42 protein-coding genes and 1 other RNA gene (1 of these 43 cut by a window edge) are annotated in these 43,561 nt (G+C 67.3%); 26 read left to right on the top strand and 17 right to left on the bottom strand.

Annotated features, from left to right (window positions below; genetic code table 11):
* The 4 genes from QSJ18_RS12695 to QSJ18_RS12680 all read left to right on the top strand — a co-directional run.
* On the top strand, positions 1 to 550 hold a 550-nt coding region (locus tag QSJ18_RS12695; protein ID WP_286326833.1), incomplete at its 5' end, for an SMI1/KNR4 family protein.
* A gap of 69 nt (positions 551 to 619) precedes the next feature.
* Positions 620 to 714: signal recognition particle sRNA small type (ffs, locus tag QSJ18_RS12690), an RNA gene on the top strand.
* Positions 715 to 816: 102 nt separating this feature from the next.
* Positions 817 to 2,097 carry an aminotransferase class I/II-fold pyridoxal phosphate-dependent enzyme gene (locus QSJ18_RS12685; RefSeq protein WP_286326832.1) on the top strand — a complete coding sequence of 427 codons (1,281 nt, stop codon included), beginning with the start codon at positions 817 to 819 and terminating at the stop codon, positions 2,095 to 2,097.
* A gap of 70 nt (positions 2,098 to 2,167) precedes the next feature.
* Positions 2,168 to 4,588, top strand: a complete 2,421-nt coding sequence (locus QSJ18_RS12680; protein ID WP_286326831.1) for a DNA polymerase III subunit gamma and tau — start codon at positions 2,168 to 2,170, stop codon at positions 4,586 to 4,588.
* Positions 4,589 to 4,647: 59 nt separating this feature from the next.
* Here the strand turns inward: QSJ18_RS12680 and QSJ18_RS12675 are convergent, their stop codons facing one another.
* Together QSJ18_RS12675 and QSJ18_RS12670 are read right to left on the bottom strand one after the other, a co-directional pair.
* Positions 4,648 to 5,979 carry a class I SAM-dependent methyltransferase gene (locus QSJ18_RS12675; RefSeq protein ID WP_286326830.1) on the bottom strand — a complete coding sequence of 444 codons (1,332 nt, stop codon included), beginning with the start codon at positions 5,977 to 5,979 and terminating at the stop codon, positions 4,648 to 4,650.
* Positions 5,976 to 7,370, bottom strand: a complete 1,395-nt coding sequence (locus tag QSJ18_RS12670; RefSeq protein WP_286326849.1) for an FAD-binding oxidoreductase — start codon at positions 7,368 to 7,370, stop codon at positions 5,976 to 5,978. Before QSJ18_RS12670 ends, QSJ18_RS12675 begins: the two co-directional genes overlap by 4 nt.
* Before the next feature lie 102 nt (positions 7,371 to 7,472).
* Between QSJ18_RS12670 and QSJ18_RS12665 the strand changes: the two genes are divergently transcribed.
* From QSJ18_RS12665 to QSJ18_RS12630, 8 genes are all read left to right on the top strand, one after another.
* Complete coding sequence (locus tag QSJ18_RS12665) at positions 7,473 to 7,913, top strand: SRPBCC family protein (protein ID WP_286326828.1); 441 nt, start codon at positions 7,473 to 7,475, stop codon at positions 7,911 to 7,913.
* Between the two features lie 28 nt (positions 7,914 to 7,941).
* Positions 7,942 to 8,907, top strand: a complete 966-nt coding sequence (locus QSJ18_RS12660; RefSeq protein ID WP_286326826.1) for a pseudouridine synthase — start codon at positions 7,942 to 7,944, stop codon at positions 8,905 to 8,907.
* A 24-nt stretch (positions 8,908 to 8,931) separates the two neighbouring features.
* Positions 8,932 to 9,261 carry a hypothetical protein gene (locus tag QSJ18_RS12655; RefSeq protein WP_286326825.1) on the top strand — a complete coding sequence of 110 codons (330 nt, stop codon included), beginning with the start codon at positions 8,932 to 8,934 and terminating at the stop codon, positions 9,259 to 9,261.
* A gap of 22 nt (positions 9,262 to 9,283) precedes the next feature.
* Positions 9,284 to 9,652 carry a YbaB/EbfC family nucleoid-associated protein gene (locus QSJ18_RS12650; protein ID WP_286326823.1) on the top strand — a complete coding sequence of 123 codons (369 nt, stop codon included), beginning with the start codon at positions 9,284 to 9,286 and terminating at the stop codon, positions 9,650 to 9,652.
* 31 nt (positions 9,653 to 9,683) lie between these two features.
* Positions 9,684 to 10,295, top strand: coding sequence for a recombination mediator RecR (gene recR, locus QSJ18_RS12645; protein WP_286326821.1), 612 nt, complete (start codon positions 9,684 to 9,686; stop codon positions 10,293 to 10,295).
* A 95-nt stretch (positions 10,296 to 10,390) separates the two neighbouring features.
* Complete coding sequence (locus QSJ18_RS12640) at positions 10,391 to 12,010, top strand: alpha/beta fold hydrolase (RefSeq protein ID WP_286326820.1); 1,620 nt, start codon at positions 10,391 to 10,393, stop codon at positions 12,008 to 12,010.
* Between the two features lie 16 nt (positions 12,011 to 12,026).
* Complete coding sequence (locus QSJ18_RS12635) at positions 12,027 to 12,584, top strand: uridine kinase family protein (protein WP_286326819.1); 558 nt, start codon at positions 12,027 to 12,029, stop codon at positions 12,582 to 12,584.
* Between the two features lie 10 nt (positions 12,585 to 12,594).
* Positions 12,595 to 13,353: a uracil-DNA glycosylase gene (locus QSJ18_RS12630; RefSeq protein ID WP_286326818.1), complete on the top strand. Its 759-nt coding sequence runs from the start codon at positions 12,595 to 12,597 to the stop codon at positions 13,351 to 13,353.
* Between the two features lie 45 nt (positions 13,354 to 13,398).
* Here QSJ18_RS12630 and QSJ18_RS12625 read toward each other — a convergent pair whose 3' ends face one another.
* A complete protein-coding gene (locus QSJ18_RS12625; RefSeq protein ID WP_286326817.1) occupies positions 13,399 to 14,121 on the bottom strand; it encodes a type 1 glutamine amidotransferase in 723 nt (240 codons plus the stop codon).
* Complete coding sequence (locus tag QSJ18_RS12620; protein ID WP_286326816.1) at positions 14,121 to 15,380, bottom strand: MurT ligase domain-containing protein; 1,260 nt, start codon at positions 15,378 to 15,380, stop codon at positions 14,121 to 14,123. Before QSJ18_RS12620 ends, QSJ18_RS12625 begins: the two co-directional genes overlap by 1 nt.
* Before the next feature lie 76 nt (positions 15,381 to 15,456).
* Between QSJ18_RS12620 and QSJ18_RS12615 the strand changes: the two genes are divergently transcribed.
* Positions 15,457 to 16,512, top strand: a complete 1,056-nt coding sequence (locus QSJ18_RS12615; protein WP_286326815.1) for an alpha/beta hydrolase — start codon at positions 15,457 to 15,459, stop codon at positions 16,510 to 16,512.
* Here QSJ18_RS12615 and QSJ18_RS12610 read toward each other — a convergent pair.
* Positions 16,422 to 17,417 carry an EamA family transporter gene (locus tag QSJ18_RS12610; protein ID WP_286326814.1) on the bottom strand — a complete coding sequence of 332 codons (996 nt, stop codon included), beginning with the start codon at positions 17,415 to 17,417 and terminating at the stop codon, positions 16,422 to 16,424. The two genes, QSJ18_RS12615 and QSJ18_RS12610, sit on opposite strands and share 91 nt — an antisense overlap.
* A gap of 110 nt (positions 17,418 to 17,527) precedes the next feature.
* Between QSJ18_RS12610 and QSJ18_RS12605 the strand changes: the two genes are divergently transcribed.
* The gene (locus tag QSJ18_RS12605; RefSeq protein ID WP_286326813.1) at positions 17,528 to 18,409 is read left to right on the top strand and encodes a LysR family transcriptional regulator; all 882 of its coding nucleotides are present in this window, start codon (positions 17,528 to 17,530) and stop codon (positions 18,407 to 18,409) included.
* Positions 18,410 to 18,501: 92 nt separating this feature from the next.
* Positions 18,502 to 18,903: a hypothetical protein gene (locus tag QSJ18_RS12600; RefSeq protein ID WP_286326812.1), complete on the top strand. Its 402-nt coding sequence runs from the start codon at positions 18,502 to 18,504 to the stop codon at positions 18,901 to 18,903.
* A 12-nt stretch (positions 18,904 to 18,915) separates the two neighbouring features.
* Here the strand turns inward: QSJ18_RS12600 and QSJ18_RS12595 are convergent, their stop codons facing one another.
* The 7 genes from QSJ18_RS12595 to leuA all read right to left on the bottom strand — a co-directional run bounded on the left by QSJ18_RS12595 (position 18,916) and on the right by leuA (position 26,157).
* Positions 18,916 to 19,935: an LLM class flavin-dependent oxidoreductase gene (locus tag QSJ18_RS12595; RefSeq protein WP_286326811.1), complete on the bottom strand. Its 1,020-nt coding sequence runs from the start codon at positions 19,933 to 19,935 to the stop codon at positions 18,916 to 18,918.
* A 59-nt stretch (positions 19,936 to 19,994) separates the two neighbouring features.
* On the bottom strand, positions 19,995 to 20,384 hold the full coding sequence (locus QSJ18_RS12590; RefSeq protein WP_286326848.1) for a DUF5997 family protein: 390 nt from the start codon (positions 20,382 to 20,384) through the stop codon (positions 19,995 to 19,997).
* A 172-nt stretch (positions 20,385 to 20,556) separates the two neighbouring features.
* Positions 20,557 to 21,705 (bottom strand): acyl-CoA dehydrogenase family protein, encoded by a 1,149-nt coding sequence (locus QSJ18_RS12585; protein WP_286326810.1) that lies wholly within the window; start codon positions 21,703 to 21,705, stop codon positions 20,557 to 20,559.
* A gap of 52 nt (positions 21,706 to 21,757) precedes the next feature.
* Positions 21,758 to 22,363 (bottom strand): TetR/AcrR family transcriptional regulator, encoded by a 606-nt coding sequence (locus tag QSJ18_RS12580; protein ID WP_286326809.1) that lies wholly within the window; start codon positions 22,361 to 22,363, stop codon positions 21,758 to 21,760.
* Between the two features lie 9 nt (positions 22,364 to 22,372).
* Positions 22,373 to 23,566 carry a thiolase family protein gene (locus tag QSJ18_RS12575; RefSeq protein WP_286326808.1) on the bottom strand — a complete coding sequence of 398 codons (1,194 nt, stop codon included), beginning with the start codon at positions 23,564 to 23,566 and terminating at the stop codon, positions 22,373 to 22,375.
* Positions 23,567 to 23,758: 192 nt separating this feature from the next.
* Positions 23,759 to 24,079 carry a putative quinol monooxygenase gene (locus tag QSJ18_RS12570; protein ID WP_286326807.1) on the bottom strand — a complete coding sequence of 107 codons (321 nt, stop codon included), beginning with the start codon at positions 24,077 to 24,079 and terminating at the stop codon, positions 23,759 to 23,761.
* Positions 24,080 to 24,309: 230 nt separating this feature from the next.
* Entirely contained in the window at positions 24,310 to 26,157 is a 1,848-nt protein-coding gene (gene leuA, locus QSJ18_RS12565) for a 2-isopropylmalate synthase (RefSeq protein ID WP_286326806.1), read from the bottom strand.
* A gap of 215 nt (positions 26,158 to 26,372) precedes the next feature.
* Between leuA and QSJ18_RS12560 the strand changes: the two genes are divergently transcribed.
* Positions 26,373 to 26,939, top strand: coding sequence for a nitroreductase family protein (locus tag QSJ18_RS12560; RefSeq protein WP_286326847.1), 567 nt, complete (start codon positions 26,373 to 26,375; stop codon positions 26,937 to 26,939).
* A gap of 10 nt (positions 26,940 to 26,949) precedes the next feature.
* Here QSJ18_RS12560 and QSJ18_RS12555 read toward each other — a convergent pair whose 3' ends face one another.
* Positions 26,950 to 28,482: an MFS transporter gene (locus tag QSJ18_RS12555; RefSeq protein WP_286326805.1), complete on the bottom strand. Its 1,533-nt coding sequence runs from the start codon at positions 28,480 to 28,482 to the stop codon at positions 26,950 to 26,952.
* A 135-nt stretch (positions 28,483 to 28,617) separates the two neighbouring features.
* Here QSJ18_RS12555 and QSJ18_RS12550 point away from each other — a divergent pair, with 135 nt between their 5' ends.
* Positions 28,618 to 29,295: a TetR/AcrR family transcriptional regulator gene (locus QSJ18_RS12550; RefSeq protein ID WP_286326804.1), complete on the top strand. Its 678-nt coding sequence runs from the start codon at positions 28,618 to 28,620 to the stop codon at positions 29,293 to 29,295.
* Between the two features lie 49 nt (positions 29,296 to 29,344).
* Positions 29,345 to 29,911: a maltokinase N-terminal cap-like domain-containing protein gene (locus QSJ18_RS12545; protein ID WP_286326803.1), complete on the top strand. Its 567-nt coding sequence runs from the start codon at positions 29,345 to 29,347 to the stop codon at positions 29,909 to 29,911.
* 25 nt (positions 29,912 to 29,936) lie between these two features.
* On the opposite strand, the gene QSJ18_RS12540 is transcribed toward QSJ18_RS12545, so the two are convergent.
* On the bottom strand, positions 29,937 to 31,205 hold the full coding sequence (locus QSJ18_RS12540; protein WP_462476063.1) for a mannosyltransferase family protein: 1,269 nt from the start codon (positions 31,203 to 31,205) through the stop codon (positions 29,937 to 29,939).
* 244 nt (positions 31,206 to 31,449) lie between these two features.
* Here QSJ18_RS12540 and QSJ18_RS12535 point away from each other — a divergent pair, with 244 nt between their 5' ends.
* The 6 genes from QSJ18_RS12535 to QSJ18_RS12510 all read left to right on the top strand — a co-directional run bounded on the left by QSJ18_RS12535 (position 31,450) and on the right by QSJ18_RS12510 (position 38,055).
* Positions 31,450 to 32,715 carry an aspartate kinase gene (locus QSJ18_RS12535; RefSeq protein WP_286326802.1) on the top strand — a complete coding sequence of 422 codons (1,266 nt, stop codon included), beginning with the start codon at positions 31,450 to 31,452 and terminating at the stop codon, positions 32,713 to 32,715.
* 3 nt (positions 32,716 to 32,718) lie between these two features.
* Entirely contained in the window at positions 32,719 to 33,744 is a 1,026-nt protein-coding gene (locus QSJ18_RS12530) for an aspartate-semialdehyde dehydrogenase (RefSeq protein WP_286326801.1), read from the top strand.
* Positions 33,745 to 33,901: 157 nt separating this feature from the next.
* On the top strand, positions 33,902 to 35,182 hold the full coding sequence (locus tag QSJ18_RS12525; RefSeq protein WP_286326800.1) for a lipase family protein: 1,281 nt from the start codon (positions 33,902 to 33,904) through the stop codon (positions 35,180 to 35,182).
* Positions 35,183 to 35,348: 166 nt separating this feature from the next.
* A complete protein-coding gene (locus QSJ18_RS12520) occupies positions 35,349 to 36,764 on the top strand; it encodes a hypothetical protein (protein WP_462476062.1) in 1,416 nt (471 codons plus the stop codon).
* 46 nt (positions 36,765 to 36,810) lie between these two features.
* Positions 36,811 to 37,485: a hypothetical protein gene (locus QSJ18_RS12515; protein WP_286326798.1), complete on the top strand. Its 675-nt coding sequence runs from the start codon at positions 36,811 to 36,813 to the stop codon at positions 37,483 to 37,485.
* A gap of 138 nt (positions 37,486 to 37,623) precedes the next feature.
* A complete protein-coding gene (locus tag QSJ18_RS12510; protein WP_286326797.1) occupies positions 37,624 to 38,055 on the top strand; it encodes an organic hydroperoxide resistance protein in 432 nt (143 codons plus the stop codon).
* An 86-nt stretch (positions 38,056 to 38,141) separates the two neighbouring features.
* Here the strand turns inward: QSJ18_RS12510 and QSJ18_RS12505 are convergent, their stop codons facing one another.
* Positions 38,142 to 38,708, bottom strand: coding sequence for a hypothetical protein (locus tag QSJ18_RS12505; protein ID WP_286326796.1), 567 nt, complete (start codon positions 38,706 to 38,708; stop codon positions 38,142 to 38,144).
* 222 nt (positions 38,709 to 38,930) lie between these two features.
* On the opposite strand from QSJ18_RS12505, the gene QSJ18_RS12500 reads away from it, so the two are divergent.
* Both QSJ18_RS12500 and QSJ18_RS12495 read left to right on the top strand, forming a co-directional pair.
* Positions 38,931 to 40,289, top strand: coding sequence for a DUF2252 domain-containing protein (locus tag QSJ18_RS12500; RefSeq protein ID WP_286326795.1), 1,359 nt, complete (start codon positions 38,931 to 38,933; stop codon positions 40,287 to 40,289).
* Between the two features lie 27 nt (positions 40,290 to 40,316).
* Positions 40,317 to 42,908 (top strand): LuxR C-terminal-related transcriptional regulator, encoded by a 2,592-nt coding sequence (locus QSJ18_RS12495; protein ID WP_286326794.1) that lies wholly within the window; start codon positions 40,317 to 40,319, stop codon positions 42,906 to 42,908.
* Between the two features lie 15 nt (positions 42,909 to 42,923).
* On the opposite strand, the gene QSJ18_RS12490 is transcribed toward QSJ18_RS12495, so the two are convergent.
* Together QSJ18_RS12490 and QSJ18_RS12485 are read right to left on the bottom strand one after the other, a co-directional pair.
* Positions 42,924 to 43,136, bottom strand: a complete 213-nt coding sequence (locus tag QSJ18_RS12490) for a hypothetical protein (RefSeq protein WP_286326793.1) — start codon at positions 43,134 to 43,136, stop codon at positions 42,924 to 42,926.
* A 31-nt stretch (positions 43,137 to 43,167) separates the two neighbouring features.
* Positions 43,168 to 43,561: the final stretch of an FUSC family protein gene (locus QSJ18_RS12485; RefSeq protein WP_286326792.1), read on the bottom strand. The gene runs 635 nt beyond the window's last position; 394 of the gene's 1,029 nt are visible here — the last part of the coding sequence; the start codon falls outside the window, past its right edge — the gene reads right to left on this strand; its stop codon occupies positions 43,168 to 43,170.

Here is a 43,561-nt window from a genome sequence, read left to right as displayed (position 1 = left end):
GGGGGCCACGCCTTTTTATTCCTGGGGGATCATGAACGACCACGAGCTCGACGAACTGATCGCGCGGAGCATCGCCGTCGGCGCCTCGCCGGGGCCGCCTGCGACCGACACGATGATCGCCGACGCCGAGCACCGGCTCGGGGTGCGCTTCGACGATCAATACCGCCGGTTTCTGCGCCGGTGCAACGGAATCGACAAGATCGGGTCATTCGATCTCTATCCCGTCGACGAACTGGGTGTGTCCCAGCGCTGGACGTCGGTGAACACCTTCTTGGCCGGCGAGTACCTGACCTACGATCCGACCTTCGAGATGCGCGGCGATGAACAGATCGCGCCGGAGTTCAACCCGCCACCGCCCGGGTACGTGCCTGTGTTGATCGGCAACGACAGCAATTTTCCGACGATGGTGGTCGGCAACTTCTCGATCGCCGACCCGGCCGCGTCGCCCGGTGAGGTGGCGCTGTGTCGCTACGAACCCGAACTCCTCGGGACCTTCGACGATGCGCTGAGGGTCTTGGTCGCCGAGGCCGAGGGGCTCGCCGACGGGTGACCGGATACCACTTCCACGACCCGAACCCCACCCCGTCGATGGTGCGGGAAAGCGTCGCCTACACTGTTCAATGGATCCCGCGCGGCGTGCATCCTGTGAACTCCCCCAGGGCCGGAAGGCAGCAAGGGTCAACGGGCTCTCTCGGGTGCGCGGGGTCCCCTATATCCCATCACCTGGCCGCCGCGCAGTGACACGACCGCAGTCGACACGACCGCAGTTGACACGACGAGGTGGGTAACCGCGCCGGCCTTCGCGAGAGGTCCGAGTTGAACTTCCACTCGATGAGTGCCGACCAGCTTCGCGCCACCCAGCAGGATCTGCGAAAGCTCTACGACGAGCTGCGCGCCGCCGGGCTGAATCTGAACCTGACCCGCGGCAAGCCCTCGCCCGAGCAGCTCGACCTGTCCAACGGACTGTTGTCGCTGCCGGGCGAGGAATACCGCGACCGCGACGGCACCGACACCCGCAATTACGGCGGTGTCACCGGATTGCCCGAGCTCCGCGAGATCTTCGGTGAACTGCTCGCCGTGGATCCGGGCAACCTGATCGCCTTCGGCAACTCCAGCCTGGAACTGATGCACGACCTGATCAGCTTCGCGCTGCTGTCGGGCACCGCCGACTCCGACGTGCCGTGGCACGGCCAGACGGTCAAGTTCCTGTGCCCGGCACCCGGCTACGACCGTCATTTCGCGATCACCGAGCACTACGGCATCGAGATGATCGAGGTGCCGATGCTGCCCACCGGCCCCGACGTCGACGCCTGCGCTGCGCTGGTCGCCGACGATCCGTCGATCAAGGGCATCTGGCTGGTGCCGACCTACTCCAACCCGACCGGCGTCACCATCACCGAAGAGGTCGCCAAGGCGCTCGTCGCACTGCCCGCCGCAGCCGAGGACTTCCGCATCTTCTGGGATAACGCCTACGCGGTGCACACCCTCGTCGACGAGGCGCCTGCGCCGCTGCCGATCCTCGACTTCGCGGCGACCGCCGGCCACCCCAACCGCGTCTACGTCCTCGGCTCGACGTCGAAGATCACCTTCGCCGGTGGCGGCGTCGCCTTCTTCGGGTCGTCGCAGGCCAACATCGAGTGGTTCACCAAGAACCTGTCGTTCAAGACGATCGGCCCGGACAAGGTCAACCAGCTGCGGCACGTGAAGTTCTTCGGCGACGCCGACGGGGTGCGCGCGCACATGGCCCGGCATCGGGAGATCCTGGCGCCGAAGTTCAAGCTCGTTCTGGAGATCCTGAACGATCGGCTGTCGGAGTCGAAGGTCGCCTCCTGGTCCGAACCGGAGGGCGGCTACTTCATCAGCCTCGACGTCCTCGACGGCGCGGCCGCCCGGACCATCGCACTCGCGAAGGATGCGGGTATCGCGCTCACCGCGGCCGGCTCGACGTACCCGTACAAGAAGGACCCGCGCGACCAGAACATTCGTCTGGCGCCGACCTTCCCCGAGATCGACGACCTTCGAGTCGCGATGGACGGGGTGTCGACATGCGTGTTGCTGGCGGCCACCGAGACCCTGCTCGACGCCCATCACGACTGACGGCTCGGCGGCCGTTCGCGGCTGTGGGGCAGGCTCGAAACGTGTCAGCGGGCGCCGGTAGTCTCGACCCGTGGCTCTTTATCGCACCTATCGCCCGGCAACCTTCGCCGACGTCGTCGGTCAGGAGCACGTCACCGATCCACTGAGCCGTGCGCTCGACTCCGGGCGCATCAACCACGCCTACCTGTTCTCCGGGCCGCGTGGTTGCGGCAAGACGTCGTCGGCGCGCATCCTCGCACGCTCGCTCAACTGCGCGCAGGGCCCGACGTCGACGCCGTGTGGTACCTGCTCGTCGTGTGTGGCGCTCGCCCCCGGCGGGCCGGGCAATCTCGACGTCATCGAGCTGGACGCGGCCAGTCACGGAGGTGTCGACGACACCCGCGAACTGCGCGACCGGGCGTTCTACGCGCCGGCCGAGTCGCGCTATCGCGTGTTCATCGTCGACGAGGCGCACATGGTCACCAATGCGGGCTTCAACGCACTGCTGAAGATCGTCGAGGAGCCACCGGAGCATCTGATCTTCGTCTTCGCGACGACCGAACCCGAGAAGGTTCTTCCGACGATTCGTTCACGCACCCACCACTATCCGTTCCGGCTGCTGGCGCCGCCGGTCATGCGAGGGCTGCTGGAGAACATCTGCGCCAAGGAGAACGTGACCGTCGGCGCCGACGTGTACCCGTTGGTCATCCGGGCCGGTGGCGGCTCGCCGCGTGACTCGCTGTCCATCCTCGACCAACTGCTGGCCGGTGCCGACGAACGTGGCGTCACCTACGACCGCGCGCTGGCCCTGCTCGGCGTCACCGACATCGCGCTCATCGACGACGCGATCGACGCCCTCGCCGCAGGCGACGGATCGTCGTTGTTCGGCACGGTGGAGAAGGTGGTCGACGCCGGCCACGATCCGCGCCGGTTTGCCGTCGACCTGCTCGAACGACTACGCGATCTCATTCTGCTGCAGGCGGTTCCGGATGCCGTCGATCGTGGTCTGGTGGAGGCGCCCGGCGATCAGCTGGCCCGGATGGCCGCTCAGGTCGCGGCGTTGGGGAGTGCGTCGCTGACGAGATTCGCCGAGATCGCACACAACGCGCTCGGCGAGATGCGCGGCACCACATCGCCGAGGCTGCTGCTGGAAGTGATGTGCGCGCGCATGCTGTTGCCCGCGGTGTCGGCGGATGACGCCGCACTGCTTCAGCGGTTGGAGCGGCTGGAATCCGGCGCCGTGGCCGTCAGCGCTCCAGGAGCGGCCAACGCCCCTGGCGGGAATGTCGGGGCCCCCGGTGGGAATGTCGGGGCGCCCGCCGCGCCGCCGTCGAAACCTGTTGAGCCGGAGGTCGAATCGAAGTTCGTCCGACCGTCGCAACGCAAGGCGATGGAAGAGGCGAAGGCGGCCGCCACGTCGCCGACGGTGAGCCCTGAGGAGCCCGCCGACGGAGGAGCTGAGCGTGACGAAGGGGCGGCCGCCCCCGCGATGGTGCACGGCGGCGGCACGCCGACCGCCCCGCAGCCCCCGGCCCGTCAGCCCGCAGACAGGGTCGACACAGACAGGGTCGACACAGACAGGGTCGACACAGACGGGGTCGACACAGACACGGTCGACACGGACAGTTCCGTCGCAGATCCGCTCGTCGACGGGTCGGTGCGCGATGATGTCGTCCCGACGGCTGAGGTGGTGGATGTTGAGTCTTCCGCACCCGAGGTCGTCGAGCCGCTCGTCGCGCAATCGCCGCGTCCCGAGGTGGAGTCCTTGCCGGACAAGGAGTATCACCACTCATCGACGGCCTTCGACGACGGTATCCCGCTGCCCGAAGAACCGGCCGACGACGACGAGGCCCCGCCGGACGAACCCGGCGTTCGGCGTCCGGCACCCACGCCGCCGCCCGAACCGGAGGCGGAGGCGGAGCAGCCCACGTCGACCGGACCCGACCTGGAGACGATCCGTAAACGGTTCCAGGATGTGCGCTCGGCGGTCCGGCAGCACAGCGCGCAGGGCAAGACCGTCGAGGCGATGCTGTCGGCGGCCGTCGTCGCCCAGGTCTCCGATGATGCCGTCGTACTGTCGCATCCGGTGGAGGGTTTGGTCGGGCGGTTGTCGGCACCGCATTCGGTGGAGATCATCCGCAATGCCCTGCGTGAGGTCTTCGAGGTCGATCTCGACGTCTCGACCGTGCATCAGGCCCCGGGTGCCGCCGCGGCCGCGGGTCCGGCTGCGGGCGCGAACACACGGCAACAACAGCCACGGAAGGCGCAGACCTTCTCGCGGCCGAGCCGTACCCGCGAACCCGGCCCCGACACCACAGGTGCGCCGACCCCACCGCCGGAACCTGAACCCGAGGAACCCGAGCCACCCCGCGCCGACGAGGACATCCCGGACGCGGAGCGGGCCGAGATGGTCGCCGAGGCCAAGACGGCCTCGCCAGACGGCCGACTCGATCCCGACAAGGTGGCCCTGGAACTGCTGAAGTCCGAACTGGGCGCCCGCGTCGTCGAGTAGCGCGTTTTCTTAGTACGACACCGCGCGAAACGCGGTGTCGTACTACGAAAACTTAGGGGTCAGGCGTCCCACCAGGGTCGCAGGGGCAGGTCGTTGCCGCCGCGGTCGTCGAGCTTGGTGGCGAGCACGTGGTGCAGCTGGATGATGTCGCGCTCGAAACCGATCCGGCAGCCGGCCATGTACAGACCCCACAGGCGGGCGGTGCCCTCGCCGACCTCGGCGACGGCCTCGTCCCAGTGCTCGACGAGATTGCGGTTCCAGTCGCGCAGGGTCAGCGCGTAATGGTCGCGGAAATTCTCCTCGTGGACGACCTCGACCCCGCCGATGTCCTGCAGCTTGGAGATGATCTTGCCCGAGCCGGTGAGTTCGCCGTCGGGAAAGACGTAGCGGTCGATGAACGATCCGGCGCGGTTGCGGGCCGAATTGTCCGGACGGGTGATGCAGTGGTTGAGCAGCATGCCGCCGGTACGGAGCTTGTCGCGCATGAAGCTGAAATAGGCGGGATAGTTGCTGACCCCGATGTGCTCGGTGAGTCCGATCGACGAGACGGCGTCGAACTCGGACTCGGTGACATCGCGGTAGTCGCTGTGTCGCACCTCGGCAAAGTCGCCGAGGCCCTCGTCGATGATGGCCTGCTGCGCCCACTGTGCCTGTTCGGCAGAGAGTGTTGCACCAAGCGCATGGACGCCACGTCGGGCCGCATATCGAACCATTCCGCCCCAGCCGCAACCGATGTCGAGCAGACGGTCGCCGGGTTTGAGGCGCAATTTTTCGAAGATCAGCCGGTACTTGTTCTCCTGGGCTGCTTCGAGTGAGGCATCGAGGTCGGGGTACACGGCGCACGTGTAGGTCATCGACGGCCCGAGTACCCACTCGTAGAAGGTGTTCGACACGTCGTAGTGGTAGTGGATGGCCTCGGCGTCGCGGGTCTTGCTGTGCCGCAAGCCCTCGGCGAACCGGCGCCAACGCGGGACCGCCTCCTGGGGCGGCGGGGCGATCGGCTTGAAGTGCTCCAACCCGATCGACCGGGCGATCTGGGCGAGTTCGAGCGGCGACGGTTTGCGGAACTTGAGATCGCCGGCGAGGGCCCGCAAGGCCGGATACGGATCGCCCGGATGTGCGCCGACCAGCGCCAGGTCGCCGGCGATGTAGGCACGGGCCAAGCCGAGATCTCCGGGTGCGGTCACGAGATAGGTTGTGCCGCGCGGGGTTTTGAGTTCGAGGCCGTAGGGTGCGTCGGCCGGGCCTGCCGAGCTACCGTCGTAGGCGCTGATGCGGATGGCCAGATTTCCGCCGAGGAGGGCCTCGAAGATCTCGGCGAGTGGGAGCTTGTGTGTATCGGGAGATCGTCCGTGGGATGAGCTGGTCGAGGTGTCCTTGAATGTGGTCACTGTTGCTTCACCGCCTTGGCGTAGAGGTCGAGCAGACGGCCCTTCGGGTCGTACTGCTTCTTGAGTAGCTGATAGTGCTCGCCGCCGTAGAGCTCATCGAAATCTTCTGGGCTGTAGAAGGATTCCGAATACAGCGACTTGTGGCCATCGAGCTCGGCCACCTTCGTCTCGATTCTCTTGTTCGTGTGGCCGGGCTGCCCGGGCGTGACCGGGACGGCCGACCAGAACCCGACGTTGACGTAGGTCCGCCCCGGCTCCAACGGGTACAGCGGCCACGGGCGGACAGGATCGGAGCCGGGGAGAGCCGGTTCGCGAAGGCGCAACGGGCACAGCCAGATCGGCTCGATGGGAATGTTCTCCAGGAACCATTCGAGGTAGCTGGTGGTGTTCTCGATCGGCACCTCGATATCCTGTACGACCCGTTCGCCGGGCGGCAGACCTTTACGGGCGTTGAGGCGATCACCGATGTCATAGCGCTGGTCGAGGCCGATGAGCTTCCAGTAGAAACTGCTGCGCAGGTAGCGTTTTGGCCATAGTCGCCGGATCCGGGGGTTCTGCGCCCCGAAGGCACGTGAACACCAGAACCAGTCGGTGTCCCAGCGCCACAGGTAATCGTGGGTGGTGAGGACGTCGGTCTTCTTCTCCTGGATGGAGCGGTAATAGATGTCCATCTCGGTGTAGTCGCTGACCGATGAGGGCCCGCCGGGGGCGTCGGCGACCTGACGGCCCAGCGTCAGATAGGACTCGGTCGCGGTGAACACGACGCCGTCGAGATAGTCGACGCGGCGGCCGTCGTGCCTGCCGGTGTCGACGATGTCGGTCATCGCCGCCTGCAATTCATCCAGTTCAGTGAATCGCAGATGGGTCAACTCGACATATGGCTGGACGGTTTCCAGCTCGATCCGCAATCGGACCGAGTAGCCCAGCGTTCCATATGAATTAGGGAAGCCGAAGAACAGGTCGGCGTGCTCGTTGGTGGGTGTCGCGGTCAGGATCTCGCCGTCGCCGGTGAGGACGTCGACCTCCAGTACCGATTCGTGAGGCAGCCCGTTGCGGAACGATGTCGACTCGATCCCGAGTCCCGTGACAGCGCCACCGAGGGTGATCGTCTTCAGCTGCGGGACCACCTTGGGCGCCAGGCCATAGGGAAGCGTCGCCGCGACGAGGTTCTCGTAGGTGCACATTCCCGCGACATCCGCGGTACGCGCGTCCGGATCGACCGAGATGACGCGATCCAGGCCGGAGACGTCCAGTCCGGGATGCGGGTTGGCGGCCCGCTTACGGAACAGATTCGATGTCTTCTTCGCAAGACGGACCGTGGCCTGCGGCGGGATGGCGCGATAGCTCGCCAAGAGCCGCTCCACCCCGTGATCGAATCGCTCTGCCCCCATCTCTAACCGGTCAGAGTTCACTTGGCTAGCCTAGGACGGAAGCCGTGCACCCGCCAACAAATCGGGTGGGGTACCCGCCACATCGTCGAAGGAGTCACCGCCATGGGTCAGATTTCCGCATCGCAAACAGTCGAGGTCGCCGCCAGCCCGGACGCGGTGATCGCGGCGCTGGCCGACTACGTCGAGGTGCGCCCGGCAATCCTGCCCGAGCAGTATCGCGACTATTCGGTCGTCAGCGGGGGTAACGGCGATGGCACGGTGGTCCATTGGATCCTGCAGGCCACTTCGAAGCGGCAGCGTGACGTCCAGGCCACCGCCAGCGTCACTCCGGACACCATCACCGAGACCGACGCCAACTCGACGCTGGTGACCACCTATCAGGTCGCGGCGGCCGGTTCGGGCGCCACGGTGACCACCACCACCACGTGGACCAGCAACGCCAGCGGGATCGGCGGCTTCTTCGAGAAGACCTTCGCGCCGAAGGGCCTCAACCGGATCCAGGCCCAGTTGCTGGCCAACCTCAAGGCACGCGTCGAGGGCTGAGCACAGTCCGACGGCGAGTGGCCTTGCGATGGCCGATGAACCGGTCCGTAGGCGTCGCGGGCGAGCACGGCCGTCGCCCCTGCCATTGCGTGACGGGGTGGACGCCACCCGGGTCGTCCTGCGCGCCGGGACCGGCCACACGGTCGGCGAATGCCTGCTCGCCGCACCGACTCTCGACGGCCTGAGCGAGGAGGATCTCGTCGCTCGGGCGTCGGCGGGCGAGATCGTCGACGCGGCCGGACATCCGGTCGACCTCGACCGGCCGGCGATCCCGAACACCTCGATCTATCTGTATCGGGATCTGCCCGACGAAGTGCAGATCCCCTTCGGGCTGCCGATCATTCACCGCGACGAGAACATCGTCGTCGTCGACAAGCCGCATTTCCTGGCCACCATGCCGCGCGGTAGGCACGTCACCGAGACCGCACTCGTGCGGCTGCGGCGTGCGCTCGGTTCCGGCGACGTCGCACCGGCTCATCGGCTCGACCGGTTGACCGCCGGGGTCCTGCTGTTCACCCTGCAACCCCGGCTGCGGTCGGCCTACCAGGAACTGTTCGCCGCGCGGCGGGTGTCCAAGGAGTATCGCGCGCTCGCATCCCGCGACGAGGCGTTGACGACAGCGGTCACCGTGCGCGACCGCATCGAGAAGACCGCGGGCGACCTGCGGGCCCGGGTCATCGACGGCCCGGTCAACGCGATCAGCACGATCTCCCTGCTCGACGAACCGGCCCCACCCGGACTCGGTGTCTATCGGCTGATCCCGGAGACCGGGCGAACTCACCAGCTGCGAATGCACATGGCGTCGCTGGGCGTGCCGATCGTCGACGACCCGCTGTACCCCGACATCCGGCCCGAACTCGCCGAACGCCCAGATCACGGGGATTTCGGGGCGCCACTGCGGCTGATCGCCCAAGTGCTGGAGTTCGACGATCCGGTCACCGGCGAGCGGCGGCGGTTCGAGAGCGCACGGTCGGTGGCCGACCCACCACGATGAACCGTTCGGGCTAGCCTGGCCGTCATGACCATCCGCGCATCCTACGAACGCCATCCGGACCTCGGATGCGAGGCCGTCGTCTTCATCGACGACGAGTCGATGGCGTGTTTCCAGATCCAGCGCGATCTGGTCGGTGGGCCGCGCGCCGACGAATACTGTGTGACGACCGGGGCCAGCGCACCCATCTACGGTGGCATCACCCAGTGGCGCCGTATCGAGGATCGGTTCGAGTTCGCGCTGACCACGCGCGCCGGACGGCTCTTCGGCGACGAACTGCTGTCCTTTGAGGTCAGCCCGGCCGACGACCAGACCGTCGACGAGCTCGCCGAGCATGTCGACCGGTTGCTGCGGTGACCGGGCGACTACTCTGTAACCCGTGACTCAACCTTTCGATCCCAGCGCACTCTTCGGTGGCGGCGACGGCGGCGACAACCCGATGGCCGGGCTGCTCGCCCAGGCGCAGCAGATGCAGTCGCAGCTGCTGAACGCACAGAACGAGATCGCGGCGACCGAGGTCGTCGGAACCGCGGGCAACGGCCTGGTCACCGTGACCGGCAACGGTGCCGGTGAGATCAGCGCCGTGACCATCGACCCCAAGGTCGTCGACGCCGACGACGTGGAGACCCTGCAGGATCTCATCCTCGGTGCGCTGTCGGACCTGGAGTCCAAGCGGACCGCACTGGCGAGCGAGAAGATGGGCCCGATCGCCGGCGGGTTGGGCGGCGGCCTGCCCGGTCTGGGCTGACCGCGGACACCGAAGGACGCGTGACCCGCGGATGTATGAAGGACCGATCCAGGATCTGATCGACGAACTGGCCAAACAGCCGGGGCTGGGGCCCAAGGGTGCCCAGCGCATCGCCTTCGCGCTGCTGGCCGGGGAGAAGAAGGACATCGATCGGCTGATCGCTGCCCTCGGACATGTCCGCGACAACGTCACCTTCTGCGCCGAATGCGGCAACGTTTCGGCGAACCGGCTGTGCCGGATCTGCTCGGATGCCCGCCGCGACGCCACCAAGATCTGCGTCGTCGAAGAACCCAAGGACGTTCATGCCATCGAGCGGACCAAGGAGTTCCACGGCCGGTACCACGTCCTCGGTGGTGCCCTCGACCCGTTGTCGGGGATCGGGCCCGACCAGCTGCGCATCCGTGAGTTGCTGCGACGGCTGGCCAATCAGGAGGACGGCGCCGACGTCACCGAGATCATCGTCGCCACCGACCCGAACACCGAGGGTGAGGCGACGGCCACCTATCTGCTCCGGATGCTCAAAGACTTCCCCGGATTGTCGGTGACCCGGCTGGCGTCAGGCCTGCCCATGGGCGGTGACCTGGAGTTCGCCGACGAACTGACACTCGGCCGCGCATTGTCGGGTCGGCGGATCCTCGCCTGAGGCCGACCGAGTCCCGACGCACGCACCACGGTGGCCGGCCGATGGCCGCGGCGCCGGTCTGCTAGAGATATAGGGTGCCGAGCAGGGGAGTCGTGTTGAGTCATCGTTTCCGAGCGCGTGCCGTCGGTGCGGTTCTGGCCGTCGGAACGGCTGCGGGGGTGATTGCCGCGACGCCGCAGGTGGCGGCCGCCCCACAGCTCAACTGGGGGCCGTGCGCGAAAATCCACGACGCCGACAAGGCGCAGTGCGCCACCATCAAGGTGCCGCGTGACTACGCCAACCCGCACGGCCCGACCATCGACGTGACGATCAGCCGGCTCCCAGCCCGTGATCCCAGCCGCAAACGCGGTGTGCTGGTGGGCAATCCCGGCGGTCCCGGTGGCGATGCGATCGGGCTGTTCCAATGGGCCCCGCCGCCGGCTGCGGTGCGCGACGAGTTCGACCTGGTCGCGGTACAGCCGCGCGGGCTGGTCGGCGGCACCCCGCTCGAATGCGCGCCGTTCACCGCGGCCGACGACTTCGAAGCTCTCGCCAACTACGGTGCGATCAACCGGAATCGGTGTGAAAAGGCCAGCGGCGGCTACGTTCGGACCATCACCACCGAGAACACCGCCCGCGACATCGAGATGGCGCGACGGGCACTCGGTGTCGGCAAGCTCAGCCTGTGGGGCGTCTCCTACGGCACCACGCTGATGTCCACCTATGCGACGCTCTATCCCCAGCACACCGATCGTCTCATCCTGGACTCGGCGGTCAACCCGGATGGGATCTGGAACGACATGGGCCTCGTCCAGACCCCCGGGTACAAGGCTCGGGTCAACGCGATGATGGTGTGGATCGCACAGCACGACAACATCTATCACCTGGGTAAGACACCGCTGTCGGTGTACCGGAAGTGGAGTGCGCGGGTGACGCGGGAAGCCGGTGTGCCGCCGTCTCTGGCCGCGCCGCCCGCACAGGTCGGCGATGTCCCCCCGGGGCTGCGGGCCTGGTCGGATCTGTACCTCGCCGGAACCAATCTGACCGCGGCGTCGCGGGCGGCCTACGAGAACTTCGTCGCCACCATGCTGACCGGCAAGAATCAGGCGACCTCGTCGATGCTCTCGGCGACGCGGATCGTCGCACCCAATCGGGATCTGTGGCCGATCGTCGCGTTGCGGCTGGCGGGTAAGGTCCCGACCCCCAAGAAGCGTCAGCTGTCGGCGCCGGAGAAGGCCGCCACAACGGCGTCGAACAACATGTTCGACGCAATCCTGTGCAACGAGAACCAGTTTCCGGCCCGGCCGGAGCTGATCCCGGCCGCGGTCTACACGAATCTGATCTCCGGCGACATCTTCGAGGCGCCCGGCCTGTTCCGCGCCTCCGGTATCGGCTGTGCCGGTGCCCCGGCGATCGTGCGTCCGGTGCGCACCTACAACCGCGGGCTCCCGGTGCAGCCGCTGCTGATCAACAGTCTCGGCGATCCGCAGACGCCGTACGCCGGGGCGCTGCGGCTGCGTGACGCGATGCGCGCGCATCTCATCACCGTCGGCGGCGGCGACCACGGTCAGATCGGTCGCGACAACCCGAAGCTGAACGCCGCGATCGCGCAGTATCTGACGACCGGACACACCGGCGTGACCTATACCGACCAGGCGCGGATCACCAATCCGTTGGACCGGTTGCCCGCGCCGTCCGGTTCGACCGGGATCGGCCCGGCGCTGCCGGTCGACTGAACGTGATCCGACGCCGATGACCTTCCCCCGCCTCGACGCCGGTCTGGCGAGTCGACTCGACGAGCTGGCCGACGAGATGGCGTCCGGGATCGTCGCGATCGACGGGCCGTCGGGGGCGGGGAAATCCACTGTCGCCGACGCGCTGGTGGCCCGGCTGCGTGCGCGCGGTGTCGGGGTGACGCTGATCCGCACGGACGAGTTCGCCAGCTGGGTCGATCCGGTTTCGTGGTGGCCGGAGCTGGAACGCGATGTGCTGCAAGCCTTCACGCGCCGTCGCGACTATCAGTTCCATCCGCGGGTCTGGCAGGGCGACCGCGCTGAACCGGGGCCGCAGGTATGGCGGCGCTGGGAACCGCTGCTGGTCCTGGAAGGCGTGTCGTCGGCGCGCGCCCGGGTCGCCGATCGGCTGACCCATGCGTTGTGGCTGGACGGGCCGTCGCCGGAGGAACGTCTGGAGCGGGCGGTGGCGCGTGACGGTGAGCAGACGCGGGGCCACCTGCGTCGATGGCAGGAGTTCGAGCGAGGCTGGTTCGCGGTGGACCGAACCCGGGATCGGTGCCTGATCCTGGATTAAGCTGGGCGTCATGGTGGGACGGAGAACTTCCCGTTCGCCGGGCGGGGTGGGCCGCTTTCATGACCTGGCCGAACTCGACGCGGAACTCATCGAATGCCGGGCGTGCCCCCGGCTGGTCGCCTGGCGCGAGCGGGTCGCGATCGAGAAGCGGGCAGCCTTCGCCGACCAAGAGTATTGGCAACGGCCGGTTCCCGGCTTCGGCCCCGACGATGCGGCGTTGCTGATCATCGGTCTCGCGCCGGCTGCCCACGGCGCCAACCGAACCGGGCGGATGTTCACCGGCGATCGCAGCGGCGACTTTCTGTTCGCGGCGCTGCATGCGGTGGGGCTGGCATCGCAGTCGGAGTCGATCTCTGCCGACGACGGCCTACGACTGTACGGAACCCGGATGACCGCACCGGTGAGATGTCCTCCGCCGCAGAACAAGCCGACCGTGGCCGAACGTGACCGGTGTGCGTCGTGGCTGCACGCCGAGCTCGAATTGCTCGCGCCCACCGTGCGATCGGTGGTGACGCTCGGATCGTTCGGCTGGGCGGCAACCCTGCGGACCTTCGGGGCGCTGGGCTGGGAGGTGCCCCGGCCTCGCCCGAAGTTCGCGCACGGTGCGACGACCACCCTCACCCGCGACGATGCCGCCATCGAGGTATTCGGCTGCTACCACGTCAGTCAGCACAACACCTTCACCGGTCGGCTCACGCCGCAGATGGCACAGGAAGTGCTGGCCGCGGCCGGTCGGCATGCGGGTCTGCGGGTAGCGGGCCCTGAATGACGTCCTGCGCTATCGCTCCGCACTCCTGAGGGAGCAGGACGACGCTCAGCCCCGACGACCGGCGGCGAGGCGCTCCCGGCGGAGGCGGTCGACCTGGGGGAGTTCCAGGGGCGGAAGGTCGTCGCGGCCGAGGGCGCGTGCGAGCAGCAGGTCGGCGAGTTCGGGATTGCGGGCCAACGCCGGTCCGTGCATGTAGGTGCCGATCACCGATCCCTGCACGACACCCTCGGTGCCGTCGCCGACACCGTTGCCGACCCCGTGGCGAACACGGCCCAGGGGTGCCGCACCGGCGCCGAGAGTCGTTCCGCCGCGGTGATTCTCGAACCCGCTCAGGGGAGCTGTGAGTCCGCCGAGCACCGGTTCGGTGACAAGCTCGCCGATACTGCGCTCGGCCTGAGGGGCGGTGGTCAGGTCGAACAGCGAGATGCCGTCGACGCGTTCACCGGCCGAGGTCTCGTACCAGTGGCCGAGTACCTGGATGGCCGCACAGATGGCCAAGACCGGACGCCCGGCGGCGGCCGCACGCTGCAGTCCGGGGAACCGGGTCAGATGGCGGGTGGCCAGACGTTGGGCGTAATCCTCGGCACCGCCGAGCGTGTACACGTCGAGAGAGTCGGGCACCTCGTCGTCGAGGGTGATGTGAATGATCTCGGCGTCGATGCCGCGCATCCGGGCGCGCTGACGCAGGATGAGCGCGTTGCCGCCGTCACCGTAGGTGCCCATCACATCGGGCAGGACCAGGCCGATCCGCAGCGTCGACTCACTCATCACTGCCCCTTCCGGGCGCTGGCGGCGCGATCGAGGGCCAATCCGAGGTCGCGGAAGGCGGTGTAGTTGGCGAGCACTTCGACGCGGCCGGGCGGGCAGGACTCGATCGCCTTGAGCGGGTCGTCGATGGTGGTGTGTTCGGCACCGGCGTAGAGCAGCCGAACGGAGAGGTCGGCGGCCCGTTCTCCGGCCGCGACGACCTGCATCGTCTCGAAGGCCTCGAACCGGACGTCCCACAGCCAGGACAGATCCTCGCCGTCGGGGACCTGCCCGTTGACCGCGATGACCAGGCCGTCGGCGTTCTGGTCGATCATCGACAGCGCTTCCTGCCAGCCTGCCGGGTTCTTGGCCAGGAGTGTGCGCACCGAATGGTTGCCGATGTGGTGGATGCCGTAGCGGCCCGCGACCTCGCCGACCGTACCGACCCCAGCGACGGCCTTGGCCGGATCGGCGCCCATGGCGACTGCCGCCGCGACCGCCTGCGTCGCATTGCCGCGGTTCGCCCGGCCTGGTACCGACAGTTCGAGCCGCGCTTGGAAACCGTGGGGCCCGTAGATGTTCTCGTCGTCGAACCACCAGTCGGGGGTGGGGCGGCGGAACTTGTCGTCACCGGTGGACCGCCAGTCCTCGCCGGACCGGATGATCGGTTCACCGGTGCGCGGGCAGCTCACCGAGTCGCCGACCCAGCTCGCACCTGCGGCCACCCACACCACGTTCGGGGCGTCGAAGGCAGCCGAGGTGACCAGCACGTCGTCGCAATTGGCGACCACGATTGCGTCGCGGTGACGGGCGATACCCTCGCGGAGCCGGCGTTCGATCAGGTTGATCTCGCCGACACGATCCAGCTGATCCCGGGAAAGGTTGAGCAGCACAAGAACTTCGGGGTTCACGGCGTCGCTGACATGCGGTACGTGCAGCTCGTCGACCTCGAGTGCGGCGATCGGCGCGGTGCGCTGCAAGCTCAGTGTGGCGATGATGCCCGCGTCCATGTTGGCGCCGTCGGCCTGAGTCGCGACCTCGCCGAGTTCGCTGAGCGCGGCCGCGGTCATGCGGGTCGTCGTCGACTTGCCGTTGGTGCCGGTGATGATCGCGGTGCGTTTGCCCGCGGCGAGGCGTTGCATGATGTCGGGGTCGATCTTCGCGGCGATCAGGCCGCCGATCATCGACCCCTTGCCACGTCCCGCGGTCCGCGACGCCCAGCGAGCCGCAGCGGCTGCGGTGAGAGCGATGGAGGTACGGACGGGGACGCGATCGGGCATAGCGACGAGTCTGTCACAGGTGATGGTGTGGAGCGCCGGCGTGGCGGGTCGGCCCGAGCGCGTAAGCTACCCGGCTGTGAGCCGTGCCACAGAACTGAAGCTATCGTGGTCCGCGCGCGTTCGTCGCGCCTTCCTGATGCCGCTGGCCAAGATGCCGGCGCTCACCGCGCCGCTGGCGCGGCGGACCAAGGTCAACGCCGACGGTGAGCAACTGGCGCCGGAGGTGGCCTTGGTCGGCTGGTCGGCACAGAACCTGCCCGGGATGGGCCTCGGCGGTCGGGAGGTCGGGCCATCGCGCACGCAGCTCGATGAGACCGCGGCGATGATGGCCGAAGCCCAGCCGCCGTTCGCCGTGGAGGAAGACCTCACCTTCGACGGGCCGGGCGGGCGCATCGGCGTCACCCGGTACCGCGCCACCGAGGCGTCCGCCGGGGTTCTCCTCTACTTCCACGGCGGCGGGTGGGTGCTCGGTAGTCGCGTCAGTCACGACGGGATCGCCCGTCGACTCGCCGTCGGGGCCGGCGTGGACGTGGTGTCCGTCGACTACCGGCTGGCACCGGAGAATCCGTTCCCGGCCGCGGTCGAGGATGCGGTCGCGGCCTGGCACTACGTCGTCGGGATGGCGCAAACCTGGGGGGTCGATCCGCACCGGATCGTCGTCGCGGGTGATAGTGCCGGCGGCAATCTCGCGGCGGTGGTCGCCGCGCAGGTCCGGGGTGAATCGGTGGTCCCGGCGCTGCAGTTGCTGATCTATCCGGTCACCGACCTGTCCACGCGGCATCCGTCGCGGGTGGAGTTCGAGTCCGGACATTTCCTGACCGAGGAACGAATGCACTGGTTCACCGAGCGCTATGTGCCCAATATTTCCTCCCGTACCGACCCTCGGGCGTCGCCCCTGCTCGCCGATAATCTGTCCGGGCTGCCGCCCGCACATGTGGTGGTCGCCGGTTTCGATCCGCTACGCGACGAGGGCCTGGCCTACGCCCGGCGCCTCGAGCAGGCTGGGGTGCCGGTCACCGTACAGCGTGAGGGCTCGATGATTCACGGCTTCGTCAACATGACACTGCTCAGTGCGGGCGCGCGGGCCGGGGTCGACCGCATGGTCGAGGCGATCGGGTCTCGGCTCGCCTGAGCTGACGGTGCTCGGGGTCGGGACACGGGTGCGGCGAGTACGCCGGTGGCGCACCCGACGATGACGATGGCGGCCCCGATCAGCGCGATGACGGTCGGTGCCTCGCCGAGGAGTGCCCAGGACGCGGAGATACCGACGACCGGCACGAGGAGGGACAGCGGGGCGACCCGACTGGCCTCGTAATGGGCAATCAGTGACATCCAGATGCCGGCACCGGCGATGGTACCCAGAACGACCAGGTATGTGAGTCCGCCGAGCGCAGCCAACCCGGAGTGGCTGCCGAGCGTTGCCATCGCGTGGAAACCGGCACCGGGCCCTTCGACGATCAGGCTGAGCAGATAGAGCGGGATCGGCGGGATCACCGACATCCACAGGGTCATCCGCAGTGCGTCGTCGGGGCGGGCCATCCGTCCGGCGATGTTGCCGACTGCCCATGACAGCCCGGCCAGCACGGTCAGGCCGATCGGAATCAACGCACCCACACCGGCGGAGGTGCCGGTTGCCTGATCGACAGCGATGAGGGCCATTCCGCCGACGGCCGCGACGATGCCGAGCGTCTGCAGCGGGTTCATCCGTTCACGGAGGAACAGCACCCCCAGGATCACCGTGAACGGCGCAGAAGTCTGCAGGACGAGCGAGGCCAGTCCGGTCGGCATACCCACATGCATGGCCAGGAACAGGAAGGCGAACTGCAGTGTCCCGAACCCCGCCCCGTAGAGCAGAAACCATCCGATGCGCACCCTCGGGAACCCGACGAACAGCATGACCGGAAGGGCCATCACCGCGAAACGTAAGGCGGCGAAGAAGAACGGCGGGAAGTGGTCGAGCCCGAGGTGGATCGCGATGAAGTTGACTCCCCACAACAGGACGACGACGAGTCCGAGGCAGCGATCGCGGGTGGTCATAAGGCCATGGTCGCGGGTCAATTATTGTAGGACAATCGAATTTATTTGGAACAACGATTCAGTTATTCTTCACATAGTGCCGACGGTGCTTCGTTGAGTGGACGGTGGCGATGGATATCAAGCGGCTGCGAATACTGCGCGAGTTCGCCGATCGCGGGTCGGTCGGCGCGGTGGCGGGCGCCCTGCACATGACGCCGTCAGCGGTGTCGCAGCAACTGAAGGTGCTGGCCAAAGAGGCCGGGGTCGACGTGCTGGAACAAGATGGCCGTCGGATTCGCCTGACCGCCGCCGGCCGGGCTCTGGTCCTACGCGCCGACGACGTGATCGCCGCGGTGGAGCGGGCGCAGGAGGAGATGGCGTCGTACCGCACGGGCAACGCCGTGGTGCGGCTGGCCATGTTCCCGTCCGGGGCCGCCCTGCTGCTGCCGCAGGTGCTGACCACCGCGACGACCGCGGGTGTCGACATCCGTGCGTCGCATCTGGATGTCGGATACGCCGATGCACCACCGGCTTTGGCTGACCATGACATCGTCGTCACACACCGCGACGAGCGCACCGCGCCGGTGAGTCTGCCCCGCGTTCAGGTGACCGAACTGATGCGGGAGCCGCTCGACGTGGTGGTGTCGCCGACCTCGGGTCTGGCCGGACGGGACACTGTCTCGGTTGCCGAACTGGCCGACTGTGATTGGATCAGCGTCGAAGGTGGTTTCCCGGTAGATGATGTGCTGCTGTCGATTTCGGCGGTAACCGGGGTAGCGCCGCGGGTGACGCAGCGGATGCTCGACTTCACCACCATCGAGGCGTTGGTGGCTGCCGACCACGGGATCGCCCTGATGCCCCGGTTTGCGGTGCGCCATCCGGGAGTGAAGCGGTTGGAACTCAAGGGAGTTCGGGCCGCCCGTGTCTATGAGGCGCTGGCCCGTCCCCGAACTCGTTCCGCCGTTGGCCGGGTGGTGGCTGCGCTGGTCGCGGCGAGTCGGCAAGCGCAGTGACGGCGCCGGTCGAAGCCTTCTCGCGGTGTCGCTCAACTCGGGCATGCCAACACGGTTCTCCTGGCCTGTCGGCTGTGGCATCATCGGCAGCTATGAGCAAAATCGGGGTAATGCTTGCGGCGGGGATTCTCACCGTGGGGATCGGTGGAATCGGTATCGGGTCGACGGTCGGTGCGGGTGATGCGGAGGCGGTGGTCGGTCCGCGGATCGCGGTCGCCGCCGACGGTGTCACCAACTGGCAGATCACCTACGACAAGGGGGATGCACGCCGGACCGACTGCACTCTGTTCGTCGCAGGCAAACGTGTGGTCAAGGACTCGGCGTCGGGGTCGGTCACCTTGCCCGGCGCGGCGGTGACCGCCGGCCGCCACGCCGTGCAGATGCGTTGCGGCGCACAGGTCAGCCCGACGCTGTGGCTGTACGCGCCGCGCGGCCAGATCAACGACATCGCCACCTGGGGCAGCAACTTCACCGCGGGCATCCTGGGGTTCTGAACGCGCGGTGAGTTACCGCCAGCCGAGCGCCGGTGCGACGTGGGTGAGGATCGATTCGATCACGTGCGCGTTGTAGTCGACGCCGAGTTGGTTGGGCACGGTGAGCAGCAGCGTGTCGGCGGCCGCGATGGCCTCGTCCTCGCGGAGCTGTTCGATGAGTCTGTCGGGTTCGTCGGCGTAGCTGCGTCCGAAACGGGCCACCGAGTTGTCGATGACGCCGACCTGGTCGTCCTCGGCGCCGCGGCGTCCGAAGTAGGCGCGGTCCCGGTCGTCGACGAGTGCGAAGATGCTGCGGCTCACCGACACTCGTGGTGTCCGGGAGTGTCCTTCGGCGGCCCAGACGGTGCGGAATCGTTCGATCTGTTCGGCCTGCAACTGGTGGAACGGGACGCCGGTGTCCTCGGTCAGCAGCGTCGACGACATCAGATTCATGCCCTGGCGTGCCGTCCATTCCGCAGTTGCGCGGGTGCCCGCACCCCACCAGATACGGTCACGCAGTCCGGGGGATTGCGGTTCGATGGGCAGTGGGCCGGGCGGATTGGGGAACATCGGGCGCGGATTCGGCTGGGCGAAGCCGTGTCCGGAGATGACCTTGAGAAAGACATCGGTGTGTTCGCGGGCCATCTCAGCATCGGAAGAACCGTCGGGTGGGACATAGCCGAAGTACTTATAGCCGTCGACGACCTGCTCGGGTGATCCGCGCGACACTCCCAGCTGTAGCCGCCCGCCCGCGATCAGGTCCGCGGCGCCGGCGTCCTCGGCCATGTAGAGCGGGTTCTCGTACCGCATGTCGATGACCCCGGTGCCGATCTCGATGGAATCGGTTCGTGCGCCGATGGCAGCGAGCAGCGGAAATGGGGAGGCGAGCTGGCGGGCGAAGTGGTGGACGCGGAAGTACGCGCCATCGGCGCCGAGCTCCTCGGCAGCCACCGCGAGTTCGATCGACTGCAGGAGGGCGTCGGCACCGGAGCGTACCGCCGATCCCGGGGTGTCGGACCAGTGGCCGAAGGACAGGAATCCGATCTTCTTCATGATCAGCTAAACGTACCGCGGTCCGGTTAATTCCCGGAAGGGCATGGTGCAGCTGGTTCTCACTCGTCCTGGTCGGCGGCGGCCTGTTCGCGCTCGCGCCGCTGGTCGGCGTGCAGCGACCGGACCCGACGTTCCTCGCGCAGCACCTCGACGTGTTTGGCCCGCTCAGCGGCCAGCCAGTCGGGCATCTCGTCGAGCAGCGCGGTGATCTGTGCGGTCGTCAGGGCGTCGGTCACCTCGCCACGGGTGAGGCCCGAGTTGGAGATGCCGAGCTTCGCGGCGACCAGGTTCTTGGGGTGCGGGCCATTGGCACGCAGATCGCGCAACCACTCCGGCGGATCGGCCTGCAGCGCGGCCAACTCGGTCCGGGTGATGGACCCGGCGCGGAACTCCGCAGGGGTGGCCGGCAGGTAGACGTCCAGCTTCTTGGCGGCCGTGGCCGGCTTCATCGACTGAGAGCTCATATGCGCAGCGTACGGTAGCTCGGCCCCCGGTCAGAAACCGTTTGCCCCGGGGTCGTCGGGGACCCGGCCGAGCGCCACGCGAAAGGCCGGTGACGGCGGCGTCGAGGTTGGGAGAACTCCGATACCGACCGCCACCGGCCTTGTCGTCGTGACTGGACTAGACGCCCAGGTCGCGACCGATGATGTCCTTCATGATCTCGGTGGTACCGCCGAAGATGGTCTGGATGCGAGAGTCCTTGTAGGCGCGGGCAACCCGGTATTCGTTCATGTAGCCGTACCCGCCGTGCAGCTGCAGACAGTTGTCGATCACGCGCTTGGCCAGCTCGGTGCACCACCACTTGGCCTTCGACGCGTCCACGGCACTCAGTTCGTCGTCGCCGACGGCCTGCAGGCACCGGTCGATGTAGACCTCGGCGAGGTCCAGTTCGGTGGCCATCTCGGCGAGCGTGAAACGGTTGTGCTGGAAGGTGCCGATCGGCTTGCCGAACGCCTTGCGGTCCTTGGTGTACTGCAGGGTCTCCTCGAAGATCGCGCGGGCACCGGCGATCGCGCCGATCGCGATGGACAGGCGCTCGGACGGCAGATTCTGCATCAGGTGGTAGAAGCCCTTGTTCTCCTCGCCGAGGAGGTTCTCCTTGGGTACACGCACGTTGTTGAAGTGCAGTTCGGCGGTGTCCGCGGACTTCAGACCCATCTTGTCGAGTTTGCGACCGCGCTCGAAACCTTCCATGCCGCGCTCGACGACGAGCAGGGAGAACGCCTTGTGGCCGGCGCCCGGGTCCGGGTTGGTGCGGCACACCACAACCACCAGGTCGGAGTTGATACCGGCCGAGATGAAGGTCTTGTTGCCGTTGATGATGTAGTCGTCGCCGTCCTTCTTGGCGGACGTCTTGATGCCCGCGAGATCCGAGCCGGCACCCGGCTCGGTCATGGCGACTGCGAGAATCGTTTCGCCGGTGGCGATTCCGGGCATCCAGCGCTTGCGCTGTTCGTCGTTCGCCAGGTGCAGGAAGTACGGCGCGAGGACGTCGTTCTGCAGGCTCAGGCCAGGGGCCGCGCCGTCGAAGCGGGCGAACTCCTCGACGACGACCGCGTTGAAGCGGAAGTCGTCGCTGCCGCCGCCGCCGAACTCCTCGGGAATGTTGAAGCCGAGCAGTCCGGCGTCGCCGGCCTTCTTGTACACCTCGCGGGCGACGACGCCGTCACGCTCCCACTCCTCGGTGTGCGGTGCGCATTCGCGGGCCAGGAATTCGCGGGCGGACTGCCGGAGGGCTTCGTGTTCAGCTTCGAAGATGCTGCGTTTCATGGGTGTTCTCCTCGATCTCTTGTCGTCAAAGTCGTTGTGGGACAGATGATTGTCAGGTAGCGCCGACGGCGCGCAGCGAGGTGGCCGCATAGGATCTGGCCACCTCGGCCGGTGTGCGGGCGCCGTCGGGTCGGTACCAGATCGTGACGGCCTGGCAGGCGCCCAGCAGGTAGCGCTGGGTTTCTTTGATGTCCTGGTCGATGTGGAAATCTCCGGCGTCGATGCCGCGACGAAGGATGTCGGAGATCAGATCCTCCATCTCGCTGCGCACCGCGACATAGTCGGCGCGTCGGGGGTGGTCGGCTTCGACGTAGCGGAATTCGCCTGCGGTGGCGGCGAGTTCGAGGTCGGCGGTCATGTGGATGACAATCGCCTCGATGGCATTCGACAACTGCTCGACCGGGGTGTGCCCCTCGGCGACGGCGGCCCGAACCCGGGCGAGGCTCGACTCGACCCCAGCCTGCAGGACGGCGACCAGGATGCCCTGCTTGTTCTCGTGGTGGTAGTAGAGCGTCGGCAACGACACCCCGGCCCGCGATGCGATATCGCGGGTCGAGGTGCCGTGGAAGCCGCGCTGGTGGAAGGCCTTCTTGGCCGCCACCAGAATCGGACTCAGGGTCGTCGGCCTGGTGCTACGCCAGTCGGTGAGTTCAGGCACCACCGGTGTCTACAGCCGCTCGATGATGGTGGCGTTGGCCATACCCGCACCTTCACACATGGTTTGCAGTCCGTACCGGCCGCCGGTCACCTCAAGGTGGTTGACCAGCGTGGACAGCAGACGGGTGCCCGACGATCCCAGCGCATGACCGAGGGAGATCGCGCCGCCTCGCGGGTTCAGCTTGGCCGGGTCGGCACCGAACTCGTGGGCCCACGCCATCGGCACCGGTGCGAACGCCTCATTGACCTCGTAGGCGTCGATGTCGTCGATGCTCAGACCGGAACGCTTGAGGATCTTGTGGGTGGCCGGGATGGGGGCGGTCAGCATGAAGATCGGGTCGTCGCCGGCCAGCGAGAACGAGTGGAATCGGGCGCGCGGGGTCAGACCCAGCTTCGAGGCCATGGTGTCGCTCATGATCAGCGCTGCCGACGCACCGTCGGTCAGCGGCGACGAGTTGCCCGGCGTGATGTGCCAATTGATCTCGGGGAACCGCTGGGCGGTCTCCTCGGTGTAGAACGACGACTTGAGGCCGCCGAGTTTGTCCGCGGTCGTGCCCGCGCGAACGGTCTCGTCGACGGCGTGGCTGCGGAGGTTGCCATCGGCGTCAGGGACGTCGATAGGGATGATCTCGCGGTCGAAGAAGCCGTCGGCGATGGCGGCCGCCGAACGTCGATGGGATTCGGCGGCGAATGCGTCGAGGGCGTCGCGGTCGAATTTCCACTTGGCGGCGACGAGTTCGGCCGAGATCCCCTGGTTGACCAGGCCGTCCGGGTAGCGGGCGGCCATACTCGGACCGTGCGGCTTCTGGCCGGCCGAGGCAAAGCCCATCGGGACGCGGCTCATCGACTCGACGCCGGCCGCGATGACGATGTCGTAGGCGCCGGCGATGACGCCCTGCGCGGCGAAGTGGGCGGCCTGCTGGCTCGAACCGCACTGACGGTCGACCGTGGTCGCGGGCACCGATTCGGGGATACCGGCGGACAGCAGCGCCGAACGGGAGATGTTGAGGGCCTGCTCACCGGCCTGACTCACACAGCCGCCGATGACGTCGTCGATCTGGGCGGGATCGATGTCGTTGCGTTCGACGATGGTGCGCAAGACGTGGGCGAGAAGTTCGACGGGTTTGGTCTCCGACAGTGCGCCGCCGGGCTTGCCCTTTCCGGACGCGAGGCGTGCGACATCGACGATGACGGCTTCGGGCATGGTGTGTCCTCTCGGTCGCGAACGCGTGTTTGATGGCACGCGGCGGATGAGCATCGTGTGGCGATGCGGGTCCGCGGCTCGCCGATCTAACGCTCGTTCTACTGGTTTAGCACGGACGATCGCGAGGATTCAAGGGTTTGGCGAAGAGAGTGGAAACGGCCGTGGTCAGATCACGGCTGTTCCGCCGGTGAATCAGATGGTGCCCTGGTCGGTGGTGCCGGCTGCGACGGCGGTAAACGTCTTGACGTCCAGCGGTCCGGCGAGCAGCCCGCCGATCTTGGCACCCAGCTCGGTCAGCGCCGGCGCGCCGCCATGGGTGGCCAGCGCCTCCATCGATTCCCAGCGCTCGATCATCACCAGGTCGGTCGAGTCGCCGGTCGCCTCATGCAGGGCGTACTTTCCGCAGCCCGGCTCGTCGTGCACCTGCGGGATGGCGGCGAGGACGGCGTCGCGGACCGCGGCCTCCTCGCCGGGCTTGGGGGAGATGGTGGCGACGACGATGATGGCGGTCATGGATGGTTCTCCTGACGACTTCTGGTGGGGATGCTCCGAACGGGTGTGAGGTTAGGCGAAGAACGCTGGGGCCGGGCGGGTTTGGGACAGCGAATAAAGACGGGCCGGACATGCCGACGGGGATCTCCCGTGTCGGGTGGCATGTCCGGCCCAGTCGTCACGACGTATGCGGGGGTAGCCCGCGCGTCGTGGGTCACAGGGGGTGAGCGGCTTCGGAGCCGCGTGTCGGGTTACGGCGCCCAGGTGCGCGGTGCGGCGGCGGCCTCCTCGGCCGGAGCCGCGGCCAGGTAAGCACGGTTCACCGCGGATACGACGGCACGCAGGCTCGCGGTGGTGATCGATGATGCGACACCGACACCCCACACCGTCTCGCCGTTGACCTCGGCCTCGACGTAGGCCGCGGCGCTGGCATCGCCACCGGCGGTCAGCGCATGCTCGCTGTAATCCAGGACGCGCACGTCATAGCCGGTGGTCGACAACGCATCGACGAAGGCGGCCAGCGGTCCGTTGCCTGTGCCGGTGATCTCCCGCTCGTTGCCCTCGACCTTCACGATCGCGGTGATGGTGTCCTCGCCGCCGTCGACCTCCGCGGCGTCGACCTTCTGGCGCATCCGCTCCAGCGGCCAGATCGGCTGCAGGTAGTTCTCCGCGAAGACGTCCCACATCTCCTTCGGGTTGACCTCGCCGCCCTCGCCGTCGGTGATCTTCTGGATCTCCCGGCTGAACTCGATCTGCAGGCGCCGCGGCAGATTCATGCCGTGGTCGGCCTTCATGATGTAAGTGACGCCACCCTTGCCGGACTGGCTGTTGACGCGGATGACCGCCTCGTAGCTGCGTCCCACATCCTTGGGATCGATCGGCAGGTAGGGGACCTCCCAGACGATGTCGTCGACGTCGGAGTCGGCCTTGTCCGCGGCGATCTTCATCTCGTCGAGACCCTTGTTGATCGCGTCCTGATGGCTGCCGGAGAAGGCGGTGAACACCAGGTCGCCGCCGTACGGGTGACGTTCGGGAACGCGCAACTGGTTGCAGTATTCGACGGTGCGACGGATCTCGTCGATATCGGAGAAGCTGATCTGCGGGTCGACGCCGCGGCTGAACATGTTCATACCGAGCGTCACCAGGCACACGTTGCCGGTGCGCTCACCGTTGCCGAACAGGCAGCCCTCGATGCGATCGGCGCCGGCCGCATAGCCCAGCTCGGCAGCGGCGACGCCGGTGCCGCGATCGTTGTGCGGATGCAGGCTCAGGATGATCGAGTCACGACGCTCCAGGTTGCGGTGCATCCACTCGATGGAGTCGGCGTACACATTCGGCGTCGCCATCTCGACCGTCGCCGGCAGGTTGATGATCATCGGCTTGTCCGGGGTCGGCGCGATGACCTCGGTGACCGCGTCGCACACATGCTTGGCGTAGCTCAGCTCGGTGCCGGTATACGACTCCGGCGAGTATTCGTAACGCCAGGTGGTGTCCGGATACTTCTTGGCGGTCTCCAGGCACAGACGGGCGGCGTCGGTGGCGATCTTGGTGATCGCGTCCTTGTCGGCACGGAAGACGACACGACGCTGCAGGATCGAGGTCGAGTTGTAGAAGTGGACGATGACGCTGGTGGCGCCGCGGCAGGCCTCGAAGGTGCGCTCGATCAGCTCGGGCCGGGACTGGGTCAGCACCTGGATGGTGACATCGTCGGGGATGGCGCCGTCCTCGATGATCTCGCGGACGAAGTCGAAGTCGGTCTGGCTCGCCGACGGGAAGCCGACCTCGATCTCCTTGTAGCCCATCCGGACCAGGAGTTCAAACATGCGGCGTTTACGCGCCGGGCTCATCGGATCGATGAGGGCCTGGTTACCGTCACGCAGGTCGACCGCGCCCCACAGCGGCGCCTTCGTGATGACCTTGTCGGGCCAGGTGCGATCGGGCAGCGAGATCTGCTCGACCTCGTCGGCGAACTGGCGGTAACGGTGCACCGGCATGGCCGAACTGCGCTGCGGATTCCAGCTGGGCTGATCTGCGGGAATAGGGCCGGCCGGCTCTACGATGCGGCTGGCTCCGGAAGTGAAGGCGTCTGCTGCTGCCATTTGAGGTCAATCTCCATGTATGGAAGGGGAGTGACCGGCGCGTGATTGGGCCCCGCGACGGAGAGCCGGTCGTTTCAGACCCCGCCGCGGCAACCGAGAAGGAGTGCACGCTGCATGCAATCCAGAGTAACCCCGATCCATCTCGAAAACCAAAATCTTTCACCAGGGTGGATTCGATGGAGGACGTGTCCGGCGACGTCACTACCCTCGGTGGCGTGCATGAACTGATCAGTGGTCGATGGAGTGCCCGCGGATACGACGACCAGGCGACGATCACCGCCGCCGAGGTGGCCACGATCCTCGACGCGGGCCGCTGGGCGCCGACCTGGGGTCGCATCCAGCCGGTGCGTTTCATCGTCGGGTTGCGCGGTGACGACACCTTCGATCGGCTTGCAAAAGCGTTGAGCCGCGGCAACATCGGCTGGGCGCCGCGAGCATCGGCGCTCGTGCTGGTGTGTACCACCAACGACGTCGAGGACGCCAAGGCGCAGACCTACGGTGCCGTCGACCTCGGTCTCGCGGTGTCGCAGATGCTGATCCAGTCGGAGGCGCTCGGCTACAACGCACATCCGATGGCCGGCTTCGACGTTTCGGCCGTCACCGAGGACTTCGCGCTGCCCGTGGACAAGCGTGCCCTGCTCGTGGTCGCCGTCGGGCGACTGGCCGACAGTGCATCGTTGCCGCCGGAGATCGTCGAACGCGATGCACGCCCACGGACGCGGCTCGGCCTCGACGAGGTCGCCTTCACCGGGACGTGGGGACGGGCCTTCGGGACCGGCTGAGCCGTCGCCGCTACTGCGGGAGGATCGGCTCCTCGCGCCGCACCGCGGTATCGCGCAGCACGAAGGCCATCACGACTGCGAGGACGGCGAGCAGGATGGTCGACGTCGCCACCGCGGCGTGCAGCCCGTCGACGAACGCCTCGCGGGCCGCACTCGCCACGGCGGTGCCGGCCGCACCGGCTCCCTCGGCGTGGTCGAGGGTGGCGCCGAGTGTGTCGTCGAAGTCGGTGCCGTTCGCGCCGGCGCGAAAGACCGCGGTGGCGAGCGAGCCGAGAAGGGCCAGGCCGAGGGCGGTACCGAGTTCGAAACTCGTCTCCGACACTCCCGACGCGGCGCCGGACCGTTCCACCGGGACCGATCCGAGCACGATGTCGGAGACCAGGCTGAACTGCACGCCGTAGCCGATACCGGCGATCACCGTGGCAGCCAGATAGATCCACAGCGGGCTGGTCGTCGACGACAGTAGGAGCGTCGCGTTGCCGATCGCGGCCAGGGCGACGGCACCGACGAAGGTGACCCGCGTTCCCAATGCAGCCGAGATGCGCGTCGCTCCGATGGAGAAGACTGCGACTGCGACCGCCATCGGCAGCCCGGCCAGGGCCGCGGCGAGGACGTCATGACCCATCACCGACTGGAGATAGATACTGGTCAGGTAGGACATACCGCCGAGCGACATCATGCCGGTCAGGGCGACCAGGATGGCGACGGTGAACTGCGGGTTCGAGAAGAGTGTCAGGTCGAGCAGTGGAGACGTGATGCGCCGCTGGTGGACGACGAAGACGCACAGCATCCCGACGCCGAAGACACCCATCAGGGCGGTGGGGACGTCGAGGCCGTCGGCGGCGATCGTCTTGACGGCATAGACCAGGGGCAGGATCCCGAGCATCGACAACCCGATGCCGACCACGTCGAAGGGGCCGGTCGCGCCTGCCCGGTACTCGGGGATGAGCCGGGGCGCGAGGATGAACAGGATCGCCAGCACCGGCACGTTGATCAGGAAGACGACGCCCCACCAGAAGTCGTGTAGCAGGAATCCGCCGATCACCGGGCCGAGTGCGCTACCGCCCGCGAAGGCGGAGGTCCACACGCCGATCGCGCGGCCGCGATCGCGGGGGTTGGTGAACATATTCGCGATCAGCGAAAGGCTCGACGGCATCAGCGTCGCGCCGCCGACACCCATCAGTGCGCGTGCGGCGATGAGGACCCCGGCGGTCGGCGCGAAGGCGGCGATGACCGACGCGATGCCGAACAGTGCGGCACCGGCCAGCAGCACGCGCCGACGGCCGATCCGGTCGCCGAGGTTGCCCATGGTGATGAGCAGTCCGGCGATCAGGAAGCCGTAGATGTCGACGATCCACAGTTGTTGTGCCGCCGACGGTGCGAGGGCTTCGGTGATCGCCGGGGTGGCCAGGTAGAGGACGGAGAAATCCATCGACACCAGCAGCACCGGCAGTGTCAGGACGGCCAGGCCCCACCACGCGCGGTGGTCGGTGCCCGCGGATTGCGGTGGGCACTGCTGCGACGGGTCGACCTGGGTGGACATGCGGGAAGCTCCTGGGATATCGGGTGGCGTGCGGCGCCGCGACCTGGGGTGCGTACGCCGTACGCGTGAAAGGTACCCAGGTGGGTACGCTGTACGCAACCCGAATATTCCCGCACCCCGCGAGAGGAACGCCGCGTGACGCCGTCCGACGCCGTCAAACTGACCTTGCCCGCGATCGTCGACGCCGCCATCGCGGTCGCCGACCGTGACGGCATCGGCGGGTTATCGATGCGGCGGATCGCCGACGAGATCGGTGTCGGCGCGATGTCGTTGTACCGCCACGTGGCGGACAAGGACGCACTGGTCGTCGCGATGGCAGAGGAACTCGGGCGCAGGTTCTCCTACCCGGAGGAAGGTTCAGGAGACTGGACCTGGCATGACCGTGTCCGGATCGCCGTCGACATCGACTGGGAGCTCTACCGGCAGCATCCCTGGGTGGTCTTTGCCTATGCGGCGCCGCGCTACAGCTTCGGAACCGAATCGCTGGACGGACTCGAGTGGCTGGCCGCCGGTTTCCTCGACCTCGGCGTCGACGCCACGCGGGCCACCGAGATGGCGCTGACGGTGTGGAACCACGTCAACGGGGTCGCGCTCGCCGGAGCGAGTGAGCAACTGCTGAACTCGGAGCCGTCGCGGGACCACACGAGCGGACTCGCCGAGGTGATCGCCGGGCGCGTGGCGAGTGCGCGGCCGACGCTGGGTCGCCTCGCCGACGACCCCGCCGCGGGCCGACTGACCGATCCTCGCGCGATCCTCGACGCCGGGATCGCCGCGCTGTGCGCGGGCTTCGAAGCCGAGGCGCGCGGTACATGATCGTCGGGGACCGATTGTCGCGCCGCCGGCGATGTGGTGACATCGGGCGATGGCCGTCATCCACAACACCACGATGGTGCCGGGAAAACTCGATCTGCTGACCGAATGGCTGCCGACCCGCGAGTGGTATCGCGGATTGGCAACCCCGAACCTGCGCAAGGCCGGTGGCTTCCGACTCGACGACCCGGCCGGGCAGGTCGGTATCGAGGTGATGATCGTCGTCGATCTAGACGACGCCGCTCCCACCGCAGAATCCCCGGCCTACCTGGTCCCGATGACCTACCGCGACGCGCCGTTGCCCGGTGCCGAGCTGATCGGCACCTCCACGCACGGTGTGCTGGGTCTGCGCTACATCTACGACGCGACCACCGATCCCGTCTTCGTCGACCAGTTCGCCGCGCTGGGTGCGGGTCGAGTCCCGGCGCAGGCACAGTCGGTGAGCAATCAGCCGGACCCGACCGTCGGGGTGAGCGTCGAGTCCGGTGGGCGGGCGGGCGGATGGAGCGTCGTGCGCGTTCTGGCTCCCGGTTCGGCGCCGGACGCGATCCTGGCCGACTGGACCGATGCCGCCGGGCTGGTCCGCCGGGGACCGGTCGCCATCGCCCGACCCTCGTAGCCGCAGAACCGCGACCGGGACGGGTTCAGATGGCGTTGGGGAACACCGTCAGCATGTGCGCGCCAAACCACGAACTGCCCAGCACGATCGGAACGAGCAGTGCAACCCCGAGTCCGCGGCGTACCCGCGCCAGCGCCATCGCCAGCGGCACCAGCAGTACGAAAGCCGGCAGCAGCAGCCGCGGCCGACTCATCATCAGCCCGGTCGAGATCAGGATCGACACCACCACCAGCGTGCCGTAGACCAGGACCGGCCACGGCATTCGTGCCCACACCGCGACGCCGACCATCACGATCGACGCCAGGATCACCATGGCGGTCGCGGTGTGCGCGACAACATCGGAGTCGCCGAGGGTGTCGTTGACGAATCGGTAGGCAGCCACCCCGAAGTCCAGCGAGGTGTCCCAGCCGTCCTTCTGCACCTCGAACCAGCCGGTCGGGCTGCCGGTCTGCGCCCACACCACCGACAGATATCCGAGGTAGCCGAGCGGAGCGAGGATCACCGCGAACCATGCGCGCGGTTCGTCGCGGCGGACCAGCGCGATGATCGCGGCAAGCATGACCACACCGATGAGCACCACCGACGTCGGGCGGCAGGTGCCCGCGAACAAGGTCATGACACCGGCCAGCAGCCATCGGCCTTCGAGCACCCCGACCAGTGCCCAGACGGCCAGCGCGCAGAACAGCGCCTCGGTGTAGGCCATGTTCAGCACGACCGACATCGGGGTGGCGGCGAACAACGCCACCAGGAACAGGCCCGTCGCACGGGGATCGGCCGCACCGATCGGCGAGCGCCCCGACATCTGCGTCGCGCACAGGTGGCCGAGCCGAGCGGCCCCCACCGCGGCGAGGCATCCGAGCACGACGTTGACGCCGATGGCGGCCCCGAACGGCGAGACCAGCGGCAGCCGGGCGACCGCCCCGACGAGATACGGGTAGCCGGGGAAGAAGGCGTAGGCGGTGTCGGCGGTGTGCACCCCGTAGGCGTCGGTCAACGTGGCGGGCACACCGCCGTAACCGTGTGCGGCGATCGACAACATCCATTCGCCATCCCAGACCGCCAGACGACTGCGCAGCGTCTCCGAGTGCAGTGTGGCCATCCGGGTCAACGTCAGCACCCCGAGCAGGCGGATCAGCAGGAAGACGAGAATCGCTTCGACCCACCAGGCGTGCGGGTGTGCGTGCAGTGTCCGGATCCGATCGCGCAGGTTCGCCGATGGTGGTGGACGGTCCTGAGTATCTGGGCGCGACGGACCAGCGGTGCCGGTGTGCGCGGCGTCGGATGGGGTGCCCACCCCAGCGATCGTAGGGCCTGCGGCCCGCGCGCCCCGGTGGGCGCTCCGTGACCGAGCTCACCGGGAATCGGCGCCCGGGAGCCGCGCCGGTAAGGTTGTCCCGAGCAGAGGACGGCAACGGCGCCGCCAAGAGGTCGGTTCCGATGCCGACGACCGCCGTTCACGATCGGCGGCAGGGTGGTCGAGCGCCGACCGCCGACAAGACTTGACTGCCGACCTCAGGTCGGCGAGGAGGTAGCTCGACGTGGCACTGGTGGTGCAGAAATACGGCGGATCCTCGGTCGCGACGGCCGAGCGGATTCGACGGGTCGCCGAGCGCATTGTCGAGACCAAGAAGCAGGGCAACGACGTGGTGGTCGTCGTCTCGGCGATGGGCGACACCACCGACGAACTGCTCGATCTCGCCCAGCAGGTCAACCCCGCGCCACCCGCGCGTGAGATGGACATGCTGCTGACCTCCGGCGAGCGGATCTCGAATTCGCTTGTCGCGATGGCGATCAGCTCGCTCGGTGCGCAGGCGCAGTCGTTCACCGGCTCGCAGGCGGGGGTCATCACGACCAGCAGTCACGGCAAGGCGAAGATCATCGACGTCACGCCGGGGCGCGTCCGCACCGCGCTGGACGAGGGCAATATCGTGCTCGTCGCCGGTTTCCAGGGCGTCTCGCAGGACACCAAGGACGTGACCACGCTTGGTCGCGGTGGGTCGGACACCACCGCGGTCGCACTCGCCGCGGCCCTGGAGGCCGACGTCTGCGAGATCTACACCGACGTCGATGGCATCTACACCGCCGATCCGCGCATCGTGCCCGATGCTCGCCATCTCGAAACCGTCTCCTTCGAGGAGATGCTGGAGATGGCCGCCTGCGGCGCCAAGGTCCTGATGCTGCGCTGCGTCGAATATGCCCGCCGCTACAACGTTCCCGTTCATGTGCGCTCGTCGTACTCGACCAAACCCGGCACGATGGTGACCGGATCGATGGAGGACATTCCCGTGGAAGAAGCCATTCTCACCGGAGTCGCGCACGACCGCAGCGAGGCCAAGATCACCGTCGTGGGCCTCGAGGACAAGCCGGGTTACGCCGCGAAGGTGTTCCGCGCGGTCGCCGAAGCCGAGATCAACATCGACATGGTGCTGCAGAACATCTCGAAGGTGGAGACGGGCAAGACCGACATCACCTTCACGCTGCCGCGTGAGCTCGGACCGCTCGGCGTGGAGAAGCTCAAGAAGCTGCAGGCCGAGATCGGGTTCACCGATCTGCTCTACGACGATCACATCGGCAAGGTGTCGCTCGTCGGTGCGGGTATGAAGTCCCATCCGGGCGTCACCGCGACCTTCTGCGAGGCGCTCAGTGAGGCAGGCATCAACATCGAGTTGATCTCCACCTCGGAGATCCGTATCTCGGTGCTGTGTCGTGACACCGAACTCGACGATGCGGTGCGCGCGCTGCACGCCGCCTTCGACCTCGGCGGCGATGAGGAAGCCGTCGTCTATGCCGGAACGGGGCGATAAGTCATGGGTGTGAAGATCGGTGTTGTCGGCGCGACCGGACAGGTCGGTGGCGTCATGCGAACCCTGCTGGCGCAGCGCAATTTTCCCGCCGATGAGGTGCGATTCTTCGCGTCGTCGCGGTCGGCGGGCAAGAAGCTGCCGTGGGGTGACGGTGAGATCGTGGTCGAGGACGCGGCGACCGCCGACCCGTCCGGACTCGATATCGCGCTGTTCTCCGCGGGGGCCACGATGTCGCGTGAGCAGGCTCCGCGGTTCGCGGCGGCCGGGGTGACGGTCATCGACAATTCGTCGGCCTGGCGCAAAGACCCCGACGTTCCGCTGGTGGTCTCCGAGGTCAACGGCGAACTGGCGAAGAACCCGCCCAAGGGCATCATCGCCAATCCGAACTGCACCACGATGGCCGCGATGCCGGTGCTCAAGCCGCTGCACGACGAGGCGGGTCTCCGACGACTGATCGTGTCGAGCTACCAGGCGGTCTCCGGCAGTGGGCTGGCCGGTGTCGCCGAATTGGCCTCGCAGGCGCGTGCCGTCGTCGACGACGCCGAGAAGCTCGTCTACGACGGATCGGCCGCCGACTTCCCGGCGCCGGACAAGTACGTCGCGCCGATCGCCTTCAACGTCGTCGCGCTGGCCGGTTCGCTGGTCGACGACGGTTCCGGTGAGACCGACGAGGATCAGAAGCTGCGCAACGAGTCGCGCAAGATCCTGGGATTGCCCGAACTGCTGGTCAGCGGCACCTGCGTGCGGGTGCCGGTCTTCACCGGGCATTCGCTGTCGATCAACGCCGAGTTCGCCGATCCGCTGTCGGTGGCCCGCGCCCAGGAGATTCTGGCGTCGGCGCCCGGCGTCGACCTGGTCGATGTGCCGACCCCGCTGGCCGCGGCTGGTCAGGACAACTCGCTGGTGGGCCGGATCCGGCAGGATCCCGGTGCTCCCGAAGGTCGCGGTCTCGCGCTGTTCATCTCGGGTGACAACCTTCGAAAGGGCGCTGCGCTCAACACGATCCAGATTGCGGAGCTACTCGTCTGAGCTTCGGCTGAGGGCGCGCGCACCATTCACGAACGGGACCACCGGTTCATTTGAACCGGTGGTCCCGTCGTCTGTACGGGGGGTGGCTGGTGCCGCTCCAAAAGTTGGACGGGACCCTGGTCACACGTCCAGATTACTGTGCGGTAGCTTACTGTTCATGAAACAAAACGGGGGATACCTCTCTATGAAATGGCTGCGGCGGGGGGCTGTCGCAACTGTCATCGGCGCGGTGGTCGCCGGCGGATCGCTGGTCGCGGCGCCGTCCGCGGACGCTGTCGGAGACTTCTACACTCCGCCGACGACGATCTCGTCGACGCCGGGTTCGATCGTGCGCAGCCAGCCCAGCCCGCTGCTGCTGCAGATCCCGGGCGCACCCAACCAGTGGCCGGGGACCGCCAAGCGCGTCATGTACACCTCGACCTACCAGGACGGAAAGCCTGCCGCCGTCACCGGAACGTTCATCGAGCCGACCGCCGCATGGCGCGGCAAGGGTGCGCGGCCGACGGTCGTCGTCGGACCGGGCACCATCGGCCAGGGCGACCAGTGCGCGTCGTCGAAGATGATGGCGCTGCCGATGTCGGTGGACATCACCCAGCCGAGCATCGGCGTCAACTACACGGCGCCCGAGATGTACTACATGCTGCTCAACGGGGTGCGGGTCTTCGTCACCGACTACATCGGTATGGGTACGCCTGGGATCCACACCTACGTCAACCGGCTGGAGAGCGGTCACGCGATGCTCGACGGTGCCCGCGCGGCACTCCGCATCGCCGGTGCCCCGGCAGGTGCTCCGGTCGGCTTCGCCGGCTACTCGCAGGGTGGCGGTTCGGCTGCCTCCGCCGCCGAACTGGCGTCGACCTACGCACCGGAACTCAACGTCCGCGGCACCTATGCGGGCGCCCCGCCCGCCGATCTGCTCAAGGTCATCCCAGCTATCGACGGCAGCACCATCGCCGGTGCGATCGGCTTCGCGATCAACGGCCTGACCGCCCGCTACCCGCGGGTCGGCGAAGTCGTGCGCGCCGAGACCAAGCCCGCGGGCAAGGCCGCGCTGAAGAAGTTGTCGCGTCAGTGCATCGGCGACATCATCATGAGCTTCCCGTTCGCCAACACCAAGAGCTGGACGCGGACCGGTGAGAGCCTGTCGTCGCTGATCGCCCGCTACCCGGATGTCACGCGCATCGTCGGCGAACAGCGGATCGGTACGCTCAAGCCGAATGCGCCGGTGTTCGTCGAGGGCGGTGTCGCCGACGACGTGATCCCTTACGGCCAGGTCGTCTCCCTGGTGCGTGACTGGCGGGCGCAGGGTGCGCAGGTGACCTTCCTGCCCAACACGACGCCGCCGATCCTGACCAAGTCGATCATCAACCATGTCGTGCCGATGCTGGCGACGTTCCTGCCGGGGATGGAATTCCTGCTGGCACAGTTCAATCGCTGATCGTCGGACAACGACCCAACCGGGCGCGGACACCTTCGGGGTCCGCGCCCGGTCCTTTTGTTCCCGGAGGAGCCGGCGCGTTGGCGGAGGGCGGTTCACCGCGGGCGCAACCGGTGTGCGGGCGGCCAAGATGTGCTTGGGTTGGTCGGTGCGCTGGCGTATGACGATGAAAAGTGGGATCCGGCGACTGCTGCTCGTGGCGGTCGTATCCGGTGCGGTGGTGTCGGGAACGATCGCGGGTGGACTTGCGGAAGCGGTGCCGACGCCGCCGATCGGGCTGGGGCCGGTCGGCACATCGCTGATGCACGGCGACCTGTGGTCGACCGACTCGACGCCGTTCCCCGGCCCGGGAGCCCATCCGCGACTGGCTGCCTCGTCGGTTCCGGGCGGGGCCTGCGCGGCGACCTTCGTCGGCCGCGACGGCCTGCCGGTATCACTGTGCACTCGTTTCATCGGTACCCAGCGCGGCGGATTCGTCGTTCCCTCCGTGACCGTTTTCGACGAGCGGACGGCGGCCCCGATCGGTCAGCTCGAACTGACCAAGGGCGGACTCCTCGGTGGCGTCTACGGCTATCTCGACGACCGCGATCGGGTCGTCGTGGCGGATGGTTCGGGCGCGATCCTGTTCGTCGGGCATCGTCGTACCTCCCACGGCGCGACGGTGTTCGTCGACGACCGTATCGACGTATTCCGGCACATCCCGCGGGGCGACGCGATCACCGGCCTGGCCCCCGACACCGCAGGACGGATCTGGTTCGCCACCACCGGTGGTGTGATCGGCATCGTCGACCGGCGGCGCGCCATCCGATCGGTCCACCTGCCCCGCGGTGAAGAACTCGGCAACGGATTGTCGATCCGGGACGCCGGGGCGTCGATCCTGACCACCCATGCGCTTTACGAGATGGCCGCCGATCACCTGGGGCAGCCGCGGATCGTCTGGCGTCGCACCTATGACCGCGGCAGCGCCCGCCGGCCGGGGCAGCTCACCTGGGGTTCTGGCACCACACCCACCTACTTCGGACCCGGCGGGGACGGCTGGGTCGCGATCGTGGACAACGCGGCCCGGCCGCGGCTGCGGGTCTTCGACAGCGACACCGGCGCGCAGATCTGTTCGACACCCGCCTTCGCCCGGTCGGGTCAGGGCACCGAGAACTCGCCGATGGCGTGGGGTGATTCGCTGGTCATCCCGAGCACCTACGGCTATCAGTACCCGCCGATGGCGGTCACCGGTCCCAGCGTCCCGTCCGCGGCACCGTTCACCGGTGGTGCCACCCGCATCGACGTCACTACGCAGGGCTGTCGGCGGATCTGGGAGAACGACGATCGGCTCGCCACCCTGCCGCGATTGTCGCGGGCAGACGGACTGATCTACGGCCTCGGATACGGGCCGTACCGGCCCGGGGTGCAGCAGGTCGGCCCGATCGACGTCATCGTCACCGACTTCGCCACCGGGCGACGCGTTGCGACCCGTCAGGTCGGGTTCGGTCCGTTCGACGAGCCGCTCGAACTCACCGGCACCATCACCGCCGACGGCACCCTCTGGCAGGCCACGGTCGGTCGGATGCTCAAGATCACGCGCTGACCGGCGCCCCCGTTACGCCTCGCGGTCGAGGTGGCAGGATCGAGGTATGGCGGAGCAACCGGATCGCGGGGCGGAGTGGGACGACGACCCCGACCGTATCCCCACCCAGGCGGAACTCGACGCCGAGGACCTTGCCGAGATGGCCCGCACCTCGCGCGATCGTGACTTGAGCGCGCTCTATCCCGGACGGCTCGACGACCCCGGTGCGCCGCCGCGTCCGCTCGTCGTGCACGCCCGGGTCGCGTGGTGGGGTGCCGCGATCTGCGGGGCGATCCTGGTCGTCTACGGCTTCCTGAATCTGTCGATGATCACGGATCTGTTGCGCCAGCGCCTTCTCGACGGCCTGGCCGATGACCCGCGCAACTCGGCTCCGGAGGATCGCGTGGATTCGCTGGCCGGCTTCTTCCCGCCGTTCATGCTGGTGATGATCGTGGTGCTGCTGGCGATCCAGTACCCGCTGCTGGTCGCCATCGCCAATCATCACAGCCGCTCGTGCCGGAGCTTCTTCGTCGCGACGATCATCGTCAACCTGCTCTGCGTACCCATCGGCGTCGACCTGCTCTTCCGCTACGACGAGGTGTGGTCGGCGATGGTGGTGATCTCCTGGATCGAGTTCGCCCTGTTGCTGCTGGCCGGGCTGCTGACGATGCGACGGGTCGTCGACCGATGGCTGCCGCCGTCGACGCGGATGCAGCCGTCGAAGATGTTTCGGGCGCGATGAGAACAGGAATACTGGCCTGCGCCTGGACTGTTGTTGATTGACAGCTGTTGATGGGCCGGTAGTTTCGCCGACAGTAGGACGGTTTCGCAAGATGAGGTTCGTCGTCCCGGCGGACCCGATAAGGAGGAATTCGCACTCATGGCAATTGACGTGGCATACACGATTTCGTCGAAGGCGGCCGGCGGTGGACGCGACGGCGAGGTCGTGTCCGACACCGGCCGGATCGACCTGGAGCTGCGGCCGCCGAAGGAACTGGGCGGTAGCGGTGACGGCAGTAACCCGGAGGAGCTGTTTTCGGCCGGTTATGCGGCGTGCTTCCTCGGTGCGCTGCGGGCGACCTCGAAGAACGCTGGATCGCCGGTGCCCGACGAGTCCACCGTCACCGTCACGATCGGCATCGGCAAGGACTCCGCCGACGGCGGCTTCGGGCTGACCGCGGCGATCGAGGTCTACATCCCGGGCGTCGACGAGGCCAAGGGCAAGGAACTCGCCGATGCGGCGCACGCCTTCTGCCCGTATTCGAAGGCGACTCGCGGCAACATCGACCAGACGGTGACCGTCCGGGTCTGACGCCCGCACTCCACCATGCGAAAGGGGTGTGTTCCGCCGTGGTCGGCGGGACACACCCCGTTCGTTTTGCTTCTCGGCGCCGGGACTCAATCCTCGGCGGGCACCTTCTTGTCAGCTGGCTTCTTGTCGGTCGCCTTCTTGTCAGCGGCAGAGGTCGCCCGCGTGGGTATGGCAGTTCGGGCCGGGGCGGGCTCTGGCTCGTCGTAGTCGGCGTAGGAGTCGGTGAAGGACACCCGGGGCGTCGTCGCGGTGTGGAAGGCGGCCAGCCCGACGAAGGCCAGCGTGGCCAGACCGAACAGCACCGTGGCGACGATGGCGACGACGTAGAGGCTGTTGGCGAAGGTTCCGTCGAGGGGGCCGAGCGCGATCGCCCCGGATCCGGACAGCACCGTCGCCAGGAGCGACCAGGCGGCGCTGCGAATCCACGGCGCGACCACCGACGCGAAGAACAGTCGCTGGTAGATCGTGGTCTCGAACTCGTCGACCGCGGCGAGCCGCACATCGTCGTCGCCGGCCAGTTCGCGTAGCTTTGTGGCCAATTCCGTCTGGCGGGTGAGCGTCACGCTCTCGCGTTCGCGATAGCGAACGAAGGCGACCACTGCGATCGCGGCAGCGATCAGGCCCCACCCCACCGAGGCTCCCCAGATATTCACGGTCACACCGTACCGTCTGCCGAGATCCGACCGTGAAGCAGGTCACAGCTGGGGCTCATCGCCGATCTGGCTGCCGAACCGCGCGTGTGCTGGGACAATCCCTCTGGTGAGGATTCACCTGACTCTGTTGCCGGTCCGGGTCGCGTCTGGGCGTCCGAACCGGTTGGGCCGTCCTCCGCAGGATTGTTAGTCGGATTTGCCCGTTTCTGGCAAGGAGATGCCATGTCCGCCACCATTTCCGTCCTCGATATCGCCGCCTGCCCGACTCCGGCGGAACGCACCGATCCGCTGAGCATCCTCGACGCCGCAGCCATGCGCCGGGTCGCCGAACTGGTGCCCGTTCGCAACGCGCGCATGGCCGCCACCCCGTTCACCTTCTATCGGGGGGCGGCAGGCGTGATGGCCGCCGATCTCGCCACGACGCCCAACTCGGGGATCATGACGCAACTGTGTGGTGATGCGCACCTGAGCAATCTGGGTCTGTTCTATACGCCGGAGCGGCGAATGGTTTTCGACCTCAATGATTTTGACGAGACGTTCGTCGGCCCCTTCGAGTGGGACATCAAGCGGCTGGCGGCGAGTTTCGTCGTCGCCGGGCGAAATAACGGATTCGACGACGACATCAATCGGCGGTACGCCAAGGAGGTTGCCAAGGCCTACCGCAAGGTCATGCGTGCCAGCATGTCCCGCACCACACTCGAATGCTGGTACGCGCGCGTGGATGTCGACGACATTGTGACCACGATCGGAAATCGGCTGGACACCGCGGTCAACGAGCGGACCCAGAAGGCATTGCGTAAGGCGCGGCACCGCGACAGTGCGCAGGCGGTCGGCAAACTGTGTGAGGTCGACGCCGACGGCCGACTTCGAATCCTCAGTGACCCACCGCTACTCGTCCCGCTCACCGAACTGTATCCGGAACACGACGCGCAGGTGGTCGCCGATCGGGTGGATGAGCGTCTGCGCAACTATCGAGACGCGGTATCTGGGCACATCCGAAACCTGCTCGATCAGTACACCGTCGTCGAGATGGCCCGCAAGGTCGTCGGTGTGGGCAGCGTCGGGACGCGTGCGTGGATCGTCCTGCTGGTCGGCCAGAGCATTGACGACCCGCTGTTTCTGCAGGTCAAAGAGGCACAACGCTCGGTGCTCGCGGATTTCGTCCCGGTCAGCGGATATGCACATGAGGGGCAGCGCGTGGTCGACGGCCAGCGGCTGTTGCAGGCGTCCAGCGACATCTTCCTCGGCTGGACCGGCGGCACCGACGAGAACGGTGAGCGACGCGACTTCTACGTTCGTCAGCTTCGCGACGGTAAGGGGTCGGTGGTCATCGAGGCACTCGAGCCAGAAAGCATGAAACTCTATGCGCGACTGTGCGGGCAGACGTTGGCGATGGCGCATGCGCGTACCGCGAGTAGAGCGCAGATCGCCGAGTTTCTGGGTAGTCTCAAGGGGTTCGCCGATGCGATAGCGGAGTTCTCGGTTGCCTATGCGGATCTCAACGAGAAGGACCACGCGGCGATGCTCGCCGCGATCGACGCAGGCACGATGGAGGTCAACGACCTCGGTGCCGGCGGGTAGAAGCCGGTGTGCCGAAGTAGGTGCGCGATGATCGGCGCTGGATCGCGCCGGGTCGACGCCCATCGCACCCGAGTGAACACGATGCTCGGCGAGGCGATTTCGGGTCGTGGGGGCGTCGGTTCGATCGTTCTGATCAGCGCCCCCGCCGGTACCGGCAAGTCGATGGTGGTGCGCCGTTGGCAAGACGCGGTCGACGCGTCGACAGTCGTCGTGCGCTGGGACGTACGGACCGGCATCGCCGAGATGTGGCGTCGGATGCGCATCCGGTTGTTGTCCTCGGCACCGGACGTGCCGGAGGTGTACGGCGGCAACAACAGTGGGTCGATCGTCCCAAACTCCGGAGGTGACGAGAGCTGGGTTCGCCTGCGGCTCGGGCAGTCTGCGGTACGCGTCGTCGTGATCGCCGACGATGCCGAGACGATCACCGATCCGGTGGCGATCGCCGAGCTGCGAGATCTGCTCGACGGTCTACCCGCGGGTGTCGGCATCATCCTCTGTGGCCGATTCGATCCGCCGCTGGCCTGGGAAGCCTATGCCCGGCAGGGGCGATTTGTCCGCATCGGCGAGCAGGATCTCGCGATGACCAGTGTCGAGATAGCGGAATCACTTGTGTCCGAGGGGATCAAGGTGACCACGACCGAGGCCGTGCGGATACGCGAGCTCACCTCCGGCTGGATCTCGCTGGTGCAGTCGGTGGCCGCGCGGTTGGCGGACGGGCGCGCGGCGTCGTCGGTGCTCGACGAGATCGAGTGGTCACCGCGACCGATCGCCGATCTGGTGGTCGGCGATCTCATCGCCGAGTTGCCCGCCGAACTGCGGACGGTGGTGTGCCTGACCGCCGCGCTGCCACGATTCGACGACAAGCTCGCCACCGAACTGTGCGGTCCTACGGCACCTACGAGTCTGGCGCGACTCGCCGAGCGTGGCTTTCCCTTGGTCCCGGTTGCGGATGCACCCGGCCCCGGTTACCGGACCTACCCGGGGGTGATCCGCGCACATCTGCGCGCTGAGCTTCGGCGGGAGGGGGCACGAACAGAGGACGACGTCCTGCGGGAGGCCGTCGGATGGTCGCTGGCGCAGCGGCGCGACGACGATGTGCTGCTGCTCGCGCTGGCGCTGCGCGACCGTGATCTCCTGCGCGACGTCCTTCTGGCCGGCGGGGTGCGGCTGGTGGTCGCGGGCCGGACCGACCGGCTCATGCCATTGCTGGAGGATGCGTGTCGGTTGCTGCCCGGAGCCTCGGCGGTAATCCTGCTCCGGGCCATGGTGGCGGTGGAACACTCCGACTTCGACACCGCCCAGATCCATCTCGAGCAGGTGGCCCGCTCGGATCAGACGGATTCGGAAGTCGAACGGTATCTCGGCCAGGTGCTGCGCGCCGATGTTGCGCTGCGGCGTCGGGTCGGCGACGATCCGGTCGGCCTGATCGGCGCGCTGACGTCACCTCCGATCGATCTGATGCCGGAAATCAGGGTTCTTTCGTTGTTGGCACTCGCCGAACTCCATTCGCTGCTGGGGCACCGCACCGATGCCGAAGGGTTGCTGACGGAGGCGATGGCCGTGAGCCGGGCGTGGGGGCTGATGCTGCAGCGGCTGCGCACACAGGCGTTGCAGGCCGTCGTCGCCGGTCACCGCGGCCGGGTCGCGGTGATGCGCGAGCGTGCGCAACAAACGATTGCCGAAGCACGGGAGGCCGGCTGGTCGGCCGACCGACTGGTCATCCGCTGCACCGCCATGGTCGCCAATGCACAGTATTTGCTCGGCGAGCCCTACGACCCGCCGTTGACCGAGACGACGCCGTCAGTGGTGTCGTGGGCCGGGCACGCTGTCTGGGCAACCGGCCCCGGCGCGGCGCTGGTGCTGCTCGTCGCGCAGTTCCGGGATTCGGATCGACGATTCGAGATCGCCGATCAGGCCAGGGTGGCACTGACCGAGATGCTGCGGACCGAGCGATATCCGTTGCCGGCCATGGTGTTGCTACCACGAGTCGCGAATATGGCCGCCGTGGTCGGGCACGAGGAGTGGATCAAATCTCTGGTCGGCCGTGCCGAGGCGAGTTTCGGACGCACACCCGAGACGGTGATCGCGACGGCCATCGAACAGTGCGCGCACGGCCGATTCGACGCGGCCAGAACCACCCTGGCCCCGGTGCTCCCGAAACTCGATGGCGCCTACGTCGAAACCGCCGTCACCGCCTGGGTATTGCACGCGTATGTGTCCGCTCACTGCGACGACGTGCACGGCACACACCGTGGTTTGCGTGAATCCCTGATCGTCGCCGCACCCAACCGGATGGTCGCGCAATACGTGGAAGCGGGCGCCGTGATCGCCGACGCACTTGCCCGGGATATCGGGACCTTCGGTCACCTCGACGACTTCGCCACCCATGTGCTGGGCGTCGTGCGCATGCATCAGGTCCCCGACGCGGCTCATCTGACTCCGTCGGAGATGCGTGTCCTGGAGTTCCTGCCGTCGGGCCGGACTGTCGACGAGATCGCGGCGATGCTCGCGGTGTCGGTGAACACGGTGAAGACGCACTGCCGCAGCGTCTATCGAAAACTCGGGGTGGGGACCCGGCGAGACGCGGTCACCGCTGCGCGCTCGGCCGGCCTGATCTGAGATGGTGGGCGGTCGTCAGGGGTAACGCCGGAACGAGAGCAGTGTCAGGCCGAGGCTCTCGATGCGTGCGATGACCCCGCGTGCCGCGGCGATGTCGGTGAGTTCTCCGGTCAGTCTCGTCGACGAATGCCGGACGTCGACCCGCGCAGTCAATTCCGGGAACAGCAACAGCACTCGATCGGAAACCGCGCCGTCCACAATGAATTCGTACTCGCAGGGTTCGTTCATCGCAGCCGCCTGAGGTTGTCGTCGAATGTAACTATGGACCGGACGGGGTCGCGACCGCACCACCCTCCTCGGGTGAGCTTCGATGCCGTCTCCATCGACGGCCGAGGGCGGGTACCCCGAATCCGACCACGGTGGCGACCACCAGGCCGAGGACGGTCTCCCCGACACGTTCGGCGACCCGGCCGGCGGCGGTCTCGGCATCTGGGTAACTGATCAGCGTGATGACCAGGAAGGTGGTGAAAGTCGGCAGGATGTACCAGCGGCTGCCCCTGGTGCCTGCGGCGAGTGTTAGTGCCAGGCCGATGGCTACGGCTATACCCCATGGTGGACAATCGAATTCGATCAAGATGCCCGCGCTCACCGCACCGAAACACACCGAGCAGAAACGCCCGGCGGTACGCCATTCCTGCAGTCGTGCCTGCGGT

This window comes from Gordonia heveisoli (assembly GCF_030315745.1).
Classification (GTDB): Bacteria; Actinomycetota; Actinomycetes; order Mycobacteriales; family Mycobacteriaceae; genus Gordonia.
The sequence above is the reverse complement of the archived record's forward strand: the minus strand, read 5'-3'. Positions and strand labels throughout refer to the sequence as shown.

What these genes read in the sequence shown, in the direction of transcription:
- QSJ18_RS12670 (WP_286326849.1), bottom strand. Translation starts at nt 7,370, where the DNA reads ATGGGGGCAGAGCGATTCGATCACGGGGTGGAGCGGCTCTTGGCGAGC.
- QSJ18_RS12665 (WP_286326828.1), top strand. Translation starts at nt 7,473, where the DNA reads ATGGGTCAGATTTCCGCATCGCAAACAGTCGAGGTCGCCGCCAGCCCG.
- QSJ18_RS12660 (WP_286326826.1), top strand. Translation starts at nt 7,942, where the DNA reads ATGGCCGATGAACCGGTCCGTAGGCGTCGCGGGCGAGCACGGCCGTCG.
- QSJ18_RS12655 (WP_286326825.1), top strand. Translation starts at nt 8,932, where the DNA reads ATGACCATCCGCGCATCCTACGAACGCCATCCGGACCTCGGATGCGAG.
- recR (WP_286326821.1), top strand. Translation starts at nt 9,684, where the DNA reads ATGTATGAAGGACCGATCCAGGATCTGATCGACGAACTGGCCAAACAG.
- QSJ18_RS12635 (WP_286326819.1), top strand. Translation starts at nt 12,027, where the DNA reads ATGACCTTCCCCCGCCTCGACGCCGGTCTGGCGAGTCGACTCGACGAG.
- QSJ18_RS12630 (WP_286326818.1), top strand. Translation starts at nt 12,595, where the DNA reads ATGGTGGGACGGAGAACTTCCCGTTCGCCGGGCGGGGTGGGCCGCTTT.
- QSJ18_RS12625 (WP_286326817.1), bottom strand. Translation starts at nt 14,121, where the DNA reads ATGAGTGAGTCGACGCTGCGGATCGGCCTGGTCCTGCCCGATGTGATG.
- QSJ18_RS12620 (WP_286326816.1), bottom strand. Translation starts at nt 15,380, where the DNA reads ATGCCCGATCGCGTCCCCGTCCGTACCTCCATCGCTCTCACCGCAGCC.
- QSJ18_RS12610 (WP_286326814.1), bottom strand. Translation starts at nt 17,417, where the DNA reads ATGACCACCCGCGATCGCTGCCTCGGACTCGTCGTCGTCCTGTTGTGG.
- QSJ18_RS12605 (WP_286326813.1), top strand. Translation starts at nt 17,528, where the DNA reads ATGGATATCAAGCGGCTGCGAATACTGCGCGAGTTCGCCGATCGCGGG.
- QSJ18_RS12600 (WP_286326812.1), top strand. Translation starts at nt 18,502, where the DNA reads ATGAGCAAAATCGGGGTAATGCTTGCGGCGGGGATTCTCACCGTGGGG.
- QSJ18_RS12595 (WP_286326811.1), bottom strand. Translation starts at nt 19,935, where the DNA reads ATGAAGAAGATCGGATTCCTGTCCTTCGGCCACTGGTCCGACACCCCG.
- QSJ18_RS12590 (WP_286326848.1), bottom strand. Translation starts at nt 20,384, where the DNA reads ATGAAGCCGGCCACGGCCGCCAAGAAGCTGGACGTCTACCTGCCGGCC.
- QSJ18_RS12585 (WP_286326810.1), bottom strand. Translation starts at nt 21,705, where the DNA reads ATGAAACGCAGCATCTTCGAAGCTGAACACGAAGCCCTCCGGCAGTCC.
- QSJ18_RS12575 (WP_286326808.1), bottom strand. Translation starts at nt 23,566, where the DNA reads ATGCCCGAAGCCGTCATCGTCGATGTCGCACGCCTCGCGTCCGGAAAG.
- QSJ18_RS12570 (WP_286326807.1), bottom strand. Translation starts at nt 24,079, where the DNA reads ATGACCGCCATCATCGTCGTCGCCACCATCTCCCCCAAGCCCGGCGAG.
- leuA (WP_286326806.1), bottom strand. Translation starts at nt 26,157, where the DNA reads ATGGCAGCAGCAGACGCCTTCACTTCCGGAGCCAGCCGCATCGTAGAG.
- QSJ18_RS12555 (WP_286326805.1), bottom strand. Translation starts at nt 28,482, where the DNA reads ATGTCCACCCAGGTCGACCCGTCGCAGCAGTGCCCACCGCAATCCGCG.
- QSJ18_RS12545 (WP_286326803.1), top strand. Translation starts at nt 29,345, where the DNA reads ATGGCCGTCATCCACAACACCACGATGGTGCCGGGAAAACTCGATCTG.
- QSJ18_RS12530 (WP_286326801.1), top strand. Translation starts at nt 32,719, where the DNA reads ATGGGTGTGAAGATCGGTGTTGTCGGCGCGACCGGACAGGTCGGTGGC.
- QSJ18_RS12525 (WP_286326800.1), top strand. Translation starts at nt 33,902, where the DNA reads ATGAAACAAAACGGGGGATACCTCTCTATGAAATGGCTGCGGCGGGGG.
- QSJ18_RS12520 (WP_462476062.1), top strand. Translation starts at nt 35,349, where the DNA reads ATGAAAAGTGGGATCCGGCGACTGCTGCTCGTGGCGGTCGTATCCGGT.
- QSJ18_RS12515 (WP_286326798.1), top strand. Translation starts at nt 36,811, where the DNA reads ATGGCGGAGCAACCGGATCGCGGGGCGGAGTGGGACGACGACCCCGAC.
- QSJ18_RS12510 (WP_286326797.1), top strand. Translation starts at nt 37,624, where the DNA reads ATGGCAATTGACGTGGCATACACGATTTCGTCGAAGGCGGCCGGCGGT.
- QSJ18_RS12500 (WP_286326795.1), top strand. Translation starts at nt 38,931, where the DNA reads ATGTCCGCCACCATTTCCGTCCTCGATATCGCCGCCTGCCCGACTCCG.
- QSJ18_RS12495 (WP_286326794.1), top strand. Translation starts at nt 40,317, where the DNA reads ATGATCGGCGCTGGATCGCGCCGGGTCGACGCCCATCGCACCCGAGTG.
- QSJ18_RS12490 (WP_286326793.1), bottom strand. Translation starts at nt 43,136, where the DNA reads ATGAACGAACCCTGCGAGTACGAATTCATTGTGGACGGCGCGGTTTCC.